The organism is Spirosoma terrae (genome assembly GCF_010435915.1).
Classification (GTDB): domain Bacteria; phylum Bacteroidota; class Bacteroidia; order Cytophagales; family Spirosomataceae; genus Spirosoma; species Spirosoma terrae.
The window spans coordinates 115,343-173,013 of record NZ_JAAFZH010000011.1 but is presented as its reverse complement, the minus strand read 5'-3'; the positions used below and the strand labels follow the sequence as shown (position 1 = coordinate 173,013).

Sequence of the window (57,671 nt, the reverse complement as noted above, 5' to 3'; positions counted from 1 at the left end):
TATAGAGCGTTGCGGACGCATTAAGCTGGTAACTACTCGAATTAATAGTCTGCTGTACGAATTCGTTTGATTGCGGGTTAATGCTACGTCCACCATTTATAGACTGGTTCGCCTGAAAAACGGCGGTCGGCAATAAATTCAGCCGCGACTGACGTAACTGCAAATCGCTGGTCGCAACCGTAAGTTGCCCCTGACGAACCGTTAGATTGTTCTGCTGGGCAATCTCAATACACTGCACTAAATTCAGTCGGGAAGGCGCTGCATTGTTCGATCCAACTACGGCATTGAGTGGTGAGGCCGGAGTAGATGTGTTCTGTGCATACGTTCCAGATAGAGTTGTTGTTAACATCAGGGCAAAAGCCACCCCGACTGGTTTCCACGCCACTTGCATGTTCGCTGGATTTTGATGGTTCAATGTTACAAACTTACCTTCGGGGCAACTATTATTTTGGGATAAACGGCGCAAACTAAGCATGTTTCTGGTTTATAATTCGGATATACTTACAGAAGACGAATGTCAATTACCGATCAACGACCGGGCATTTCAATATGGCGATGGTCTGTTCGAAACAATTCGTTACGAAAAGAATCATCTCTGGTTCTGGTCCGACCATATGGATCGGCTTTTATCGGGTATGTCGGCATTTCGCTTTCAGGTTCCTTCAACCTTTAATGGATCGTTATTGCAAGAGCACGTTCATCGGCTACTTTCGCTCAATAAACTAACGAATCAGCCTGCTCGAATCAAAATTCAGGTCTGGCGACAACCAGGTGGTCTTTATACGCCAGCAACTCAAGCGATCAATTACCTGATTACGGTACGAGCCGGGCATCCATTTCAAATCACTAACCAGACAAAATTAGGCGTTTATGATGCGTTTCGTCTGTGCTCATCACCTGTTTCGGCCTGTAAAACCCTGAATTCGTTACCGTATATTTTTGCGGGTTTGTTCAGGCAGGAACACGGCTTTGCGGATGTGGTTCTTCTGAGTACAGACGGCTATTTAGCTGAATGTGTAGCCTCTAATCTATTCTGGTTCCGGAACAATACGCTCTACACGCCCTCTCTCCAGACGGGTTGTATCAACGGCATTGCCCGTCGTCAACTACTACGTCATTTTCCGGTTGTGCAGGAGGGCTTATTTCTGCCTGCTGCCCTTAACGACGTCGACCTGGTTTTTGCGGCAAACGTAATGGGGATTCAGGTATTCAGTGGCGGCTGGTCAGGCACGCAGTTCGACCAAGTCAGGCAAATTTTCATGAACTTATCTGTTTAAGTTAAGCAAATAGGACTCCTCCATTCATAACCATCTTACGATGGTAGCTACCTGTAGATCAAGTGACGTGCCACCATTGCTACTGCCTGAAAAACAACATTTTATGTACCAAGAAATCCTTCCAGCGTCCGTTCTCGGACAGTTATTTTGTCAAAATCGGACAGCGTGCCTCGACTCGCCAGCCCACTAGAGTCGGTTAGTAAAACGATGCCAGTAGATCTACTTTCTGCTATATTTACTTCGTAAGCTTTTCCGTGTTGCAGGTTATTTATCATAAATGATCGGGATTTAATACGGCTTACTCTTCAGCTATACTTATTCTTTTTTCTTCGAACCAATAAGGCTTCTTCCGACTTACTGGTTTATGAACGTAATGAAACAATTCCAGGACTTACCAACCCGTCGTCAGGAACAACTGATGGCTTTCGACCGCCTACTGACTATCATGGATGAGCTTCGTGCCCAGTGCCCCTGGGATCGAAAGCAAACGATGGATAGTTTACGTCATCTGACCATTGAAGAAACCTACGAATTGTCTGATGCTATTCTTGAAAAAGATACAACCGAAATCCGCAAAGAACTGGGGGATATTCAATTACATCTGATTTTTTACGCCAAAATCGCATCCGAAACGGGCGATTTCGATATGGCCGATGTTCTGAATAGTATCTGCGATAAACTGATTAGCCGTCACCCGCACATCTACGGAGATGCTGTTGCCGAAACCGAAGAACAGGTGAAAGCCAACTGGGAACAACTGAAGCTTAAAGAAGGCAACAAGTCGGTGTTAGGCGGTGTTCCTGGCTCGTTACCAGCCCTCGTTAAAGCCATGCGCATTCAGGAAAAGGCGCGGGGAGCGGGGTTCGATTGGGAAGAAAAACAGCAGGTATGGGCAAAAGTAGAGGAAGAAATGCAGGAGTTCAAGGCCGAATTCAACGCCGAAACCAACAACGCTCTTGATCCAGACCGAGCTGAGGGAGAGTTTGGTGATTTGTTATTTTCGCTGGTCAACTATGCCCGATTTATCGATATTAATCCAGAAACAGCGCTCGAACGGACAAACAAAAAGTTTATCAAACGCTTTACGTATCTGGAACAGCAGGCGCGGGCGCATGGAAAATCGCTGAGCGAAATGACACTAGCCGAAATGGACATATACTGGAACGAAGCGAAAAAAACGCCGGGGTTGAGCTGATTTTAGGATTAAACTGATTTTTCTTCAGACACTATGCGAATAGCCTTTATCACGGATATACACATCGACGAGGCCGGTAAACAGCCTAAAGGTATCGACGTTCGACAGAATTTTCTTAAGGCGCTGGCCTTCCTTCCTGAACTGAATCCGAGCTGCCTGGTTATAGGTGGCGACGTTTGCAACACCGTTGGCGATCAGGCTATCTATGAGTGGGTTAAGCAGGAACTGGACAAATTGCCATTTCCGTACTACGTTATTCCAGGCAATCACGACGATTCGGTTCTGTTGGCTACAGTGTTTCGTCGGGCCCATAACCTGCACGACAATGAGCTTTATTTTGCCTTACCTCTGGAGGGCCGCCCAACCTTGTTTCTGGATACCTCGAAAGGCGAGTTATCGCCTAAACAATGGACGTGGCTGAAAAACTACATGTCTGCTCTTCGCGACAACAACGTGCTGGTGTTTATGCACCACCCACCGTTGCCCGCCGACGTAACGTTTATGGATAATAAATACCCATTTCGTCAGAGCGAAGAATTTCTTGACCTTGTCAGAGAATCACCCTGTCATGTTACGGTTGTATGTGGCCACTACCACGTAGAGAAAGTGGTGCAACGTAGCAACCTGCTGGTGCTTCTGACCCCATCGACCTTCTTTCAGATGAAACATGACCCGGCGCAGTTAGTTGTTGATAACCATTGCGTTGGCATTCGCGAAATCAACCTGACCACGCACGGTACGTCCAGCACGGTTCATTACCTTTGACGCATTGCTACGTAATGAATTGTTCCACCGTAATGCTACGTTTTTTCGGTACCAGTTTTATCACCCTGCTCATCAGCCTCCAGGCTCTGGGTCAGCTTAGTGACTATCGTGTTTTGTTTGGGTATACCACGGCTCAATCGCAATCCAAGATTGTGCTACGTCGGTGGCAGCAAAATGGCCAGACTCGTTACCTCGTTGTCAATCCCAAAAGTCTGGAAACAGCAGTTGTTACCTTGGCAGCCAACCAGGTTAAAGCAGTGCCCTGGAAAACACTGGCCCAACAATTTCAGCAATCGGCTTATATCCGGGCTATTCAGCGAGAGCAGCAGCGCGATCAAAATCTACAGGACGCGGGCCTTGAACGGGCCGATACTACCGAACGGGGTTTTAGCCTGACAATCGACCTGTGTCCGTCGAAGAAACCGCTTACCCGCTCCGTATTTGAGCAAATGATTGCCGCGTTTGAGCCGGAAGAAAAGCCAATTCCAGTCACGATAACGATAACCGGACTATGGATGGAAGCTCATCCTCAGGATCTGGCTTATCTGAAAGATCTGGTTAAACAGGGCGAACTGGACATAACCTGGGTCAATCACTCCTTTCATCACCGTTACGACCCTCGCCTGCCACTACCCGTTAACTTTATGCTGGAGCCCAATACGAATCTTAACGACGAGGTATTACTCAATGAACAGGCCATGTTGACAAACGGCCTGATTCCTTCTATTTTCTTCCGTTTTCCGGGACTAGTTTCCGATAAGGCTGTCTTTGATCGGATTCTTGCCTTTGGACTACTACCGATCGGCAGCGACGCATGGCTGGCCAAAAATCAGCAACCCAAGCAGGGCAGCCTGGTTTTAATTCATGCCAACGGAAATGAACCGCTCGGTATTAACGATTTTATCAACCTGATACGTCAAAAAGCCACTTCAATCAAAAACAAGCAATGGCTGCTGTATGAGCTTCCAACGAGCGTTGCCGATAGTATTGAAAAATAGTCGGTAAGGTCTATTGTTGCAGCCGTTTCTCCAACGATTCAACCTTCTGCCTCAGCAGTTTAATTTCGTTTACGAGTTCTTTGATGTCGCCCTGCTCTTTTTCCTGTTCTTCTTCAACGAAGAAATTGGCGACGTAACCCGTGAACGTACCAAACAGCCCTACCCCGGCAATCATCAGAACAGCGGCAATGAAACGCCCCAGCGTTGTGACGGGAAAGCGATCGCCATAACCAACGGTTGTAATGGTAACAAACGCCCACCACAAGGCGTCTGATGGCGTTTGAATATTGGCGCCCGGAACTCGCTCTACGTAGAGGATGGCGACAGCGCCAAAAATCATCAGCAATATTGAACTCAACAAAACGACCAACAGCGTTCCGTTGGCCCGATCGCGAAAGATATAGGTCAGAAATTCACGCATAGACCGAAAGGCCCGCACCATGCGCAGAATGCGTACTACGCGCACTACCTGTCCTAACCGAAACCAATTTAGAGCCGGTATACTGGCTAACAAATCAATCCAGCCCCACTGCAAAAACTTTAGTTTGTTGGGAGCCAGGTAGAACCGGAGAAAGAAATCGAACAGAAAATAAATACAAATTCCCGTATCAATCTGATCCAGTAGCTGCCGGGAATCCACATGCATCGGTACCAACTCCCTGACAAAAAGAGCCAAGACAACATAAACTGACAAGACCAGCATAATAATCTGATGTAATGTCAACTTTGATGAATTTGATCGACCCATAATATGCGTTCGGCTAGTTGGTTGCGCGCTGTAAACCTATCCAATAGATAGCAAAGTCCCCTAAAAATAGAAAACAAAATCCCGTTAAGGCTTAACGGGATTTCTAACTGGCCATCAAAACAATCAGGTGCATTACCAGGCACTGGCAGTGTTCAGTTTCTCGATGGCTGCTTGATCTACTGTTAGTTCGGCGGCTCTGGCGATGTCGTGTAGTTGCTCAACACTGGTAGCGCTGGCAATAGGAGCCGTGATACCCGGCCGGGCAATAAGCCAGGCCAGCGAAACCTGAGCAGGGGTTGCCTTATACTGCTCAGCGACTTCATCGAGCGCTTTCAGAATTCGGAATCCACGATCGTTCAGGTATTTTTTCATGCCCTGTCCCCGCTGACTCTTCGCAAAATCGGCTTCGGAGCGATATTTTCCGGTCAGAAATCCGCTCGCCAATGAAAAATAACCGATCACGCCCAGGCCATACTTCGTAACGATTGACTCGTATTCTGTCTCGTATTTCTGGCGGTCATACAGATTATATTCAGGCTGTAGACTCTGATAGACCGGGTAATTGGACGTAGCACTGACTTCCAGTGACTCAATCAGCCGTTCTGGCGAAAAATTAGAAGCGCCAATAAACCGTATTTTACCCGCTTTTACGAGTTCATCAAACCCTTCAAGCGTTTCCTGAACGGGCGTATCCAGATCATCGTAATGCGACTGATACAAATCGATATAGTCAGTCTGAAGACGCTGAAGCGACGCATCGACCGCACGTTGCATATAGGCTTTCGACAGTCCCTTTTTATCGGGAGCCATTTCGCTGCCCAGCTTCGTTGCAATGATCACCTGATCGCGTTTCCCGCTTTTCTTCAGCCATTTACCAATAATTGTTTCTGACTCACCACCCTGATTGCCCGGCACCCACTTTGAATAGACATCGGCGGTATCGATCAGGTTAAAACCAGCATCGACGAACGCATCCAGCAATTGAAAGGAAGTAGACTCGTCGACGGTCCAGCCAAACACATTACCGCCAAATGCCAGGGGAGCAACCGATAGATCGGAACGACCAATGGTACGTTTTTCCATTACGTTGTTAAGTTTTGTTGTATTCAACTCATGTATCTATCCGACAACACCCTGACTGAAACAACAGTTTTCGGAACGGCCAAACTTTTGCTTTGTGACGAACATAAAAAAGCCTGCCATTCGATACGTATCGAATGGCAGGCTTTAGACAATCAGAAAATTAGTCTAGCGCGACGAATAGTTTGGTGCTTCTTTCTGAATCTGGATGTCGTGCGGATGGCTCTCGCGCGATCCCGCCGTCGTGATTTTCACGAACTTGGCTTGCTGCAAGGCCGGAATATCGCCCGCACCACAGTAGCCCATGCCCGCTTTCAGACCACCAACCAACTGATACGTAATCTCAGAAACCTTTCCTTTGAATGGTACCCGGCCAACAATCCCTTCTGGCACCAGTTTCTTGATGTCGTCTTCGGCATCCTGGAAGTAACGATCCTTCGAACCTTCTTCCATAGCCTCAACGGATCCCATACCACGATATGTCTTAAACCGACGGCCTTCATACAACACGATTTCACCCGGCGCTTCTTCGGTACCCGCCAGTAACGAGCCAATCATAACCGTACTAGCTCCTCCCGCAATCGCTTTCGTGATATCGCCCGAAAAGCGGATACCACCGTCAGCAATCACCGGTACGCCGGTTCCGACCAGGGCTTTAGCTGATTCATAAACGGCGGTCAGCTGTGGCATACCAATACCGGCAATGATCCGTGTTGTACAGATACTTCCGGGACCTACGCCAACTTTCACGGCATCGGCTCCCGCATCGGCCAAAGCTTTAGCGCCATCGCCCGTTGCTACGTTACCAGCAATTACCTGAAGATTCGGATATTTGGTTTTGATACCACGTACCGCATCCAGTACGCCTTTTGAGTGGCCGTGAGCGGTGTCGACACTGATTACGTCTACCCCTGCTTTCACGAGCGCTTCGATACGCCGGTGCAAGTCGGGCGTAACGCCGACAGCAGCCCCTACCCGTAAGCGACCCAATTCGTCTTTGCAGGCGTTTGGATGGCTTTTCTTCTTCAGAATGTCCTTGTACGTAATTAATCCAACCAGATAGTACTGATCGTCAACGATGGGCAGTTTTTCGATACGATACTCCTGAAGAATACTCTCCGCTTCTTCCAGTGTCAGTCCCTGTTTGGCCGTGATTAATTTCTCACGGGTCATCACATCCGTAACTGGCTTAGACAGGTCGTTCTGGAAGCGAAGATCACGATTGGTTAGAATACCAACCAATTTCCCGGAGTCATCAACAACCGGAATCCCGCCGATTTTCGACTCGCGCATAATTTTGTGCGCATCGCCCAACGTAGCGGTTTCAGCCAGCGTAATGGGATCAATAATCATCCCACTTTCGGAGCGTTTGACTTTGCGGACCTCTTCGGCCTGAGCCTCAACGCTCATATTTTTATGGATAATTCCGATGCCTCCCTCCTGCGCCATTGCAATGGCCAACGCCGATTCCGTAACGGTATCCATAGCCGCAGAAATAAGCGGAATGTTCAGTCGGATTGTGCGTGTAAGTTGAGAAGTAGTACTGGTATCGCGTGGAAGAACCTCCGAATAGGCAGGCAGCAGCAATACGTCGTCGTAGGTGAGAGCCTCGTAAAGAAACTTACTCGTATCTAAGCTCATGGCAAATAAACAGGTGGTGTTATTTGCCGGACAAAATTACGAAGAAATTGTGAATATAAAAATGAAGCGTCTTACTTTCTACATCAATTGAAAGATGCACTAATAGATTTCAACAGCCGGTATGACTGGCTAAAATAAATCATACCGGCTGCGGCAGCAAGCGTAGCATTTAAGGACAGACCTGATAGGTGGCTGAATTATCTTTAACCCAGTCTTTAGTAACAACCGAAAGATCGCTGACGCAAATGGTTTGAATTCTATTATTGTTACATGATACCGCTTTTAGCTGATTATTGTTTCTCAGATCTAATGAAGTCAGTCGATTATACATGCAATTGAGGGATGTTAGTGCCCTATTCCTGCTAACATCCAATGAGGATAGATTATTATTGCTACAATCCAAGTTGGTTAAGGCCGTATTTCTACTGACGTCCAATGTAGTTAGCCCATGGCCATAACACGCGAGAGAAATTAGAGCTAAGTTTTTACTAACGTCTAAAGACTTTAGGTAATACTCTTGTGGCATCACGGCATCTGTATTATAAATGAGATGCGTTAGGGCCGTATTTTTACTAACATCCAATGACGTTAGTCTATTGAATGAACATTGCAGTATTAATAGGGACACATTCTGGCTAAGATCTAACGACGTGATCGGATTGCTCCCACAATACAGAGAGGTTAATGCCTTATTTTTACTAACATCCAGTGAGGTCAGGCCATTCGCTATACAAATCAGTTCTGTCAGGTTGGAAAAGGCTTCAATACCTTGTAAGCTGCTGATTGACATGAATTCCAAGTCAAGCTTTACTACCTTCTGGGCACTGGCTGTTAGCACTTTCCCATCCTGTATGTCATCAATTCCAAGCTTAATAAGTGCCTTCTCAAAGTTTACATCGGGTACCGGCGTATAGGGATACTCGCCTGTGGTAAAACTGAAAACCGACGTTGTGGTTGCTTTCTTACTGTCTGTTGCCACAATGGTACCGCTTAGAGTAGCCGTATAGCCTACATTTTTTAGCGTATAGGTGGTATCAGTCAGGTTTTTGGCCAGTGTGTCTTTCCAGACAACGGCATACGTAACTGGGTCGCCGTCGGGGTCTTTAGCTTTGGTCCAGCTCAGAACCACATCGTCAGCACCCGTAGCCTGTTTGACCGATACGGAAAAGGCGGCAGGAGGTTGGTTAAGCTGTGGATCATCATTTTTAGAACAGGCACTTACAAACAGGACAAGCAAAAAGGCAATGGTAAACAGTTTACTCATTTGGTAATAACATTAAGATGTAAGCAAAAATTATTGGCAAAATACCTACTGGGATAGGATTTACCAACGAGATCTCTCCCTAAAAGAATAGTCAGCTTGGGGCGAGTTGACTTTCAGGCAAAACAAGAGAAAAAATAGCTACAGGGAGTTGCAGGCTATGTACTCTGAAGACATAGACTTGTTTATTCCACTAAATGGAAAACTGCTTTACAAAAAGGCAGAAGAATCAATTCGTATCTGAATCAACCGGCAGCAATTCGTTATTTGGTTTTCTTTTCGCTTACTTACAACACGTTGCTGTCTTCTTTTTTACCATAACATGAAACCTTCTTTCCCAATCCTGCTGGTCGATGACGACACGGCTACTTTAGACGTGATCCAGCGGGCTTTTTCCCAGTGTTTTCCCGAAGCCAACCTCATGGCCGTCTCCAGTTATAAACAGGCAATTGCATACATCAACGGTCTGGATGGGTACGGTCCTAAACTGATTTTACTAGATCTGGAATTAAAAACGGGACCAACCGGCTTTGATCTGCTCACTCTGATTCGGTTACATCCGCTTGGAAAACTGATCCCAGTCGTTATTCTTACCAGCAATGACAGCGACGACGATATTAGCCATGCCTATAGTCTGGGAGCTAATGCCTATAACCTCAAACCATTCGGCTATGCGGGCTGGAAAGAGTATGTGTTGAATACTCGGGCGTACTGGTTTAATTCGGCCAGGGTACCAAAACTGTACTTCGACGAGGCCGACCAGATAAGCCGATAAGGCCGCTACGTATCGCAACGAACGTATCGCTCCACTATTTGATGGCTATGCTGATTGTTTTTTCCTTACCACTTACTGAGAACTGGCAGTCTTTAAAACTTGGGGCCGACATCTTGGGGCGAAAATTATTGCTGAATCCGTAGGGTTCTTTAGGAATACCGAAAATGCCTTTGTCGAGCTTACCGTTGTCATTGGCATCGTGAAATACGGCGATGGCGTAGTCGCCGGGCTCTACCGAAAACGTTGCCTCTAGCCTTTCTCCTTTCACCGCTACCTGTTTTCCGTCGAAAGCCTTGCCGTCGGGGAAGCTACCATCTGGCTTAAAAATAGCGATAAACACAGCCCCCTTCTGCGTACGGACATTCTGTATCTCAACCGACAAGGTCGTTTTTTGCGGAGATGTACTAGGCTCTTTTCCAACCAGAAGCAGACTCAATGCTGACAGCAAAACAAACATAGACGAAGATTTTTTATAAAAACGGATTTATCTTGCAAGTATGATAGCACAACCGCCACCTCCTAGTAAACGATGGATCACGAGGCCCTTTCCTGATTCTGTTAGCCAACGGTCTGCTATTACGTCTTTACAACAATCGCTCAATATTAGCCCATTTCTGGCGGCTTTACTAGTTCAGCGGGGTGTATCTACTTATGAGGAAGCCAAGGCCTTTTTCCGGCCCGAAATAAGTCACCTGCACGATCCGTTCGCCATGAAGGATATGGATCGGGCCATTATGCGTCTGCAAATGGCTATGCTACCCGAACGGCAGGAAAAAATTCTGATTTATGGCGATTATGACGTAGACGGTACTACGTCCGTAGCGCTGGTCTACAGCTTTCTGAAGAATTACCACGCCGAGATTGATTATTATATTCCAGATCGGTACAAGGAAGGCTACGGTATTTCAACAGAAGGAATTGCCTGGGCAGCCGCCAATGGTTTTTCGTTGATTATTGCTCTCGACTGTGGCATTAAATCGATTGATCGTGTTGCCGAAGCCAATGAACTAGGCATTGACTTTATCATTTGCGATCACCACCGCCCCGGCGATACGTTACCGGATGCGGCAGCCGTTCTTGACCCCAAACGTGACGATTGCACCTACCCCTACAAAGAGTTAAGCGGTTGCGGGGTTGGTTTTAAATTGCTCCAGGCTTTTTGTCTGTATAAAGAAATTGACCTGGAATTGCTGTATCCCCATCTGGATCTGGTAGCGGTTAGTATTGCGTCTGACATTGTCCCACTTACCGGCGAAAACCGGATACTGGCCTACTATGGCTTAAAATATCTTAATACGGCACCACGCACTGGCCTAAAGGCGTTGATTAAAATAGCAGGCTTTTCGCGGGAGTTAGACATTACGAACGTAGTGTTTGGACTGGGACCACGTATCAATGCGGCCGGACGTATTCAGCACGCCAAAGATGCGGTTAGATTGCTTCTGGCCAACTCAGAAGAAGAAGCCGATGAATTTGCGATGGCGATCAACAAACACAACAATAGCCGACGCGAATTTGATACGAGTATAACCGAGCAGGCGCTGGCCATGATCCGTCAGAACGAAACAATGATCAATGCGAAAACAACCGTGCTGTATGATGCCAGCTGGCACAAAGGCGTCATTGGCATCGTAGCGTCGCGTTGCATTGAGCATTTTCATCGGCCAACCATTATTCTGACCCAGTCGCACGACAAAGCCGCCGGATCGGCCCGTTCCGTGCCCGGTTTCGACGTGTACGAAGCCATCGAAGAATGTGCCGATTTGCTGGAACAGTTTGGCGGCCATACGTTTGCAGCGGGAATGACCATGCCAGTACACAACATCGACGCCTTTCGGCAGAAGTTCGAAGAAGTGGTTTCCCGCAAAATAAAGGATGAACAGCTAACTCCGCTGGTCGATATTGATCTGCCCATGAATTTCAGCGACATAACCGATAAGCTCGCCCGGATTTTAAAGCAGATGGGACCGTTCGGCCCGCACAACATGCAGCCGGTTTTTATGACCGACGATGTGTACTTAGCCAGTGAGCCGATCATCATGAAAGAAAAGCACCTGAAAATTGCCGTGAAGCAAGGGAAGTCGGGGCACGTATTGACAGCTGTTGGTTTCGGAATGGCCCATTACGTCGATCAGCTTCGGAGCAACAAACCCTTCTCGATTTGTTACCAGATTGAACAAAATTTCTTCAATGGGAACGTATCATTACAGTTGATGTTGAAGGATATAAAATGTAGCGCGTAGCGGTTTAAAAACCAGTATCAGAAGCCGCCAACAACTAACAGGAATGATTCTTAGAACGGAAAATCTAATTAAGAAATACGGGTCTCGCCTAGTCAACAATAACGTATCGTACCAGGTTGCTCAGGGCGAGATTGTTGGGCTTTTGGGGCCGAATGGCGCCGGAAAAACAACCTCTTTCTACATGGCTGTGGGGCTCGTAAAACCCAACAGTGGCAAGGTTTACATTGACGATATTGACGTAACCGATTTGCCAATGTATAAACGGGCTCGGCTGGGCCTGGGTTATCTGGCCCAGGAAGCGTCTGTTTTTCGGGATTTATCCGTTGAAGAAAACGTACTGGCGGTATTGGAAATGAGCAATCTGCCCAAAAAAGAGCAAAAGGAAAAGGTCGAAGAATTGCTCGAAGAATTTAGTCTTACCCACGTTCGGAAGAGCAAAGGCAAAGTCTTATCGGGTGGCGAACGTCGACGTACTGAAATTGCCCGCGCGCTGGCCGTTGACCCTAAATTTATTCTACTGGATGAACCTTTTGCGGGAGTAGACCCGATTGCGGTTGAAGATATTCAAAGCATTGTGGCCAAACTAAAACACCGCAATATTGGCATTCTCATTACCGATCACAACGTAAATGAAACCCTGTCGATCACCGACCGGGCCTACCTGTTGTTCGAGGGTAAAATTCTGAAACAGGGTACTGCCGAAGACCTGGCGAATGATGAGCAGGTACGCCGGTTATATTTAGGCCAGCACTTCGAATTGAAACGGAAAATATAACGTATCATCAATTATCCCAACACCTCCCTCAGCACGGGCAACGATTTCACTTCGCCAATCGAATCGATGTGAATCTGATAATAGGCCACCAGGGCATCCAGCAATTCATTACGGGCCGACCGGGTTAGTTTAACTAGCGTTCCGAATGGTTGACGTAGCATTTTGTTCAGCGCTGTTTCCATATCGGTGTCCGGTAGAAACGGGTATGAATTTTCCCGTAGCTGATTCTCAAACTCACGGGCGCTTTCGGGGCCAAAACCCAGAAAAAAAGCCAGCTTCAACAGGAACGTAAGGTGAAAGTTCTCGTAGTTGTCGTGTGCTTCCTCCAGAAAGAGAATGGCGTCGGCCAGGAAACGAAACAAAACGGGGTTGCCTGCTTCTTCTTTCAGCACTTTATTCAGCATTTCCGTTACGAATATGGCAATCGTTGACTTGCTTACGTCGAACGGCAGACTCTGGAAAGGGTAAAGCGTTTTTATCTCCGAAATTCGATGTAAATCGCGGTCGTTTTTGTTATAAACGACCATATCCAGCAGCGTCATCGGCTGAAATAACGCAATCCGGTTGTTCTTGCTTTTAGCCGAGCGCACTCCATTGACAATATAACTTTGCAGGCCAAATTCTTCGGTATAGACGCGGGCAATAATGGATGTTTCGCGGTAACGAATATAACTGAGGGCAACTCCCCGTGTTTTTTGCAGCATTATGACTTCACAGTAGACTAACTAAATTACTATCTTTTCATGAAAAAAGTGGCTTCGAAGCGCTATAATTACCGATAAATTTCTTTGCATGAAACTCTACAAAACCCGCTCCGGCATTGTTCTCGAATCAGACAACCTATTTTATCCTGTTCCTGCCGATAACTGGGACGAATTAATTAACCAGGATGACCTATATGCTGTTTTACAACGTATTACGACTGAGGTAGTCGCTGTAGATGATCATCAGCAATGGGTTCAGGCTGGACTACTCGCTCCTATTGGCCGGCAGGAAGTGTGGGCATCAGGCGTTACGTATCTACGCAGCCGCGACGCCCGCATGGAAGAATCCAAGAAATCGGGAGGAGATAATTTTTATGATCGGGTTTATGATGCCGAACGGCCAGAGCTTTTCTTCAAATCGACACCCGAACGGGTCGTTGGACCAGGAGCTAACGTCCGTATTCGGGCCGACTCTTCCTGGAACGTACCAGAGCCTGAGTTAACGTTGTTTATTACGTCGTCGGGCAAAATTGTTGGTTACACCTGCGGTAACGACATGAGTTCACGTAGCATTGAAGGCGAAAATCCATTGTATTTGCCACAGGCCAAGAGCTACGACGGTGCTGCAGCCCTTGGCCCCTGCCTATACGTACCCGAAAATCCAATTGCCCCCGATACGCAGATCCGCCTGGAAATTATTCGCGAGCACCAGGCCGCTTTTACCAATTCAATTGCGATTAGCCAGATGAAACGGCAGCATACCGAGCTGGTCTCTTTCCTGTATCGCGAATGCTCGTTTTCCTATGGCTGTTTCCTGATGACGGGTACTGGCATTGTGCCGCCGGACGACTTTACGCTACGTTCGGGCGACGAAATCAGAATCAGTATTGATGGCATTGGAACGCTGGAGAATGTGGTTGAGTAGGCGGGTGGTTTTCCGTATTTTTGACGAGAACCTGTACTGTCAGCTATGATTACAGACCTATCGCAACTCGACCCAAACGGAACTTATACCTACGCAGACTATCTGAAGTGGAGCTTCGAGCAAAGTGTAGAGCTTATCAAGGGTAAGCTCTACAATATGTCTCCTGCTCCTCGTGCCGCGCATCAGCGCGTGGCTATGCGTATTCTGCATACCTTATTCAATCAATTTGCCCAACAATCGTGTGAGGTATTTGCAGCTCCCTTCGATGTTCGCTTGCCAAATCCCGATTATGAGCCAGGTTTTAATACAAAAATCCATACGGTTGTTCAGCCCGATATTTGTGTAATCTGCGACGCAGCTAAAATTGACGAATTTGGATGCGTTGGGCCGCCTGACTGGATTATTGAGATCACGTCGCCATCAACGCATAAGAAAGATTTTAACGAAAAATTTGACTTATACGAATCGGCTGGCGTCCGGGAATACTGGATCGTCGTTCCCAAAAGCGTCGAGATCTACGTTTATGCTTTAGTGGACGGTCGTCTGGAGCAAGTTGAGGTGTACGAGCAAAATAGCAAGGCCACATCAACACTTTTCCACAACTGACGATCGATACCAATAAAATTTTTGGTGTTTAACCAGCACATTTCTAGCTGGAAATCACTCGGATGCTTGACTTCACTCCTTCTACTTTCTCCCGAAGCGCTTCCAACGATTGATCCATAACCGTTACGTGTCCCATTTTACGGAAAGGCTTCGTGATAGCCTTTCCGTAAAAGAACGGAAAGACGCCAGAAACGGCCAGCAGGTTTTCCAGGCCTTCGTACACAGCGGGGCCAGTATAGCCATCCTCTCCCAGCAGATTGACCATAGCAGCTGGCTGATAGACTTCAGTATCGCCAAGCGGATAATTCAGAATGGCGCGCCAATGTTGCTCAAACTGCGACGTTACGTTAGCCCGGATTGTGTGGTGACCGCTATTATGCGGACGTGGCGCTACTTCGTTGATCAGTACGTTTCCTTTTTTATCCAGGAATAACTCCACTGCCAATAAACCAACAATACCGAATGCATCGGCCGTTCGGCGGGCAATATCCTGTGCTTTCTGATTGATGTCAGCAGAAATGTCGGCGGGAGCAAATAAATAGTCGACCAGGTTTAGTTCAGGATGAAAAACCATCTCAACGGTCGGAAAGGTCTGTACGTCGCCCCGCTCGTTACGAGCAACGATGACGGCCAGCTCTTTGTCAAAATCGACGGCCTTCTCGAGAACACCCGGCGCATCGAAGGCTTTGCCCACATCGGCTACGGAAGCAATCCGCTGCACTCCGCGCCCATCGTATCCGTCGCGACCGAGCTTATGAAAGGCTGGCAGAAAATCGGGTTGCTGAATCTCGATCATTGCTACGTCGGCCCGGTTTTCGGTCAGTATAAAATCGGCCGTTGGTAAGTTATGATCGCGGTAGAACTGTTTCTGCAATCGTTTATCCTGGATGGTACGAATAACCGAGGGTTGCGGAAACACTTTTTTACCCTCACGCTCCAATGCCTCTAACGCATCGACATTGACACGCTCAATTTCTATCGTCAGCACATCAACCGACTGGCCAAACTGATAAACCGTATCGTAATCGGTTAGTGATCCCTGCATGAACGTGGTGCAAAGAGTCCGGCAAGGCGCTTCGGCATCGGGATCGAGAATGTGGACACGTAAATTCCAATCGATAGCGGCCTGGAGGAGCATAAGCCCAAGCTGCCCTCCGCCGAGTATACCAATAGTAGGAGTCAAAAGAGTGAACGAGTTAGTGGCCAACGAATCGGCCCAGTGAACGGCAAAATTAATCAATCGCTTTTTTTCTCGTTCACTCTTTCTGTTTTCTAATTCCGTGGACTAATGTCGGAGCCCCCTGATTTGTTCTTCGATAGTACCTTAGCAGAGCCGTAATAGTAAATATCGGAACCGCCCGACGCTTTCATGGTCAGTTCTCTGCTGGCATTGACGTACACATCTGATCCACCCGACGAGTTGGCGTTGCACACCTCAACCACCAGCTTGCGCGCATCCAGATCGGCCCCACCCGAACCATTCGCGTTAAGAGTCCGAGCCGACCCTTGTAAAACAGCATCTGCTCCACCCGATGCTGATACATTTAGTTTATCGGCCTTCAGGTCTAGTTTCACATCGGCTCCACCGGATGCTTCCAGGTTCAGATCATCGAAGGTCAGGCGGCCCTGTCCAACTACATCCGCTCCGCCCGAGGCCTGAAGATCGTTTAGTTGTTTGAAGGTTAAATAGGCTTTTACGTATCTGTTACGTCCAAAATTCCAGTTCATTACTCCTTTCCGATCGATATAGAGCTTCAGAACACCGTTTTTAACGTCTGATCTGACTTCGTCTTCGTCAACTCCCTTCGCTTCGATGGTGAGTTTTTCCGAGCTGCCCTGCGTCAGATATACATCAATACCGCTGCTTACACTAAGACCTTTAAAGCCAGAAACAGCGCGGTCTTTTTTCCAGTCGTCGCTAGCTGAATTTATTCCTGAAGTTACAACCAGAAGCGCCAAGACAAATGCTTTCATACCTTTACAAAAGAGTTAGTTTAATTGAAGATGCAATAAAAGAACTGTATGTTGCACGACTTGCCAAAATTTCTGTCCGTTTTCAGGGATACGCTTGTCCGTTACCGGACGATGAAAGCTGGCAGACTAAACCTAACTTACTACTAGACAATAGGTTGCAAAACTGGCACGACACTTGACTCACTTACTACGTAACGTAACAAGATTTCAATCAGAACTCTATATCCAATTCCTGCTAAGGTCTTAACCAAAACATATCAACGATACCGACTATGATTCAGCTTAACAACGTCTCTAAATACTATCCTGCTGGCTTTGGTCGAATCTATGTATTGCGCAACGTATCGCTTGAGATTGCTCAGGGCGAGTTTGTGTCGATCATGGGGCCATCGGGTTCAGGGAAGTCCACTTTATTACACATTTTAGGGCTCCTGGAAGAACCATCCGAAGGCGAATACTTTTTTGATGATCAACCTGTTCAGAAATTATCGGAGAAGAAACGTACTGAGCTGCATCGGACCCAGATCGGCTTTGTTTTCCAGGCTTATCATCTGATTGATGAACTGACCGTTTATGAAAACATCGAAACGCCACTTCTGTATAAGGGGCTGAGTGGCTCCGAACGGAAAAGTCGCGTTGCCGAACTCCTCGACCGATTCAATATGGTAGCCAAGAAAGATCTCTTTCCTGCGCAATTGTCGGGGGGGCAGCAACAGTTGGTTGGGATTGCCCGCGCACTGGCGGCTGAGCCATCCGTTATTTTTGCTGATGAGCCAACGGGAAACCTGCATTCTGATCAGGCTCGTGACATTATGGAAATTTTCAGCGAATTGAATCGTAAAGATGGTGTGACCATTGTTCAGGTAACTCACTCTGAAGCCAATGCCGCCTACGGCAATCGTATTTTACGACTGAAAGACGGTTGGCTGGTCCCCCAGGAAGCTCAGGCGTCTCTTTAATACCACTAGTTTTTGTTCTCGAAAAGCTCGATTACGTGTGTAGTCGAGCTTTTTCTTTTGGCAAACTATCATTGCCAATCTTTTTAACTATTTCTTAACAAAAAACTTAACTCGTTATAATCTCAGCCCGGCAAGTTTGCTTCGTCAACAGCACAACATAACGCAAACGAATGAAACATCATTACCCGAACATGGTCGGCCCTGTACGCTAATTCAGAAACGGCCTCTATCTGTTCATTTATTTTTTGTTTCACATATTCATTCACTTGTTATGAAAACCATAGTGTTGGCAGCCATTGCTACGTTGCCTTTTTCGGTTCTTGCACAAAGTAACGGTTCATTTGCTCCATTTCCCGATAATGGAATTTATCTATCAGCCACTGATTTTGCTACGCATAAATTAACCGATGGTTTCGATAAAGGGCAACCGGGTTATAGTATTCGGGAGGAAACCTTCCAGCGTGCGCTGAAAGTCGACCAACCTAACGCCCCTGAAGAAAAGTTGCCATTAACGAATTTATGGGGAGAGCGGAAAGAAGGCGTTGACTACCGCAGTTTTGATGGTGATTTGTACCGCGTTGAGCACGCTGACAAAATTTTCATTTATAGCAAGCCCACCAGTGTTTGGTCAACTGGCAGTGGCGGCTATTATCCGGCTACTCAGTATTATTTTAGTCGTAAAGCCGACTCGCCGATCCATTTGATTACGAGCGACAATCTGAAAGATATCTATTACGACCAACCCGATAAAAATGCCGCATTTGAGAGTCTCGATGGCCTAAGCAATAAACCGGGTACTCAGGCGCAACACCTGCTTAAATTATTTTATCCTGCTTCTCACGCTACGTCCCAATCGGCCTCGTAAGCAGACCTATGAGCTTTCCGCAAGGTTTTACTTGCCGGAAAGCTTTTTGTAGTAATCTGTTTATTTAGTTCCAGGGCCCTGGTGTTGTGGTACCGGTTTTAAGAAACTGGCACTACAATACCAGGGCCCTAATCATGCCTGGTCAAACCTGACAGGCTGACTTTGGGCACCCTTCCCCTTTTTTATTTAGTAAATATCTTTTCGAAATGCTTGACATTGGTCATTTTCTTTATTTTACTTTGCAATACAAAGAACTTTTTTATGACATCTTTATTATACTCTGCATCTCAGCTGACAAGATCACCTCAGCGACCTATTTCGAGTAAAGGATTGAAAGCGCTAGCTGTTATGACCGTAGCCGGTCTTTGTCTGGTACTTACACGTGGCTTACTTACCGACAACTGGTGGTTCTTCATCATGCTAGTCTGGAACTTGTGTCTGGCTTTTTTCCCGTTGGGTGTCGTACTGATAGTACGCGACTTACGAAATGCAGGATTCCGAAATCAGTGGTTACTCCTGGGTGGCATTGGCGCGTGGCTTGCCTTCCTTCCCAATTCACCATATATCATTACAGACCTTTTCCATATAAAAAATATTGAGTACAGGCTCCTCTGGTTCGACACGATGTCGCTTTTCGTGTTTGCGCAAACAGGGTTGCTGGCGGGCCTATACTCAACGCTGATTGTTCATCGAATGCTACGTCCAGTAATAGGAACAGAAGCTACCTGGGCCACCATCGTTGGGAGCCAGTTGTTATCGGGATTCGGTATTTATCTGGGCCGCTTTGGCCGTTGGAATAGCTGGGATGTACTAACCAAACCGATGGACCTGTTTCAGGCTATTGCCCGGTCTTACGAGGATCACTTAAGTGTGAAATTAACCTTGGCTTATGGCTTTGTGCTGATCGTGCTTTATGTAGCCTTCTGGTGGTACGTTGATTATGATGGTAGCCAATCAGATGGATCGAACCCTACCCCTCAGTGAAGTAAACAGCTGATTCAGAAAGTTTTAAAAAGCCACTAAGACCTTGAAGGTTAAACTAATACTGCCCGCACTAGCAGAAGCTGAGAGCCCTTTCTGGAGGCCTATCAAATATTCGCTCTTCCCACCCTTAGGTCTTGCTACGTTAGCCGCCTATTTGGCGCCGGATGATGATGTTGATCTACAGGATCAGCATGTTGAGCCTATTAACCTAAATGACTATCCAGATCTTGTCATTATCCAGGTTTATATCACTAATGCGTATCGATCTTACAAGTTAGCCGGCTACTATAGACAACGAGGGGCTTATGTCATTCTGGGGGGATTGCACGTAACCTCATTACCAGAGGAAGCAATGCTGCATGCCGACAGCGTGTTTTTAGGTCCCGGTGAAGAAACGTTCCCTGAGTTCTTGGTTGACTTCAAAAAACGCCAGCCTAAAAAAGTTTACCATTCACCTAATCGATCACTTAGCCAAATTCCACCCATCCGGAGGGACTTGATCAAGCGTGATCGGTATCTGGTTCCTAATTCGATTGTTGTTTCGCGCGGCTGTCCACATCATTGCGACTTCTGCTATAAAGATGCTTTCTTCGACGGGGGCAAAACATTCTATACCCAACGAGTTGATGATGCTTTGGCAGAAATAGACCGACTGCCAGGAAAGCATTTGTATTTCCTGGATGATCACTTACTAGGAAACATACGGTTTGCCAGACAGTTGTTCGACGAAATGAAGGGCATGAACCGAGTTTTTCAGGCGGCCGCCACTGTTGACTCCATTCTCCGTGGGAATTTGATCGAAAAAGCGGCCGAAGCTGGTTTAAGGAGCTTGTTTGTTGGTTTCGAAACTTTCTCGCCAGACAATCTAAAGCAGAGCAATAAAAAACAAAACCTGGCTAAAGACTATTCCGAAGCAACACGCCGACTTCATTCGCTGGGTATCATGATTAATGGTAGCTTTGTTTTTGGTCTTGACGACGATAAGCAGGATGTTTTTAAACGTACAGTCGATTGGGGCGTCCAAAATTCAATAACTACAGCAACTTATCATATATTGACACCTTATCCGGGCACTGCGCTTTATAAAAAACTGGAACGGGAAAAGCGGCTTCTAACCAATAACTGGGATCTGTATGATACCAGGCATGTGGTCTACCAGACTAAAAATATGAGTGCCGACGACTTAAAAACAGGGTATGATTGGGCTTACAATGAATTTTATACATGGGCGAATATCGTCCGCGCCAGTGCTCAGCATGACTCCTACAAGCATAAATTAAAACACTTGTTTTATGCAGGAGGCTGGAAAAAATTCGAGCCCCTCTGGAATTTCCTGATCAAGACCAAAAATCTAAACAATATGCTTCCGCTGTTGGAATCAATCTTATCAAAAGTAAACGCAAAAGAAACGCAGTCAATTAGTAACACGACCGACGATTTATTACTGCTTAATGATCTTACAGCGCGAATTACTTCACCAGATAGCTAGTTCACTGTCATGATTAATGTTCGTAAGGTTTGGCGAAGCTTTGGGTTTGCGGGTCAGGGAATCATTGCCCTGTTCCGTTATGAGAATAACGCTAAAGTTCATCTGCTAATCGCTATCGTTGTGATTCTGGCTGGCATCTGGCTGGAACTAAGCCCTACCGAATGGGCTGTTATTCTGACCCAGATTGGTCTGGTCTGGGCGGCCGAAGCCTTTAATACGGCTATCGAAAAACTCTGCGACTTTGTATCGCCCGGCATTCATCCGCAAATTAAAGCTATTAAAGACCTCTCATCGGGCGCTGTATTTATCCTCGCTATTGCCGCCGTCTTAGTGGGATTTTTTATTTTGGGGGGAAAATTACTGACTCTGCTCCAAATCACTGGCATTACCCATATACCGTTAACCAACGCATAAACCATAGCCTTTTCTCATGTACGAATCGCGCGAACATCTACAAACGCTGACGGAAATCCGAAGCCTGATGGAACGCTCTTCCAAGTTCCTGTCGCTAAGCGGCTTATCAGGCGTATCTGCTGGAATCGTCGCTCTTATTGGGGCAACTGTTGTGTATATGCGTCTACGTACTGACGTTTTTGACTTGCTTAGCTACCAGCAGCTCGACCTCTACGACAATGCCGATCACCAGGAAATACGTTCCTTTTTAGTAACCGTAGCGATTGTCGTCTTGGTTATGGCCTTATTATCGGGAAGTTATTTTACCATTCGAAAAGCCAAACGTCAGGGATTAAGTGTCTGGAATGCCTCATCGAAGCGAATGATATGGGCACTTGCCGTACCTTTGATTACGGGTGGCATAGTTTGCCTGGCGCTTTTGCACTATAACTTACTCTGGTTGTCGTTTCCAACGACGTTAATTTTTTACGGTTTGGCACTCTTGAATGGTAGTAAATACACGGTCCGCGATGTTGAATCTCTGGCCTACTGCGAGATTATTCTGGGCCTCCTTTCGCTGTTCTGGCCTGGTTATAATTTGTTGACCTGGGCAGTTGGTTTTGGGGTACTTCATATCGCGTATGGCCTAACCATGTACTACAAATACGAACGGAACACTGCATGAAAGATCTGCTAGCTCAATTTAATAAAGCTTTTGAGAGCAAAGCGCGATTGAATATCATGTCGGTTTTAATGGTTAACGACTCTATGAGTTTCAATGCGTTTAAGGAACTCCTTGGTCTCACGGATGGCAACCTTGCCACGCACCTGCGAGCACTGGAAGAATCGGGCTACGTAGCCGTGCAAAAGCAATTTATTGGCCGAAAACCGAATACAACCTACTCAGCAACGGATGCGGGGCGACAAGCTTTCTCTGACCATTTGACTGCCCTAGAGGAGTTTATCAGAAATATGTAGACGTCATTGGTCACAACGTATTTAATACGTAGCGTTTTGATAGTTCAGCGTCTACTTCTCTGATTACACAAAAAAGTAGGGCAGAATTCCATAATTAACACGCTATTGTTAAGCCAATTTTGGAGATTTGTGCCTGATTTAATAAGCATTCGCCTTTCCAAAACATTTTAGCAGTTGACGTCTTTCGATTCTCAAACAAAGTGGATTTTATCTGTTGGCCTGCTGGTCCAATTTATTTTTGCCATTACTCAGGTTGGCTTTTTTCACCCAGATCAACATTTTCAATTAATCGAGTTCTCATCCTGGCAATTGGGCGAGCCTTCAGGAGCTGCCAGTGTTTGGGAATTAAAAAGCCAGATAAGACCCACTTTACAAGTCTATCTACTTTCAGGCTTCGTCAAGACATGCCAATTTTTTTCAATTTATGATGCCTATACGCAATTAACTTTATTACGTATTGTCTTCAGCGTACTGGCTCTGGTCGTCTTTAATTTACTAGGGATCTATTACTTTTCCTCCAATAAAAAACTCCTGTATTTAGTTTTATTGTTACTAAATTTTTCCTGGTCTTTACCTTATATACGAACTTTATACAGTTCAGAAATTGCTTGTTCCATTGCCTTTTTTGGTGCTATTCTACTTTACGAGCAGAAAAAAAAGCAACGGTTCTATGTGTTTCTTACTGGTATTTTGTTCAGCGTCTCCTTTTACTGCCGATTTCAGATTGGCTTTTCACTAATCGGTTTTGGGCTGTGGTACTTATTCATTGATCGAAACTATAAAAGTATCTTACCAATGCTTGCGGGCTTTGGGCTAGGCATAGGTTTCAATCTCTTTTTAGATTATCAATTTTATCATCAATTCGTATTTACGCCGTACGAATATTTTAGGGTAAACATTGTAGAAGGCAAAGCCGCTGAATTTGGTACGTCCAGCTTTATCTGGTACATACTAATCCTGGCGTTGGTAATTGGTACGCCCCCACTTAGTTTTTTCCTTTTTTACTCGTTTCTAAAAGGTGTTGTTAAGCAGTATCAACAGCCTATAGTCATATCCGTCGTTTTTTTTATTGTTGGCCATTGTTTGGTCGCTCATAAAGAGGAGCGCTTTATGTTCCCGATACTAAACGTACTGCCTCTTATTGCAGGTTGGGGACTTGCTGGTACGTCAAATTCTTTCCCGTTTTTCAGCAAAACGAATCAGTACGCTTCCCGATTTGTAATCGTTAGCAGTGTATCCTTGACGGTTTTACTCTTGGCACTATTTATTATTTTAAACCCTTATTATCAGGCCATCGAATTTACCCGAAAAGTGGTAGCTAAGTTTGAGGATACTCCAACAACTATTTATTGTTTACGGCGTACACCATTTGAAACGGAGAATCATCTTCCACTAACTTTTTATCGAAAAAGTGCCTCAACTATTCGACTGGTTACTGTAACTAACGTAGACTCGTTGAAATATATAAAAAACGCCTGGCTAGCCACGACCTACAATGATGCCAAAACAGACTTCCCTCGCCTGGATAGCTTAGGCGTAGAGCCTAGCCTGTTTTCGTCAGAAACCCTCTGGAATACCAATCGTTTTCTTCAAAAGAAAGATATCAATACGATTAATGAAATCTGGGTTCTATATCGAATAAAATAAACGTATTTCTATAAAGAATGGCGTAAGCTAACGTTCTTTTCCTGTGATCTTACTACTCCCAAAGGCGTTCTTATGTCCACTACGTCCTCTTCTAAACGGCCAATTCCAGTTCACCCCGGCCTGCCATTGGTTGGTAACACACTAGAGTATTTACGCGATCCGCTTGCCTTCATGCGTCGATTACTTCGCACCTATGGTCACGAACGTATGGTACGTATTGCCATTGGCGGCCGTAAAACAACGCTAATGCTCAAGCCGGAAGAAGCGAAACAGGTTATCCAGGAGAATAACCGAAATTACGGACGAGGCAAGTCATTTGCCATATTACGTGAGTTTTTAGGGAATGGACTTCTGACCAGCGAAGGCGATTTCTGGCGCCGACAAAGACGTCTTGCTCAGCCAGCTTTCCATCGGCAAAAGCTGGCCATTCTAGCCGATATTATGATTGAAGAGGCCCTGGCCTGGAGCAATCGGCTCAGTCAACTCGACCAGGCTAAGCCAGTAAACATGTCAGCCGCTGCTGTTGATGTTACGCTCCGAATTGTTACCAGAACCTTATTTGGCAGTCATCTGGGGAGTGAGCTCGACAATCTTTCTCATGCGCTGGCCCACCTGAATCATGTAGCCAATAATGCAGTCATAAATCCAATACGTTTTCCGAAGTGGGTTCCTACACCCGACAACCGGGCTTTTACCAGAGCCATGGCCAAAGTCGACGATCTTATTTACGGTATTATCCGGCTAAGGCGTCAGACGGGCGAAAGTCGCGATGATTTATTGGATATGCTTTTGCGAGCTACCGACGAAGAAACGGGTGAGAGTATGTCTGACAACCAGCTTCGCGATGAAATGGTAACTCTGTTTACGGCTGGTCACGAAACTACGGCAACCTCTATGGCCTGGACGCTGCATTTATTAGTCCAGCACCCTGATGTTATGGGCCGGGCAAAAGAGGAAATAAAATCGGTGCTGGGACATCGGGAATTCCCTTCGGCTACTGACTTACGAGCGATGCCTTACATCTCACAAATCATTAATGAATCGCTACGTCTTTATCCACCGGCCTGGGTTATGAGCCGGCTTTCTCTTGGTCCGGACCGTTTTGACGACCACGAAATTGAAGCTAATAGTGGTGTACTCATAAGTCCATACGTACTGCATCATGATCCTGAAAACTGGCCAGACCCGGAGCAATTTGATCCGGAGCGTTTCAATCCAGCAACCACTTCCGAACGGCACCCCTATTCTTTTTTACCCTTTGGTGGCGGCCCTCGCTTATGTATTGGCAACCAGTTCGCTTTACTAGAGATGCATGCGATGCTGATTGTCCTACTTCACCGTTTTACGCTGGTCCAGGTCCCCAATCTACGTATCACCACACAGCCATTGATTACGCTACGTCCCAAGAACGCGATACGAATTTACCTTCAAAAAGATAATTGAATTAGACTTTAAGAAGAAGTTTTCAAAACGACCGTTCCACGGAATAGATTAAATAGCTCTCTTTAAGCCAACTTTGACGCTTCTGCTCAATAAGCCGTGAAACGTAATAGGATCTTTTGTAGCAACGCTTGACATTCTGATCATTATACCCAAACTTAGATAGTCCATTGCTGTTCTTAATTCAGTTCACTTTTAAAAGCGACACAATGAGACTACAAATTCATGCCGTGCGGTTCACGGCCGATCAGAGCCTGTTAGATTTTATCCAGGCCAAACTGAACAAACTGGACACTTTCCATGATCGAATCATTGGTGGAGAAGTGTTCCTCAAGCTAGATGGGGCCGACTCCAACAAGATCAAAGAGAAAGTGGTCGAGGTTCGAGTCACCATTCCTGGCAAAGAGTTATTCGTGAAAGAACACGATAAAAGCTTCGAAAGCGCGACTGATAAAGTGCTTGAGGTATTAAAAGACAAACTCGTTCGCTGTAAGCAAAAAAGGAACGACATTTTTAGCCCAGCGATCACCGAAGCCAAATCCCGAATGCAGGAAGACGAAGAGGTTTTCGAACCCGATGAGTTATAAAACCAGTTTTTACAAAGCGAAAGGCCATCTCCTGGGAGATGGCCTTTCGCTTTGTAAAGAATAAATTTATTATAAGCCAAACGCTTCTTTTACTTTATCAACGAAGTCAAGCTTTTCCCAGGTAAATAGTTCAACCTCCACTTCTTTCGTATGGCCATTCGAACCAAACGTTTTCTTCACGATTTCGTTTTTCCGGCCCATATGGCCATAGGCAGCCGTTTCGGAATACATTGGATTGCGCAGTTTAAGCCGTTGTTCAATAGCGTAAGGGCGCATATCGAAAATCTCTTCCACTTTACGGGCAATATCGCCATCATGCATGTCAACTTTAGCAGTACCGTACGTATTAACGTACAAGCCGCAAGGCTTAGCAACGCCAATCGCATAAGAAACCTGAACCAGCACCTGATCGCAAAGACCAGCTGCTACTAAGTTCTTGGCAATATGACGGGTTGCATAAGCAGCTGAGCGGTCAACTTTAGAAGGATCTTTTCCCGAAAAAGCACCACCACCGTGAGCTCCTTTTCCACCATACGTATCAACAATAATCTTACGGCCTGTCAGACCTGTATCGCCATGTGGACCACCGATAACAAATTTGCCCGTCGGGTTAATGTAATACGTAATATCGTCGGTGAAAAGGCTGTGTAATTCCGCCTTCTGAGCTGCTTTCACCCGAGGAATTACGATGTTGATAATGTCCTCTTTGATTTTAGCAAGCATCGTTTCATCTTCAGCAAAATCATCGTGCTGCGTCGATACAACGATGGTATCGATACGTATCGGCTGGTGATCGTCTGAATACTCAATCGTTACCTGCGATTTGGCATCGGGGCGCAGATAAGGCATCAGATCACTTTCGTTATTACGTATATTCGACATTTCGCGCAGGATAGCATGAGCCAGATCCAGCGGAAGGGGCATATAATTGTCAGTTTCGTTTGTAGCATAGCCAAACATCATGCCCTGATCACCTGCACCTTGTGCGTTGGCCCGGCTTTCGAAATCCTCGCTATCTACCTTCCGATCAACACCCTGGTTGATATCTGCCGACTGGTCATGTAACGCCGAGAAAATACCGCATGAATTCGCTTCAAACATGTATTCGCTTTTGGTATAACCAATTTTACGAATCACATCACGGGTAATTTTCTGAACGTCCAGATATGTATCCGTTTTTATTTCGCCAGCCAGTACTACTTGACCAGTCGTAACCAACGTTTCGCAAGCAACCTTACTCGACGGATCAAATGCCAAGAAATTATCAATCAAAGCGTCGGAGATTTGATCTGCGACTTTATCGGGATGTCCTTCAGATACGGACTCGGAAGTGAAAAGATATGGCATTAATGCTCTTTATAACTTGGTTATTACTTTGCAAATCTACAAGTTATTCAGCAAGGAGCAATAATCACTCAAAAAGCTATTTCAATATAAAGTACAATTTCCTAAGTTGTTTTCGCTTGGCAAAACCTACCTTTTAGCCACAACATCGATTTGCGAAAATTAATCAATCAAAACCCAATTAGACGTAAAGCATCACAAAATCCCCCAGTGCACAATGAATACATCCGTCAAACCATTGGCAAGATTTACAATATTCCATCTGAAACGCCTTACTTTAGAGCACATAATGCTATTCCAATAGTAGGTTAGCGGGACGAAACTAGTCGTTTAGAAACTGTAACCGTATTTTTATGAGTCGGCAATGGGAACTGATCCGACTTGGAAATGCTCCTGGATTGTTGACGATCACGGAGTAAAAAACCGCATAGGAAACCGGCTCCGGCTGCCAGGATTAGAGTTATCAACCAAACAATCAGATAGAATGTGTAAGGTTGTACGTATTGGTTCACAGGATTATAGTATGGGTTAGAGTTTGCCAAAAACTAGACTTTCCAACGAGTTTCCGCAAGCCCTCTTAGGACGATATACCCATCCTATAGTAACGCTGTTTAAAGTACGTTAGCCAAACATTTTTCGCCGTATTACATTAAAAAAAGCAGTTGTAAACGGCAATAAGGGCATTGTCATAAACAAACGTATCTCATCAACCAATCGGGTATCTTCATCAAGGAACTGGAACGCTTTGGCAGGTCGATTTTCAGCATAAAAGCGAGTAAACATATCATCGGCCGGATGGCGCTTATTCTCCAGAACATTGAGAAAAATACTATCATACAGCTTAAATCGCTTGGTAAACCACGATTGTTTCCGGGTAGGCTTTCCTGTTTCAACCAAATTGGTAACGAGCGCTTTAAGGTAACGTTGGGTCCGTTGAAAGGTATAGCCAGTAGAGGGTTTTGTGTAGCCCCCTGCTGTTCCAATCCGTATAATATGTTCAGATGGGTTTTCCTGAGTAGGTTCGTCACTCATTGGTATAACACCTGTTTCAATTTCACAGATATCATAAGAAACTGCTCCTAAGTGTTGGCTAATATATTGACGAAGTGCTATTTCGTAGTCGGCTTCGGTGAGCAGCTGCTCATTAAAGAGCGTAAATTCTACCAAGCCCGTCGTTTCATCAAAAGGCATTACGTATACAAACCGACAGTCGCCCCCCTGGTCTACCCTGAAATCCATAATTTCGGGCAAATTTGGACTGAAACATGGCGTAGTTGTCTTAATAACCCAACCTCTAAAATGCTGGAGAAGATTATGATTTTCTGGCTGGTTTAACTTTAACGAAAACGTACTGTCGAAGACGAAATCAGCAATGTAGGGTTCATCGTCAGCGATAACGAAACCACCCTGTGGAGTTTCTTTAATACGGTTTATAGAAGCCTGCCTGAATTCAATATTTGGCCACTTTTGGAGTTCTGTCTGGACAAATTCATAAAAATCAATACCACGTAGCATTTTGTACCGGTAATCGCCCAGATTCAGAGCTCCGGCATGGGTAGTCCCGTGGAAATTCACCTGATTCCATTGGCGAAATATGATCGACTCAAAAGCACCGGCCTCTTTTTCCCAAAAGCACCAGGTTCGGTCGTTACGATCTTTAACATCTCGGTCCAGAATTAAAATAGAGCGGTCGCGTAATGGTGATTGAGTTAAGTAGTAAGCCAAACTCAACCCTGCCATGCCGCCACCCGCAATAATGAAATCATATTTTCTCATGCAGTAAACAAAAAGTCCGGACGAGCCGCCCGGACTTTTATAATAAATATCGAGTATGGCTAAATTGTTTGCAATAGCCTAATAAACTTTACACATTAACGTGCTTTTCGGCATGGTAACTGGAACGTACCAAAGGACCTGACTCTACGTATTTCAAGCCACGTTTAAGTCCTTCTTCCTTATACATGGCGAAGGTTTCAGGATGGATCCATTCAATAACTTCATGGTGCATTTTGGTCGGCTGAAGGTATTGTCCCAGCGTTAATACATCCAGTCCATTAATGGCTAAATCGTCCATGGCCTTAAATACTTCTTCGTTCGTCTCTCCCAGACCAAGCATAATACCGGACTTAGTCCGTTGACCGTATTCTTTTGTGCGACGAATTTGCTCCAGGCTACGTTCGTAGCGAGCCTGAGGACGTACGCGCCGATACAATCGTTCTACGGTCTCCATGTTATGCGAAACAACCTCCTGACCAGCTGAAATCATACGCTCCAGCGCTTCCCAGTTTCCTTTCGTATCAGGAATCAACGTTTCGATGGTTGTAGCTGGCGATGCCTCTTTTATTAACCGTACAGTCTGATACCAGATTTCGGCCCCGCGATCTTTTAATTCATCCCGGTTAACAGAGGTCAGTACGGCATGCTTCACTTTCATCAGCACAATGGCTTCGGCCACACGCCGAGGCTCATCGGTATCATATTCATTGGGCCGCCCCGTCGCTACTGCACAGAACGTACAGCTTCGGGTGCATATATTCCCGAGAATCATAAACGTAGCCGTACCTGCACCCCAGCATTCACCCATATTGGGGCAATTGCCGCTTTCGCAGATTGTATGGAGTTTATGCTCGTCCACCAACTTACGAACCTTAGCGTATTCAGGGCCAATCGGCAATTTAACGCGTAGCCAGTCGGGACGTTTCGATCCGGCAGCTCGGTTCCGTTGTTGTTCAGAGGGTATTACGGGTAGTTCAATCATGGCTCCTCATTCCTTTCCAACAGAATTCGTTTTTCGGCTGTAAAGTTCACTCTTTTTTGGCAACGAAACAGTACAGGAACCAGCCTATTCGCCAAAATAGCCGGTTCATCTTCCCTACTGTTATTTCTTACTGCCAAAAAATAGGGTTACATAACCAGAAGTAAAGAAACTCCGGTTGCCATCTTCACGAGAGCCAGTTGGCCCAGGATTGGGGATAATGATAATTTTATTAGGGAAGATTTCGGTTAAGAATCCAACTTCTATACCTGTCGTATTATTACGAAACGTACTCAATTCAAAACTAAGTGCTGCCTTAACGTTGAGACCAACTGTCAGTTTTGACTCACCCAGTCCCTGAAAGAACCCACCCGATCCGATAGGTGCTCCCTGCAAACCACCAGCTCCCTGATTTAGCGAACTAAAGGGCACCGAGCGGGTCTGATTACCGCTACCTTCCGAAATCTTTACGTAGTAGGGTTTAATGATGCCCAGGGTAGGTCCAGCCGCAAAAATCCCGCTCACAGCAATGCCTTCATCAGCACTACGATCAAACAATCGGATTTCTCGGCCATACTGACCACGTAATGCAAACAGATAATTTTCTTTGCCGTAGATAAAACGGGAACTGGCAAAATTGCTCGCCGTCTGAATCTCTTTAGGATGCTTTACATTCACAATTTCGAAACTCAGGTACCGATATTGTGGCAATCCAAAAAAATCGCCGGACAAAAGCTTAGCTTGTCGAAATGAAAGGCCACCCAACACTCCTGAGTTGGTATTTGATGTAATACCATACGTTGTAATGACCCGGTACGTCTCATCTTCCGAATCATTGTTTTGCGCCCAGGCAGTTGCTGTACATAACAACCATCCAATGAGGGTGATTGCCATCCATTTGTATATAGTGTGCATTTTGTATAACTCTTTGATTAAAACTACACAATTTTTATGTATTCCCGTCAAAAGCTACGCTAACATTAGCGTAACCAGCTGATATTTTTTATGTTTAGGCAAATTAGTAAGTAGGTCCTAAACCTGATCGAGCTGGTCTAATCAACGAATACGACTTGCCGATCAATTTACTCTCCTACCAATATACGTATTACTGTATGGCAACGATTCATATCGATTATTTAGGCGATTTACGGAACGACTGTATTCATTTACAATCGGGGACACACATTCACACAGATGCTCCTACCGACAATCAGGGCCGTGGTGAAGCCTTTTCCCCAACCGATCTTGTGGCTAATGCCTTAGGAACCTGCATCATTACCACCATGGCCATTTTTGCCCGGCGCGATAACATTGAACTGAAAGGCAGCGAACTGGATGTCACTAAAATTATGTCGTCTCAGCCGCCCCGACGAATTGCCCGGATTGAGGTTGATCTGACGCTACGTACCAACGTATTACCCGACCCGGAGGTGCGCGCCAAGCTGGAAAAGATAGCGCACACATGCCCGGTTGCCATTAGTCTCCATCCCGATATAGAACAAGCGGTTAGTATTCGTTGGGAAGAAAATGTGCATGCGTAACGTAACACCGGGTATCTACGTCAATAGATACCCGGTGTCATTGATTTCGTTTTTGTTTCCGTCGTTGTCGCCAGTGCTTAATATCAGCCGTTAGGTTTTCCAGGAAAAACGATGGCCCAACCGATATATAAAACCCTGTGTAATTAATCTGGCTTTCCGGGATATCTTTTTTTAGAATAAATCGATACCCTACCAGCATATTTACGCCAAACCAGTGCAATGGCCTTAACCAACGTACCGTTGGAAACTGATACGCCCCTAAAACGCCAACCCCCAGTGGTAAAAATACCCCCCGAGCCACTTCATAATCCTTAGCTTGATCGTCGTTACGTTCGTAGCGCGAATGCCCATAACCAATTTCCAGCGGTGTGCTGATTTCGAAAGCTTTCCGACGGTACCAGTACCGCTCATAATAGACGGTTGCGATCCGTAGATGACGCGTAACCGATTCTGACGTATTGGGTAATAAACCTGGTCTGTCTAAATGCTGGTTGATAAAATAAAACCCAGCCCCGGCTTTAAAGCTAGCGACCCGGCCACTTTTTAAGTTTGGGCGATTGCGGGTTGGCGGAAACAGGAAACCTGCTCGTATGCCATAAACACTGACGGGCACCCGACGATTATCGTCGTTACGTGTATCACTAAAAAAGAAAAATCGTTGGTCGGTTGAAGCAGTAAATGTCAGTGGTTGTGGTTTCGAGACGCTAGCAGAAGCCGAATCTGCAACCCGCACCGATTGGGCAATGCCTACCTGAGTAAACTGGCTTATAACGATTACTAAACCGATGAGCTTAAGGCTATAATACCAAATTACTTGCTTGGTTCGATTCCTGGTGTTCATAATGTTGATGGAGCCAGGCCAGAAGACTAGTTAATGTGGTTGTTAGCTGACCTGCCTCGTCTCCCATAGAGCGCTGGAAATCATAACTGATAAACCATCAAACAGTTTATTTTAAAGTAGCCTAATCACCCAAAAAATTGCCTACCCACAACTTAGTAATCAGTATACAATAATAAATTTATTTAAAATATATCCTATTATCCTCAAGCTAGCCAACCATCTTTCTGATCCTCAGAACAATTTTATGAATGAATAGCCTATTTGAAAGCTAGGTTAGCCTGCAATCGATTGAAAGCATAAGTAGAAACCCTCAGTCCTCCTTCTTTTCGGAACATTTATCAGCTAACTAAACTGTGTCGCACAAGCCGTATTCTGTCTATACCGCTGAGGAACTCGCCCTCGACGACCTCTTTGTCCGCTGGGTGCAACACCCCAGTGATGAAGAAGTTGTAGCGTATTGGCAAATCTGGCTTCTGCACAATCCGCAATGTGCTGACACAATTGACGTTGCCCGGCAATTAGTACTAACGGCGTCAACGCCCAGCAGCTTATCATTAACTCCGGATGAAGCCGCTTCAGTCTGGTGGCGGATTCGCGAATCGCTTCAGACAATGGAAGACATACGAACCTTGCAGCCTGATGTTCGGGCGGTAGTTGGTTGGTGGTATTTCTTTCGGACCGTAGCTGCTACGCTGGGCGTTATTCTTCTGATAAGCTGGGCGCTATGGATACAATACGGCCCCGATCAGTCTATTAAAACAATTCGGACAACGGCAGGCCCGCCCAAAACAATCAGTTTGCCCGATGGCTCAACGGTTCGTCTACATGCTAATAGCCAACTGCGGTATGATCGACGCGGTTTTGCCAAGCAATGGTCCGACGAAACCCCCAGAGCAGTGTGGCTGGAAGGGGAAGCTGATTTCGCCGTTGTTCACCGCAATGATACGTCGTCGGCCCGGTTATTTCGTGTACATACACCCGAGCTAACGGTCGAAGCGTTGGGTACTACGTTTCGCGTGCAGCAAAGTCCCGAATGCACAAAAATTGCCTTGACCTCTGGCCAAGTTAATTTATTACTCAATAAACAGAAGCCAATACGCCTTCTCCCAGGCGATTCAATTGAAGTAGCGGCTGGCGCCGTGCAATCCTTACCTGAATAGTGCTTACCCAATCATATACCAGTAGCCTATTAGCTGAATAATTTTCCTAAATCCAAAACCTCGATGTACAAAACAATTACATCCCCTCCAAGGATGCCGTCTCCACGACGGGCCTGGATTCCTCTGCTGGGCCTTACAGCCCTTACTTTAATTAGCCAGCCAGCCACGAGCGCCCCATCCTTGGTTGGACCTGTGGCCCAAAATCAGGTGCAGGAACGTACCGTTACGGGTAAAGTGTTATCAACCGACGACAATTCGCCACTACCCGGCGTCAACGTAACCGTAAAAGGCACATCACGCGGAACTACCACCGACGCCAATGGTACGTATCGAATTAGTATTCCAAACGAAAATGCGATACTCGTCTTTTCTTCCGTAGGTTTTATCTCCCAGGAAGTTGCGGTTGGCAATCGCTCAACGCTCGACGTAACGATACAAGCTGATAGCCGTGCTCTCAACGAAGTTGTTGTTGTAGGGTATGGTACCCAGAAAAAGAGTCAGACCACCGGGGCTATTTCGTCCGTTGGTGCCAAAGAAATTGGTGAACTTCCCGTAACCAACGCTCGTCAGGCACTTCAGGGCCGGGCCGCTGGGGTCGACGTAGTACAGAATAGCAGTAAGCCTGGTGCTGGCCCAGTTGTTCGTATTCGGGGCCGTCGTTCGATCAATGCCGGTAATGACCCCTTATACGTAGTAGATGGGATTCCGCTCGCTGGTAGTATCGATGATATTAACCCCAACGATATACAGTCGATGGAGGTATTGAAAGATGCGTCGGCAACGGCCATTTACGGTTCCCGGGGTTCTAATGGCGTTGTGCTTATCACGACTAAGCGGGGTAAGCCCGGTAAAACGGTCGTTAGTTACGACGGCTACTATGGTCTTTCGGATCGGCTTGGTCAAATCGACGTATTCAACGGGGCAGAATTTGCAGAATACAAACGGGAATCGCGCCGGGCTGTCAACGAATACACTACTGATGCTCAACTATTTGAACCCGTTGAGCTAGATGGTATAGCCAATAACAGAACTACTGATTACCAATCGTACTTACTACGTCAGGGAAACATCCAGAGTCATAATATTGGCATACAGGGAGGTAACGAGAAAACTCAGTTCGCAATTTCCGGCAACTATTTCAAAGACGTGGGTATTGTTAAGAATCAGGACTTTACCCGGTATACGTTCCGGATTAACCTTGATCATCAGATTACCAAGAGCGTTAAAGTTGGAATTTCGACGCTGGGTGTATATAGCCTTCGGAACGGCGAAAACTTCAATCCACTGGGAGGCTCCTATGCCGAAAATCCATTAGGCAAACCTTTTGACGATAATGGCAATCTCATTTTCCTGCCAACAGCCGATGGGCTACGTACCAACCCCATTGCCGAAATCACGCCAGGTGCTCAGGTTGATCTAACCAAGCGAATGCGTATTTTCAATAGTATTTATGGTGAATGGAGCATCATTGATGGGTTAAAATACCGCGTCAATTTCGGCCCAGACCTCAACAACCGGCGCATTGGCCGTTTTGTAGGTAGTCTGACCAACAGCCGCCGAATGGCCGATCCAACGGCTTTCTCATTCAATGAATATCAATTCAACTGGACGCTGGAAAACATCCTGACCTATACAAAAACCTTCAACAAGATTCATAACGTAAATTTTACAGCCCTGCACTCGGTTCAGAAGGATGATTACGAAACAAACCAGATTAGCGTAACAGGTGTGCCAGCTGAATCTCAGCTGTTCTATAATTTAGGACAAGCTTCACTGATCAACTCGGTGGGTAGTGATGTAAGACGGTGGGTGTTGAATTCGTACATGGGCCGTGTCAATTACGATTACAACGATAAATACCTGCTTACCTTAACGGCTCGTTATGATGGTTCATCCCGGTTCGGCGAAAACACCAAATATGGTTTCTTCCCATCGGTGGCCGTAGGCTGGAACATCTACAATGAGACATTTTTGAAATCTGTATCCTGGATTGACAACCTAAAGCTTCGGGCTAGCTATGGTACTATTGGTAGCACGGCTATCGATCCATACCAAACACAAGCGCAGTTAGGGCGGACAACGTATGCATTCGGCACTACTGGCGCCTTTGGCTATCGTCCATTCACCATTGGTAATCCAGATCTGAAATGGGAAACAACAACCTCAGCCAACGTTGGATTAGATTTTAGCTTCTTCAAAGGACGTTTATCGGGTACGCTGGAGTACTATCAGGCAGACACCCGCGATCTGCTTTTGTTTGATCAGCTCCCCGGAACCAGCGGATTTGATCGCGTACTTCGGAATGTCGGCAAAACACGTAACCAGGGTGTTGAAGTTACGCTGTCTACTGTTAACGTTGATGCTACGAGTGGATTCCGCTGGACAACTGACCTCCAATTTACCCGTAATCGGGAATCGATTCTGGAGCTATTTAACGGTAAAGTCGATGACGTGGGCAACTCCCGTTTTATTGGCCAGCCATTAACCGCTTATTATGATTATAAGAAAATAGGCATCTGGCAAACCAGTGAAATAGATGAAGCGAAAAGATATCAGAGTACACCGGGGCAGATTAAGATTCAGGATACCAATGGCGATGGTAAAATTGATGGCGTAGACCGGGTCATTCTTGGCTCGCAGGTGCCAAAGTTCAGTTTTGGTATTACTAACCGCTTTGAATACAAAGGCTTCGACCTCTCGTTCTTTGTGTTTGCTCGTATAGGTTATATGTTCCGCAGCCTTTTCCATCAGGACTTCCTGACACTGGCAGGTCGGTATAATAGTCTTGATGTTGATTACTGGACGCCTAATAACCCAACCAACGACTTCCCTCGGCCGAACAAAAATCAGGAGTTTCCTCCATTTCGTTCGACACTGCTTTACTTCGACGGTTCGTTCGTGAAAATCAGAAATATCAATTTCGGTTATAACGTACCATCGAAAATAACCGAAAAGCTACGTATTGGCTCATTACGTGTATTTGCCAGCATTCAGCAGCCTTTCATTTTCTCCGAATACCGGACCAAATACAAAGGGATCGACAGCGAAACCGATGGCGACGTAAACGCCGACCAGTCGCCTGCAGTACGTCAGACTACGTTTGGTATCAATCTTAAATTCTAATCAGGGAACTGATTTTTAAACATATTAAACGAATGAAAAAAAATAAACTGATCATTGCTCAAAAGGCAGGCTATATGCTGAGCCGGGCAACGCTCTTAACAGCGGCTATGCTTTTCAGTACAACCAGTTGTAAAGATTTACTGGAAGAAGTACCCATTTCGCAGGTAGGCAGTCAATACGCCAGCACAACCAATGGGTTTGAATCGGTTGTAAAAGCGGCTTACTCCTCCTTACGAGAGTATTATGGCCGTGAAGGTGCTATGACGCTCACTGTTTTCGGAACAGATACCTACACAATGGGAGCCGACGGGAGCTACAAGTACATGAACCAATACACATCGCAGGTAAACGCTCAGGTCGATATCATTCGTGATCTTTGGAATGCGCTTTACAAAGCCATTAATACGATAAATGTAGCACTGGATGCCTCCGGCAGTATTCCGGGCCTGGATGAGACAACAAAAAAGCGCCGTGTCGCCGAATTGAAGTTTCTGCGCGCCCACCACTACTTTATTCTGGTTCAGAACTTTGGCTCGGTATCGCTGCTAACAAAAGGGAATCTCCTTCCAGCGAAAGAATACAAGCGCGATCCAGTAAAGGATATTTACGCGCAAATTGTCAGCGACTTGGAATCGACCCTTGCCGACCTGCCCAATAGCTACCCGGCTGATAACTATGGCCGGGTAACCAAAGGAGCTGCCGAGCATTTGCTGGCCAAAGTATATCTGACGAAAGCCACCGATAAAGACGCAGCTGCTGCCGATGATTTTGCCAAAGCTGCTACTTACGCGCAGAATGTGATCAAGAACTATTCATACAGCCTATTGCCCGATTTTGCCAGCGTCTTTGCACAGGGCGCAGGCGAAATAAACAGCGAGGTGATCATGGCCACTCAATACACGTCGGAGCCGATTACGGACATTGGAAATGGCTTCAATTCGACTACGACCAACACCGTCACGATCAACGGTAACCAGACGCACCTTTACTTCGTAGTGGAGTACGAAGCGTATGCTGGTATGCAGCGTGACATTGCGAACGGTCGGCCTTTCAGACGGTTTATGCCAACCCCCTACATGCTGAATGTCGTTTTTGCGGAGAAAGACCGGGTTAATGACTCCCGCTATAAGAAGTCGTTTAAAGACACCTGGCTGTCGAACAACCCGAGCAAGACAACTCCTATCTTCGATAACTCGAAGACATCGCTGAAGTTCACGGCGGGCGACACAGCCATTTTCATACCAGGTTACGAAATGTCGCTGGCCGAACGGGCTAAACGACGCTACCAGGTACTGGTACCGAGCCAATATCGGCCCAATCTGTTTCCACAGCTGCAAAAATTTGTGGACCCTTTACGTCCTAATGCCGGTTACGAACCCGGTAGCCGCGATTTCATCATGTTCCGACTGGCTGAAACGTACCTGATTGCCGCTGAAGCATTAATTAAGCAAGGGAAAGCCGCTGATGCCGTCCCATTTATTAACGCTGTGCGTAGGCGAGCGGCCTGGCCAGGCAAACAGGCCGACATGGAAATTACGGCAGATCAGGCTACGATGGCTTTCATTATGGAAGAGCGTGAACGTGAACTGGCTGGAGAAATGAACCGTTGGTATGACTTAAAACGCTGGGGAAATCTGGTAGAACGTGTCAAAGCCTATAATCCAGATGGCGCGCCTAACATTAAGGATTATCATACACTCCGGCCAATTCCACAGGATCAATTGGATAGAACGGCTGGTGGTATGACTGCCTACCCCCAAAATCCAGGCTATTAATTTCGCTAGTTTATAAATGAGTAAAAGCGTGAAAATACAAGGTCATTTTCACGCTTTTACTCATTTACAGCAAGTAGAAGTCTTTTGATTTCCGCTTCTTTTACTAGAAAAACTATTCATTTCACCGTCAGTACCTTCGTTTTGTAACTACTGATTCTCCCTTTTTCACTCATGCAGGAGACTGTAAATAGACGCCAGTTTCTCACATCAGCCGGTTTATCGGCCCTGGCGCTCACCCTTGGCTCAAATCGATTGTTTGCACAAGCCGAACTGGCTAAACCAACTGGTCTTAAGATCGCTTATTCGGCTATTACGTGGGGAGGCAATGATGCGCAGGCAATAACCGATCTATCGGCTCTGGGATTCAAAGGTATTCAGCTACGGGCCAATACGTTTGGGCCTTACAAGGCTAAACCCTCCGAACTGAAAGCGATGCTCGATCAACATAAGCTTGCACTGGCTATGTTTTCGAGCGGCAATGTTGAGATTGATCCGGCCAAAGAGCAAAGCACGATCGATATGCACGTAGCACACGCCAGCTTTGTCAAAGCACTGGGTGGTTCTGCTTTCCAGATGACCAACAGCCTGCGTCCGAAAAATCGGCTTCCAACCACAGAAGAGCTGAAGCGACTGGCGGCTGTCATGAACGAAATTGGCAAACAAACCGCCGACCTTGGTGTACAGGCCACGTATCATAATCACATGCATCAACTTGGTGAAACTCCCGAAGAAGTCGATGTGATCGTACAGGCCATGAACCCAAAATACTGCAAACTCCTGCTCGACATTGCTCATTACAAACAAGGAGGAGGAGAGCCCGAAAAGGCCGTTAAGCAATACAAAGACATTATTCATGCGTTGCATCTGAAAGACACCATGTCGCCCCGTCCCGATAAACCGGAAGATCCAAAGGCCTATAAATTTGTTGAGCTGGGTCGTGGGAATGTGAACGTTCCTGCCGTTTTTAAAGCCCTGGAAGACATCAAATTCAAAGGATGGGGGATTATTGAATTAGACGGTGTGCCCGACAAAGACAAAACCCCCGCTCAATGTGCCAGTATCAATAAAGAGTACATCACGAAGACGCTAAACTTCCCTATTTAAATACCTGAATTTCAGCTATCATCCAATAAACCAGGTATTGTTCATTGATCATGAAACAATTTATTCTGACAGGTCTGCTTCTTGCTACGTTGGTAGCCGCTGAAAAGCCACAAACACCCAACACGCTCACCGACAAGGAGAAAAAAACAGGTTGGACGCTGCTTTTCGATGGTAAAACTACCAATGGCTGGCGGGGTGCTTATAAAGATAAATTCCCCGAAAAAGGCTGGACTGTTGCTGACGGCCTTCTGACCATCCAGCAGTCTGACGGTTCTGAATCGCAGAGTTTTGGCGACATTGTTACCACGGGCGAATACGGCGATTTCGACCTGATGTTCGATTTTAAACTGACCGAGGGCGCTAACAGTGGCGTAAAGTACTTTGTTGTGGAGCAGTCACCGAAACCCAAAGGATCGGCATTCGGGCTCGAATTTCAGGTCCTTGATGATGATAAACACCCCGATGCCAAAATGGGACGTGATGGTAACCGCACGGTGGGTTCGTTATACGATCTGATTCCGGCTAGCAGTAAAAAAGCCAACCCAATTGGTGAATGGAACACAGGCCGGATTGTCTCGAAAGGCCATCACGTTGAACACTGGCTCAATGGTAAGAAAGTCGTTGATTACGAACGAGGTAGCGAAAAATTCCGTGAACTGGTGGCAATGAGCAAATACAAAGCACCAGACTACAATGCGCATGGCCGATTCGGCGAAGCCCCAAAAGGACACATTTTATTGCAGGATCATGGCAACAAAGTGTCTTACCGAAACATTAAAATCAAAACTCTTTAAAAAGCCCTAACTCGATAAGCATTAGACTTTAGATTGTATTGCCTTTACCCAAAGTCTAACATCTGTCCCTTAACTTCCTGAATTACATGGAAAACCGTCGTGATTTTATAAAAAAATCTGCCTTAGCTGGACTTGGCATGAGTTTCTCAGCAAGCAGCTACGCTCGTATCCTGGGTTCGAACGAGCGCGTTCGGGTTGGTATTATCGGTTTCTCGGACCGTTTCCGGCAATCACTGGCTCCCGCCTTTTCCGAACATGCTAAGGCCCAAAATTTTGCCTTTGTGGGCGTATCCGACATCTGGAACCGCCGTCGTGATGAAGCCGAGCAGTATTTAAAAGGCAAAAACCTGATCGACAATACATTCTTTAAGGCACGTAATAACGACGAATTGCTGGACCGAAAAGATGTTGATGCCGTGATTATCAGCACAGCCGATTTCCAGCACGCCCTACACTGCGTGGCCGCTGTGGAATCGGGTCGGGACGCTTACGTAGAAAAACCATTTGCCGAATCGCTGGAGGATGCTCGCAAAGCCCTCAAAGCCGTTGAAAGTACCAAGAAAATTGTCCAGGTCGGCTCCCAGCGACGTAGTGCTCCTAACTATCACTCAGCCCACGAGTTCATCAAATCCGGTAAATTCGGTGATATTACCATGGTTGAAATGACCTGGAATGTAAACCAGCCAGGTCGCTGGCGCCGGGCAAAACTGGTGTCTGAAATAAAGAAAGAAGACACCGACTGGAACCGTTATCTGCTGAACCGTCCTAAAGTAGAATGGGACCCGCGCAAATACCTGGAATTCCGCTTATTCTATCCGTTCTCATCGGGGATTCCTGGGCAATGGATGTCACACCAGATCGATACAGTTCACTGGTTTACAGGACTGGATCATCCTCGTTCGGTAGTCTCCAACGGTGGTATTTATTCCTGGAAAGATGGCCGTACTAATGCCGATACGTTTACTGCCGTATTTGACTACGGTCCTGATAACGACAAAGCGAAAGGATTTCAAGTATTGTATTCATCGCGGATGAATAACGAAGCGGGTGGCGTAAAGGAATACTATTATTCCAATGGTGGTATGATCAACCTCGATACGAATACCATTTCGCCCGAAGGTGGTCTGGAAGCAAAATACGCCAAAGACATGGGTATGCAGGCCAATTTACTACCCAAAATGTCGTTAGGCGACCCAGCTAAAGTAGAAACATCAGCCAATACGGGTGGCGATCCAATGACCTCATTGCACATGCTGAACTGGATGCAGTGCGTACGGAGCCGGAAAGAGCCCAACGCTCCGGCCCGCGCTGGCTTCAACCATTCGGTAGCCAACATTATGGCAACTATGGCACTACACACTGGCAAACGCGTTACCTGGGATTCAACCAAACAGGACGTAGTGGTTAGCTAATACACTACGTATAAAGTAGGATGTAGGATATATGGCGTATTTCGTTTTACTATCTGCCTCATATATCCTGCATTCAACCTTATACTTTCTTCATTAATCCTGCGCCGATCTGGCAGCTCAGGCATTTCTTCTGCGAGCAGAATTCATTATATAATTCTATAGCGGCCTGCGAATCAAAGGCCGTTCGCATGCTTAAACCCAGTTCTTCCCAACCGTCGGTCAGACGGTTTTTTTCTGCCGGTAACTGTTCCAGCAACGTAATAGCCCGATCCAGAAAAGCAGGCTGACCGCGATGATGCGCATAGGCGGCCAACAATGGAACAACGGTGTTAATAACAATGGTTGCCGCCGAGTTATCCCCTAGCCTGGGAACCGTTTTATTCGTTGATTTACTAAATCGATAATGCGAACACCAGTAGTCTGACGGTACTTGCTGAAGTGCTCTGAGTAGGACCTGTACGTTCGTATTACCCACAAACAGCGAAAACAAACTGGCATGATACGTTACCAGCCGTGCCAATTGGGCCAGACGTAACGTCGGGAAATTGGCGGGACGTAGTTTACCCCATTTCCAGATAGGTGCAGCCAGTTGTTTTTCGGCCAGATTATATTTGGCAGATAAAAACCGATACTCCCGTCGCAGCACCGTTACGTAGTCGTCAACCTCTTCTACGTCATCGAGCATACCAGCCGTTCCGAATAGCATGGCTTCGGCCTGAAACAACGTATCGCGGTGCTTTAACAGTGCTTTTAATGGCACTGCCCGACTCAGCTGCTCCATTGGGTCAGCGTTGATCTTAAAACCCATATTGATGGCTAATAGCCGATAAGCCGTTTCTTCCCAGTCGTTATTCGTTTGTTCTGCGATTTGCCGAACCACTAACGCTTTACGTTCCAGACGTTGCATCATTGCCTTATCGAGCATCGACGTTAAACGTAGCGGCTGAACGGTCCGAAATAAACCGGCACACGGAATAACTTCCATTGATTCCGCCAGCGTATTGTAACGTCCAACTACTGCCGGGTCAGTTATAGGTGCCAGTTCGAGGGTTGGCATCGACGTACCATTGGCGCGGCAGACCCGCATCGTTGTTGAAGGCTGATCGTCCTGCCAGACAACATGCAGAATAACATTGTCGTAAGCCCGATCATATTGATGTCGATGAACCAGCCAATCCGACGTACGGATATGCATTTCTACGGTTCCAACCCATTCAACATCATTTATGAGTAAGCGAGCGTTGAAGAAGTCAGGTCCGGCATCCAGATTTCGAAAGCCAGGATGGATCACCTGAATCCGCTCCCCCTCCGTGGTTAACAGATCCTTGACTGCTGTATATTGATATTGCCAGACAAAATAAAGGAATGCTTCAGGCACAACAAAAACGTATGAAGATTGACGTTATGGATCGATTGGATTGAGCGCACGAGGACTCCCAATATATAAACATTTTCCATTAACTAATATACATACCAATAAACCGGCCTGAGCTATTTTTACTAAATTTCCATCACGTATTTTATGTCTGCATTTTCTCAGCAAGTCGTCTGGATTACTGGAGCCTCATCGGGCATTGGCGAAGCTCTGGCCATCCAACTGGGTAAAGAGGGAGCTAAACTGATTTTATCGGCTCGCCGTCGTGACGAACTGGAACGGGTAGCTTCTCAAACCACCCTTCCTGCTTCCAGTGTATTAGTCTTACCACTGGATATAACCGATACCGATAGTCTGCCGGCACACGTAGCAACTGTGCAGCAACACTTTGGCCGAATCGACTACATTTTTCAGAATGCGGGCATTACGCAACGTAGCACTGTCCTCGATACCGATTTTTCGGTCTACAAACGGTTGATGGATATTAATTTCTTTGGTGTAGTAGCGCTAACAAAAGCCGTTCTGCCCATTATGCTGCGGCAACGTAGCGGCCATTTTGTTGTGACGAGCAGCGTAGCGGGCAAATTAGGAACCAAGCAACGATCGGGCTACTGCGCCAGTAAACATGCGCTGCATGGCTTTTTTGACTCTCTCCGGGCCGAAATTTACGAGGAAGGTCTGGGAGTGACTATTGTTTGTCCTGGTTATATCAAAACGCCAATTTCGCTACACGCCCTAAGTGGTGATGGTCAGCAACATGGCAAAATGGATGACAACCAGGAGCAAGGTATGGCCGTCGACGGCTTTGCCGCAACGCTCTTAAAGGCCGTTGCCAGAAAAAAAGAGGAAGTATATATAGGCGGAACTGAAATCTACGGTATCTACCTGAAACGCTTCTTTCCTAAACTTCTATCCCGGATCGTTCGCAAACGCGAAGGCACTTAATCAGCAAAGCCACCGCGTAGATGTAAAATCTGCGATGGCTTTGCTGAATCGTTTAACTGAGTTTATTTGCCGGTGATGGCAATCGTTTTATGACCTTTTCCTTTGCCAGTCGTTGCCTGTTCCATATAATCGACCGTTAGATGACAAAGCGACTTCATACCCAACACGAAGCAGCTTTCATCGATCTGAAAATCGGGGGTATGGTGTGGAGCAACCTCGCTTACCTTTTTACCCTTTGTCATTCCACCCAGGAAATAGAAAAATCCCGGTACTTTTTGCTGGTAGAATGAGAAATCTTCGGCGCCGGTTTGAGCGGGTGTGAGCTTAATATTATCCTTACCAGCCAATGCCTCCAGCGTAGGCACCATCTGGTCAGTCAGGTCAGGATCATTGTAGGTTGCCGGATATAACACATCAATATTAACTTCTGCCTTAGCGCCAGCACTCTCTGCAATGTTGGTGGCAATTTCGGTAATACGCCGATGGATCGTTTTCTGCATATCGGTATCCAGCGAACGTATTGTCCCAATCATACTCACTTCTTCCGGGATAATATTCTGTCGAATACCGCCGTGAATAGCCCCTACCGTTACAACGGCTGCATTTTCGGTAAGCGGTAGGTTCCGGCTAACAATGGTTTGCAGCCCCATAACCACCTGCGCCGACGTAACAATTGGGTCAACACCCGACCAGGGCGAGGCTCCGTGGGTTTGCTTACCCTTAATTTTTATAGCATACGAATCAACCGCTGCCATGGTTGCCCCCGGGCGGTATTTGATTGTACCTACTTCTGTTTGAGAATTAATATGCAGCCCGAAAATGGCATCTACTTTAGGGCTTTCCAGAACTCCTTCTTTGATCATCAGATAAGCCCCTCCTTCCTCTCCAGTTGGTGCTCCTTCTTCAGCAGGCTGAAATATGAATTTGACAGTACCCTTGAGATCATTTTTTACCGATGCCAGCACTTCAGCGGCACCCATCAACATGGCTACGTGCGTATCGTGGCCACAGGCATGCATAATACCCGTTTGTTGACCGTTATATTCGGTACGAGCTTCTGATTTAAATGGTAAATCGACCCGTTCTGTTACGGGTAAACCATCCATATCGGCCCGAAGCGCAACAACAGGACCAGGTTTACCTCCTTTCAATACGCCCACTACACCCGTTTTGCCAACACCCGTTTTCACCTCCATGCCCAGTGCCTGCAAATGAGCTGCAATCTTGGCAGCCGTTTGAAACTCACGATTCCCTAATTCCGGATGCTGATGAAAATCGCGTCGCCAGGTAATCACTTTCTTTTCAAGGCTTTCGGCTGTTTTGTCCATTCGAGTGTTTAGCGCTAACGCCTGCCCGAAAGTTAATTGGGTTGCAAAACTCGTCGCAACGAGTGAAGCAAGGACTAATTGATAGTTTTTCATTAAATAATATAATTTCCAGAGAAAACCATTATCTATTCAGCAATATACCGATAAAACCATACAAAATACCGAAAAACGCCATTTAAAACTTATTTTATAGATATAAATCCTTAACATACAAAATACAAATACACATAAAAACTCACAAAGGCAGATCATAAAGGCATCTATTTCCTGCTTTTGTCCTGATCAGATTTCTGCTTCAACTCCTATATATCAAAAATGCCCGCCTGCACACTTGCAGACGAGCATTAGTCACTCAGGAGAAGTAATTACCCGATTACTTGATAAACCGAATAGATATTGGATAACGATAATATTCGCCGTTGTTAGCTTTAATGGCGGCTATAATTGTAAATACCAGCCACACAGCACCAACAATCCAGAGCAGAAAGATGCCAATTAAAAGAATCATCAGAACAAACGAAATTCCGGCCGCAATGGCGATTGTAATGTTAAAATTGACAGCTTCTTTGCCATGAAAATCAATGAAAGCCGACTTCTCTTTTTGAATCTGCCACACGAGAATTGGGCCCACAAGGCTCCCAATTAGTGTAAACATACCGGTTAATGCACTCAAGTGGGTAATCATGGCCCACATACGCGCATCTGAATCGCTGAAGGGTACGGGTGATGATGGTGGTATTGGTGGTTGATTTTCCATATTGTCAAAGAGTTTTTGTACAAAACACGCTTAGTAAGTTAGTATAAAAATTTGATTGACACTACGTTATACTAACTAACAAGCTGTCGTCCCCCCAACCAACCGAGTCTATGGATTCATTATTGACATTGATTGATAGGATTCATCCCGTGTCGGACTCACTAAAAAACAGTCTGATGCAAATGCTTCGACGCGATACGTTTCCGCGTAAACACTGGCTGCTTCAGCCGGGTCAAACGTCGGACCGACTGTATTTCATCGAACAGGGCGTAGTAAGGGGCTACTACCTGAAAGCAGGTTCACCACAAGGCGATGGCCGGGAAGTTACGTCCTGGTTTATGCGCGAGGGCGATTTTATTATGTCCATCATCAGCTTTTATACCCGCCAACCCGCTCATGAATACGTTGAACTACTGGAAGAATCAACCGTCTACTCCATCACTTACGACCAACTACAGCACCTCTATCAACACTTTCCAGAATTTAATATAATCGGGCGAGTTCTCACGGAGCGGTACTACGTATTGAGTGAGCTTCGCACTCAAAATTTACGTATGCAAACGGCCAACGAACGCTATCAGCAACTTCTCCACGATTTTCCGGCCATTTTTCAGCGGGTACCTCTAAAATACATAGCCTCTCATCTGGGCATTTCGCCCGAAACATTGAGTCGGCTTCGTGGCCAATACCGAAATTGATATTTGTCAATGGTTGATACGTAGCAACAGTATTGCTTTGGGTCATTATTTATCTAGCCCTACAAACCTATGCTACCTATTATTTTTGCCGTCTTTGCCTGTTGTTTTATCCTCGAACGGATTATTCCAGGCTGGAAATTACCGACTGTTCCTACCTGGACGATCCGCGTACTGGCGATCAATTTTATTCAGCTGATTGTTGTGGTCATGGCCGGATTTACCTGGGAGAAGTGGCTGTCAGCCTATTCCGTCTTTCGCTTGTCTGATCATGTAGGCAACCTAGGTGGTGGCATCATTGCCTACGTCATAGCCACCTTTATTTTCTACTGGTGGCATCGCTGGCGGCACACTGTCGACTTTCTGTGGACCCATTTTCACCAGATTCACCATAGCCCACAACGCCTGGAAGTCATTACGTCTTTTTATAAGCACCCCCTCGAAATGACTGTCAATTCCGTTATCGGCAGTCTGCTGGTTTATACAGTATTGGGATTGAACCCGGAAGCAGGGGCCATCTATACACTCTGCACAGCCTTGGGTGAGTTCTTTTATCACACCAACGTAAAAACACCGCAGTGGATCGGCTATATTTTCCAACGCCCCGAAATGCACCGAATCCATCACGAATATGAGAAACATAGCCATAACTACGGCGATATTGTCTGGTGGGATATGCTGTTCGGTACGTATCGAAACCCGAAAGAGTTTCGTTCGACCTGTGGCTTCGATCAGGAGAAAGAACTGCGGCTGGGCGATATGCTACGTTTTCGGGATGTTCACCGGGAATAAAAAATCGGGCCGATTCACTGCGTAGTGAATCGGCCCGATACGTATCTGCACGCAATTATACTAGCTCCACAACACAGTCGTCCTGCTCTACTACGGTGCCTTCTTTCAGAACAATTTTGGCAATTTTACCCGCTTTTGACGCAGCAACGATGCTTTCCATTTTCATCGCTTCGATCACAAAGAGTGGCTGGTTCTTTTTCACTTCATCGCCTTCTTTCACCAGGATTCGCGTCAGACGGCCCTGTAGCGGAGCGCCTACATCGCTATCCTTGCTGATTTTAGCGTTGATTGCTTTTTCGACCTTCGATGACTTATCGCGCACCTGAACCTGACGGCTCTGGCCGTTCAGTTCGAACGTAATGGTTCGCATACCGAATTCATCGGGTTCTGATTTGAACAACAATCGAACCAGGATATTTTTCCCTTCTTCAATGTTGATCAGAATCTCCTCGTTCTCTTTGAGGCCGTAGAAGAAAGCAGGGGTTGGAATAATGCTCACATCGCCATATTGCTCATTGGCTTTGTAGTATTCTTCGTACACCTTCGGATACATCTGATACGACAGATAATCCTCAAAACCATCATTAAGCGGATATTTCTTCCGGAATGCCTCAAAATCAGCGTTGAAATCAATAGGCTTCAGATGCTCATTCGGACGTCCCGTAATGGGCTCCTCTCCTTTAAGAACAACCTTTTGCACTTCTTCGGGAAATCCACCGACCGGCTGCCCAAGAATTCCTTTCATCAGCTCTTTTACCGACTCAGGGAACGATAGCGATTCGCCCCGTTTCAGTACGTCATCGGCGGTCAGGTTATTGGCTGTCATGAAAATAGCCATGTCCCCTACTACTTTCGACGAAGGTGTCACTTTCACGATATCGCCAAACAGTTGGTTCGCCACCGAATAGTTCTTCTTCAACGTCTCGAACTTATCGCCCAAACCAGTGGCAATAGCCTGCGGTTTCAGGTTTGAATACTGCCCGCCTGGAATTTCGTTGTCGTACACCTCAGCGCTACCGGCTTTCATGCCCGACTCGAACGGATAGTAATACTCCCGAACGTCTTCCCAATAGTTCGAATACGCATTCAGGGAAGACAGGTTCATGGGGCACTCACGCTCATGACCCTGCATCATCGCCACCACCGAGTTGAAGTTCGGCTGCGATGTCAGCCCCGACAAAGCGCCCAACGCGCAGTCGACAATATCGACACCTGCATCAATGGCCTTCAGATACGTAGCAGCCTGAATACCAGCCGTATCGTGCGTATGTAAGTGAACCGGGATGTTAACTGCCTGCTTCAGCTCTTTTACCAGCACTTCAGCAGCCAGTGGCTTCAGTAATCCGGCCATATCTTTAATAGCCAGCATATGGGCGCCCTCATCTTCCAGCTGACGAGCCAGGTCCAGATAATACTGGAGGTTATATTTTTTGTGCTTCGCTGGATCGAGCATATCGCCCGTGTAGCAAATAGCCGCTTCACAAATAGCATCGGTCCGTTCGCGAACCGCTTTGATGCTCACTTTCATGGCTTCGACCCAGTTCAGCGAGTCGAAAATCCGGAATATATCGATCCCGTTTTCCCAGGACTTTTCGACAAACTTCTCGATCAAATTATCGGGATAAGCCGAATAGCCCACGGCGTTCGAGCCACGGAACAGCATTTGTAACAGCATATTCGGCATTGCTTCCCGTAAAGCGGCCAGTCGTTTCCAGGGACTTTCGTAGAGGAAACGCATCGCTACGTCGAACGTAGCACCACCCCACACTTCCATCGAGAAAAGCTCCGGATGATTTTTCGCAAAACCCTCAGCCACTTTCTGCAAATCCTGCGTCCGAACGCGCGTAGCCAACAACGACTGGTGACCATCGCGGAACGTAGTGTCGGTATAGAGAACGCATTTTTGGTCCATTACCCACTTCGAGAAATTCTCGCGACCCATCTCTTTCATGCGGTCGCGATTCCCTTTCGGATAGGGCGCATACGTATCGAACGCCGGTACGATTGGCGTTCTGAAAATCTTCGAATCGTCTTTTTTCTTAACCTCTGGATTACCGTTTACGATTACATCGGCCAGGTAATGCAACACCCGCGTTGAGCGGTCCTGTGGTTTTTTGAGGTTAAACAGCTCAGGGTGACTTTCAATGAACGATACGCGTGCTTCTCCCCGCTGAAAAATAGGGTGACTGATTACGTTGAGCAGGAAGCCAATGTTCGTTTTTACCCCCCGAATACGGAATTCCAGCAGCGCCCGCGTTAGCCGTTGACTGGCTCCTTTCAGCGTCCGTCCCCGCGCCGACACCTTCACGATCATCGAGTCGAAGTAGGGCGATATTTTCATACCAGCGTAGCTACTTCCTTCGTCGAGTCGAATACCAAAACCGGCTGCATTGCGATACGCAATGATGGTTCCGAAGTCGGGTTTAAAGCCATTGGTTGGGTCTTCGGTCGTGATCCGGCACTGGATGGCATAGCCGTTCAGCGGTACCTCATCCTGATGATGGATATAGATTCCATTGTCTGAGAGTTTATAACCCATTGCAATCAGAATCTGCGTCCGAACAATGTCGATACCCGTCACCTCCTCAGTGATGGTATGCTCTACCTGAATCCGGGGATTTACTTCGATGAAGTAAATATTCTCATTTTTATCGACCAGGAATTCCACTGTTCCGGCGTTCGAATATTCGACCGCCCGCCCCAGTTGCAACGCATACTCATACAGCTTCTGTTTGGTTTCCTGACGTAATCCAAACGAGGGAGCCACTTCAACCACTTTCTGGAAACGCCGTTGCACGGAGCAGTCGCGCTCGTAAAGGTGGACGATATTACCGTGCTGATCGCCAAGCAACTGAACTTCAATGTGCTTCGGTTCCTCAATGAATTTTTCCAGGAAAATCGTATCGTCGCCAAACGCGTTACGGGCTTCATTTTTCGCTTCCGTAAACGCTTTCTCAAATTCTTCAGCCTGACGAACTACCCGCATGCCCCGGCCACCGCCACCGGCGGCTGCTTTCACCATAACCGGGAATCCGATACGTTCGGCTTCCGAGAGAGCGAATTCGGGCGACATATTTTCCTCCCGCGAGTCAGGAATAAGCGGAACGCCTGCCTTCGTTGCCAGATTCTTGGCCCGAACCTTATCGCCCAATGCGTCCATCGCTTCGGGCGATGGCCCAACAAAGATGATACCCTCCTCACGGCATCGTCTGGCGAGATTCACATTCTCGGATAGGAATCCGTACCCTGGATGGATGGCATCTACCTGATGCCTTTTGGCCAGCAAAATGATGCCTTCTACATCCAGGTAGGGTTTTAATGGATCTTCATCACGGCCTATCTGGTAGGCCTCATCGGCCTTGTAGCGATGGAGTGAGTAGCGATCTTCATAGGTGTAAACGGCTATAGTCGTAATGCCAAGCTCCGTAGCAGCCCGCATAATACGGATCGCAATTTCGCCACGGTTGGCAACTAATAGACGTTTGATAGGACGAATGTATTCCTTCATAATTCTCAACAAAAGCAGCTTGGGACTATGAGATTGTCGAATGACAAAGCAAGATTGTTGAAAATTTCGAAAAACCAGCCGATAACAGCATGATCATTGTATAAGACAGATTTTTCCCGGAATATTACAGAGATAACTAACAAAAAAGAAAGATCTGCTGAATCTGTGACCAAACCCTATCGTACCGCCTTCCAGCATAGCCCGATAGTCGAAAACAACTTCATGCCTCTTTTCTGGCAATCCAGTATAGAACCAGCGTGGCACCGATTATACCAACCAGATCGGCAATAGAAACCACAATCTGAATCCAGTTAAAATCAATTGGTAGCAGTGTCAACCAATACCCCACCTGGTATATACCCAGAACGGTTACTATACTCGATGCCATCAGTCGATAAGCCCATTGTGCTTCGCTGGTGGCACTACCTACGATGTGCGTCCAGCCTCTACGTAGTGATGTTCCGACAACAACATAGCCAATTAAAGATAGCACTCCCCAGATGAGTTTCGGCCCCGTCTGAATTTCATGATCAAAGCCAAGTTGCTGTACTCCGATATAGCTGGCCAGAATCATAAAAACACTGGCCAGTAACATAATCGTCAGTGGTTTTCTGGTTTCTTTGACTGCCCTATTTGTTACAAAGGTCGTCTGCAATAGCAACAAAGGAACCGTTACGGCCCAGCCCATATAGCGAAACGACGACAGTAGATTATACGACTCCCGAATCAACACCTGCCGATTACCTGCGTCGGTCAACGTAGTTAGCTCAGCCAACACATCTTGATAGGCACTCTGTATAAGGAAATAGGAAAAACCCATCACGGCCGACATCATAGCGGAAATAACATAGGAAATCCTATATTCAGAACGAACCGTCGATCGAGTCATCGACGTAAACAGAAAAGTAGCCAGGAAAGCATACATCGCCACGACCAGCATAAAGTACGTGACCATTGGCAACAACCCTACAACACCTGCTGAGGGAAGAAACGTATCGGATAGCTTCATAAAAAAAGTACTGTCGACTGCATAATTAAGCAATCGACAGTACTGTACCAATTATAATGACTTTATGTGATTACCTAGTTCTGCTTGGGCAAGGCCGCTTTCGCCTGTGTCATTTCGGTTTGCGCTTTTGTAACCAGCTTCTGGGCAAAATCTTTCAGAGTAGCGTTCTTGCCGTATTGCAGGTACGTATTAGCCAGATCGATAGCATCCTGGCGATGTTCCAGCAAAATAGTAACAAAGTTTTTGTCGAAGTCGCTCGTGAGCTTTCCTTCGGTTCCGCCCTGCTGTAATTTCAGCACCATGGCCTGAATATTTTTATTCTGCTGCTGGACAAAAGCCTGGTTCGGCCGCGACGGTTTAATCTGCTTCAGGGTTTCATCGATCAAATTAGCATCAGCCTGCGTAGTAGTCAGCAGGTTTTGGGCCATTTGCTTCAAGGCCGAGTCTTTACCGTTTTGTATTTCCTGTTTCAATAAATCCATTTCGCCCTGCGTATGGATCTTCGCCTGAAACGCATAGTCAAAATCAGGATCTCCCGTAGCCTGAAGCTTTTTCATTTTGTCCACCATCGCCCGCATAGGCACCATCAGCTGTGTTTTAATTGGGTCGGCGGAGGTAGATGCTGTAGCTGCGCCTGTGGTCGATTGAGCACAGGCAATTATTGACGTACTGGATAAAGCAGCGGCAAACAGCCAGGTAACGATATTTGTGTGTAGGCCTTTCATGGTATTTTACATTAATTAATCAATACAATAGGATGATCAAATAAACGCCGGCAAGTTAAGCAGGTACGTAGTAAAGACAAATCAACCCGCGAATGGTTTAAAACAAGTCACAGGAATACTTCTCTTACCATTATGCGCCAACAACATACGCATTTTGTTCATGAGTTGGTATAAACGTCTGTATCTGTGGAAACTGTTCGTTGATGACCATAGCAAGTCTGTGCAATCCCCACTCTTCACTACGTCGATGGCCAACTGCAATAACAGCCATACCACTTTCGTCGACCGCTTTCTGCGCTATTTTTCTATACTGCCCGGTTATGTAAAGATCGACCCCACGTTCATGAGCTTCCCGTACTAACGTATCGGTCATAGCGCCGACAACAGCCACCCGCCGAATACCGTAATAACCTGTCGGACAACGGCCTGCTTCAGCCCGCTCGTAACCAATAAACATACGGCTAATCTGGTTGAGTACACCATCAAATTCCTGTTCTGATATATCAAACAGCATGCCTACTGGTCGTTTAGGCAACATAATACCCGTTTCTCCCGATGCCTGCTTATACCCAATCGATTCGAGCGGACTAACAGCATCCATCAAGCCGGCCAACGACGGATTGTAGCCGATTGTCATGGTGTCATCGAATGGATGATGATGGTAAATAACGCCAACATCAGGCGGCAACGTAGTGAGATCAATACCCCAGGGCCGATGAATCCATAGCGCGTCAAGCTCCGTTTCAGTTAGCCATTGCGACAGTCCCGACCAGGAGTCCAGCACTAAGCCGAGCCGGGCAACCAGTCGATTGGACGGCTTATAAATTCCTCCCTGCTCCCCTGAAGGATAATGGTCGAGCGGAAATTTAGCGGCCAGAGAATTAGTTAGTTCACTAAGACTTTTCAGTTGACTACTCATATAAAAACAACGATACGTAGTGTACAGTACGTTACGACAACAGAAAACAAAACTCAGATTATCAATCAACTAACCTAAAAACTCAGCCGCATGTTTATTATTTTAACCGACCGTTTGTTCAGGATTAGTTGATTTTTCCAGGAAGAAAACTGTACATTTGCAGTCTAAAAGGTAGCCGCGCTGGCGGTTCTGTAAAGCCCATGAAGTTCCTCGGATAAAAATCCCACGTGGATTTTTCTTTCTTCTCCTCGTTTTGCGTCCCTCTTCCGGGCGTGATTCTTTTCATTATTCTTCATACATCGTCTTAGCCAGCTGGCTGTGACTTAGTTATTTTCATTCAATGACCAGATTTATCCGGTTGTTCCTGGCTGCGCTACGTGGTACAGAAACAAATTTTACGTCCGGTAGTATTAATCGGGCTATTTTTCTACTATCGGTTCCCATGATCCTGGAAATGGTTATGGAATCGTTGTTTGCCGTTGTCGACGTTTTTTTTGTTGCCAAAATTGGCACAGAGGCCGTAGCCGCCGTAGGTCTGACGGAATCCGTTCTGACAATTGTTTATTCAATTGCCATAGGGCTTAGCACAGCTGCTACGGCACTCGTATCCAGACGGATAGGCGAAGAAAACAGACAGGATGCCAGCCAAACCGTAGGGCAGGTTATTCTTGTATCGCTTGTTTTATCCGTTATTTTAGGGGTTCCCGGCTTCCTGTTCGCAGAAGATATTTTACACTTAATGGGCGGAGACGAGCACTTAATCAAAAACGGCATTGGTTTTACCCGACTGATCTTTGCCAGCTCTCCCGCTATTATATTGCTATACACCCTGAGTGGTTGTTTACGTGGAGCAGGTAACGCTTCGGTCGCTATGCGGTCGCTGTGGATCGCCAACGGGGCCAACATTGTATTATGCCCGGTATTCATTTTTGGGCTGGGGCCTTTTCCAGAGCTTGGCGTAATGGGGTCGGCATTAGCCACAAGTATAGGTAGAAGCTTAGGCGTTACGTATCAACTCTATGCGCTGACGCAAACAAAAGGTACGCTTCAAATTCAGCAACAACATATCAAGCCGAATGTCAGCATTATTAAACACTTATTGGGTCTTGCCGTTGGGGGCACCAGCCAGTTTCTGGTGGGGTCGGCCAGTTGGATATTTCTAACCCGAATTTTATCTGAGTTTGGCAGCGACGTAGTGGCTGGCTATACAATTGCTATTCGGATTATTGTGTTTACCATTTTACCATCCTGGGGAATGGCAAATGCAGCGGCAACCCTGGTGGGGCAAAATTTAGGTGCCGGTCAACCCGAACGAGCCGCTACGTCGGCCTGGCGAGCGGCCTTCTGCAATATGTTATTCCTGGTAGCCGTCGGGATAGGCTTTTTTACAGGCGCGGCCCAAATAGTCAGTTTATTCAATAACAACGCACGGGTGGTCGAAATTGCCGTTGAATGCTTACGAGTGTTCTGTATAGGCTACGTATTTATGGCCTATGGGATGGTGTTAAGCCAGGCCCTAAATGGCGCAGGCGATACCCGAACGCCAACCTTTATTAATATTGTATGTTTCTGGATTATCGAGATTCCATTAGCCTATACGCTGGCAACCATACTCCATTGGGGGCCTCAGGGGGTGTTCTGGTCAGTGGCCATTAGTGAGTCACTGTTAGCGCTAATTGCTATCTGGGTCTTTCGGCGCGGCAACTGGAAAACGGTGCGGGTGTAATGGTAATCAATAACTTGCGCTCGTAACAATCCAGAACTTTTACCAAAATCAGTCCGTTATTTTAACAGGGCGGCAGGTAATTATATCTTACAAATAGAGCTACGATCTGCCTCCCAATAAATTCAGTATATGATCGACACACATAAACAACCCGAAACCGCAGTACTAGTTGCGCTGACCACCCAGAAACAAACGGCCGAACAGACCAAAGAATATCTGGACGAGCTGGCATTTCTGGCAGAAACATCGGGGGTTAAAACTGTTAAAGCCTTTACCCAAAAGCTCGACCGACCCGACACGCGCACCTTTGTCGGAAAAGGTAAACTGGAAGAGATTCAAACCTTTATCCTGGACAACCCGGTCGACTCCATCATTTTTGATGATGACCTAACCCCCGCCCAGGTACGTAACCTGGAGGCCGAATTCAAAGAAATCAAAGTTCTCGACCGTAGTCTGCTGATTCTGAATATTTTTTCGATGAGAGCCCAAACGGCTCAGGCACGCGTGCAGGTTGAGCTGGCTCAATACCAATACCTGTATCCCCGTTTAACGCGTATGTGGACGCACCTTAGCCGCCAGAAAGGTGGCACGGGTATGCGGGGACCGGGGGAGAAAGAGCTGGAAACTGACCGCCGGATCGTTAAAGACAGAATTGCCTTTCTGAAGGAAAAACTGTCCAAAATTGACAAACAGAGTATCACCCGTCGTAAAGAACGCGACCGACTGGTTCGGGTGGCTTTGGTTGGTTATACAAACGTTGGCAAATCGACACTCATGCGTACGATGGCCAAGGCTGATGTATTTGCCGAGAACAAACTGTTTGCTACGGTCGATTCGACGGTACGTAAGGTAACATTAGGCAATATCCCATTCCTACTGACCGACACGGTCGGATTCATCAGGAAGCTGCCAACTACGCTTATCGAATCATTCAAATCGACACTCGATGAAGTGCGTGAAGCCGATATTCTGGTACATGTAGTGGACGTATCACACCCCAATTTTGAGGAGCAGATCGAAGTGGTCAATACGACGTTAGCCGACATCAAAGCGGCTGACAAGCCTATGGTTTTGGTCTTCAACAAAATGGATCAGTTCGTACCGAAAGACCAGTGGATTGATCAACTCTCTTCGCAGAACGACGATGATCCGTTTGGCGAAGAAATTGAGATCCCAGTTTCGGTACGTCGAAAAACGGCGTTAGAATATCTGAAGAAGACATATTTAACCCAAAAAGCAGACTACGTAGCGTTCATTTCGGCCCAGACGGGCGAAAACATTGGTGAACTACGCGAGTTGCTCTTCGACCTGGTCAAAGAAAAGCATTATCAGATTTATCCGAACTGGTTGTATGTCCCTCTGTCGGAGACAGCTGAGTATGGTGACGGTTTGGCAGGTTAACGATTTTTCGTCATTTTTGCAGTAAAGCAAACCTATAAGGTTTTCCACCTTATAGGTTTTTCTTTTGGTCCCGTAGTTCAACGGATAGAATAGACGTTTCCTAAACGTTTGATATGGGTTCGATTCCCGTCGGGACCACTTTCCACCAAATCAAGGTTAACCAGACCTAAGCTTAAATAGTCAAAATCAGCTAGTTAATTGACTCAACTCAATATTATTAGTTGCAAGCCAGGTTTCTATACTGGTCAATCTACTTTAATCTACCTTATGTGCCATTAATCCAATCGGGCAGGCAATTAGCTTCATTTTACGGTCAGAAAGTTGATAAGTTCA

Annotated in this window: 52 protein-coding genes and 1 tRNA gene (1 of these 53 cut by a window edge); 32 read left to right on the top strand and 21 right to left on the bottom strand. The window is 46.4% G+C overall.

The annotated features are described in order from the left end of the window. Positions 1-391: the 5' portion of a TolC family protein gene (locus tag GK108_RS21575; RefSeq protein WP_163952987.1), read on the bottom strand. Its footprint begins 1,115 nt before the window's first position; 391 of the gene's 1,506 nt are visible here — the first part of the coding sequence; its start codon is at positions 389-391; the stop codon falls past the left edge of the window. Between the two features lie 82 nt (positions 392-473). Between GK108_RS21575 and GK108_RS21570 the strand changes: the two genes are divergently transcribed. The 4 genes from GK108_RS21570 to GK108_RS21555 all read left to right on the top strand — a co-directional run bounded on the left by GK108_RS21570 (position 474) and on the right by GK108_RS21555 (position 4,235). Further along, complete coding sequence (locus GK108_RS21570; protein ID WP_163952985.1) at positions 474-1,277, top strand: aminotransferase class IV; 804 nt, start codon at positions 474-476, stop codon at positions 1,275-1,277. A gap of 373 nt (positions 1,278-1,650) precedes the next feature. Next, positions 1,651-2,472 (top strand): nucleoside triphosphate pyrophosphohydrolase, encoded by an 822-nt coding sequence (gene mazG, locus GK108_RS21565; protein ID WP_163952983.1) that lies wholly within the window; start codon positions 1,651-1,653, stop codon positions 2,470-2,472. Positions 2,473-2,505: 33 nt separating this feature from the next. Next, positions 2,506-3,237, top strand: coding sequence for a metallophosphoesterase family protein (locus GK108_RS21560; RefSeq protein WP_163952981.1), 732 nt, complete (start codon positions 2,506-2,508; stop codon positions 3,235-3,237). 14 nt (positions 3,238-3,251) lie between these two features. Further along, a complete protein-coding gene (locus GK108_RS21555) occupies positions 3,252-4,235 on the top strand; it encodes a polysaccharide deacetylase family protein (protein ID WP_246225058.1) in 984 nt (327 codons plus the stop codon). A gap of 10 nt (positions 4,236-4,245) precedes the next feature. Here the strand turns inward: GK108_RS21555 and GK108_RS21550 are convergent, their stop codons facing one another. The 4 genes from GK108_RS21550 to GK108_RS21535 form a co-directional block, all read right to left on the bottom strand. Further along, the gene (locus GK108_RS21550) at positions 4,246-4,983 is read right to left on the bottom strand and encodes a potassium channel family protein (RefSeq protein ID WP_163952979.1); all 738 of its coding nucleotides are present in this window, start codon (positions 4,981-4,983) and stop codon (positions 4,246-4,248) included. A gap of 132 nt (positions 4,984-5,115) precedes the next feature. After that, positions 5,116-6,066 (bottom strand): aldo/keto reductase, encoded by a 951-nt coding sequence (locus tag GK108_RS21545; protein WP_163952977.1) that lies wholly within the window; start codon positions 6,064-6,066, stop codon positions 5,116-5,118. Positions 6,067-6,231: 165 nt separating this feature from the next. Then, positions 6,232-7,704, bottom strand: coding sequence for an IMP dehydrogenase (guaB, locus tag GK108_RS21540; protein ID WP_163952974.1), 1,473 nt, complete (start codon positions 7,702-7,704; stop codon positions 6,232-6,234). Between the two features lie 169 nt (positions 7,705-7,873). Continuing rightward, complete coding sequence (locus GK108_RS21535) at positions 7,874-8,968, bottom strand: hypothetical protein (RefSeq protein ID WP_163952972.1); 1,095 nt, start codon at positions 8,966-8,968, stop codon at positions 7,874-7,876. A 319-nt stretch (positions 8,969-9,287) separates the two neighbouring features. On the opposite strand from GK108_RS21535, the gene GK108_RS21530 reads away from it, so the two are divergent. Continuing rightward, positions 9,288-9,740: a response regulator gene (locus GK108_RS21530; protein WP_163952970.1), complete on the top strand. Its 453-nt coding sequence runs from the start codon at positions 9,288-9,290 to the stop codon at positions 9,738-9,740. Positions 9,741-9,774: 34 nt separating this feature from the next. Here GK108_RS21530 and GK108_RS21525 read toward each other — a convergent pair whose 3' ends face one another. Continuing rightward, positions 9,775-10,197, bottom strand: coding sequence for a DUF2141 domain-containing protein (locus GK108_RS21525; protein ID WP_163952968.1), 423 nt, complete (start codon positions 10,195-10,197; stop codon positions 9,775-9,777). Between the two features lie 40 nt (positions 10,198-10,237). Here GK108_RS21525 and recJ point away from each other — a divergent pair, with 40 nt between their 5' ends. Further along, on the top strand, positions 10,238-11,983 hold the full coding sequence (gene recJ, locus GK108_RS21520) for a single-stranded-DNA-specific exonuclease RecJ (protein ID WP_163952966.1): 1,746 nt from the start codon (positions 10,238-10,240) through the stop codon (positions 11,981-11,983). Between the two features lie 43 nt (positions 11,984-12,026). Next, entirely contained in the window at positions 12,027-12,758 is a 732-nt protein-coding gene (gene lptB, locus GK108_RS21515; protein WP_163952964.1) for an LPS export ABC transporter ATP-binding protein, read from the top strand. 11 nt (positions 12,759-12,769) lie between these two features. Here the strand turns inward: lptB and recO are convergent, their stop codons facing one another. Further along, positions 12,770-13,462, bottom strand: coding sequence for a DNA repair protein RecO (recO, locus tag GK108_RS21510; protein ID WP_163952962.1), 693 nt, complete (start codon positions 13,460-13,462; stop codon positions 12,770-12,772). 88 nt (positions 13,463-13,550) lie between these two features. On the opposite strand from recO, the gene GK108_RS21505 reads away from it, so the two are divergent. Continuing rightward, entirely contained in the window at positions 13,551-14,387 is an 837-nt protein-coding gene (locus GK108_RS21505; RefSeq protein WP_163952960.1) for a fumarylacetoacetate hydrolase family protein, read from the top strand. Positions 14,388-14,432: 45 nt separating this feature from the next. Then, complete coding sequence (locus tag GK108_RS21500) at positions 14,433-14,993, top strand: Uma2 family endonuclease (RefSeq protein ID WP_163952958.1); 561 nt, start codon at positions 14,433-14,435, stop codon at positions 14,991-14,993. Between the two features lie 43 nt (positions 14,994-15,036). Here the strand turns inward: GK108_RS21500 and GK108_RS21495 are convergent, their stop codons facing one another. Both GK108_RS21495 and GK108_RS21490 read right to left on the bottom strand, forming a co-directional pair. Then, entirely contained in the window at positions 15,037-16,176 is a 1,140-nt protein-coding gene (locus tag GK108_RS21495) for a 5-(carboxyamino)imidazole ribonucleotide synthase (RefSeq protein WP_163952956.1), read from the bottom strand. 89 nt (positions 16,177-16,265) lie between these two features. Beyond that, on the bottom strand, positions 16,266-16,967 hold the full coding sequence (locus tag GK108_RS21490) for a head GIN domain-containing protein (protein ID WP_163952954.1): 702 nt from the start codon (positions 16,965-16,967) through the stop codon (positions 16,266-16,268). 272 nt (positions 16,968-17,239) lie between these two features. Between GK108_RS21490 and GK108_RS21485 the strand changes: the two genes are divergently transcribed. The 10 genes from GK108_RS21485 (at position 17,240) to GK108_RS21440 (ending at position 26,309) form a co-directional block, all read left to right on the top strand. Next, the gene (locus tag GK108_RS21485) at positions 17,240-17,926 is read left to right on the top strand and encodes an ABC transporter ATP-binding protein (protein WP_163952952.1); all 687 of its coding nucleotides are present in this window, start codon (positions 17,240-17,242) and stop codon (positions 17,924-17,926) included. 271 nt (positions 17,927-18,197) lie between these two features. Further along, positions 18,198-18,791 (top strand): hypothetical protein, encoded by a 594-nt coding sequence (locus tag GK108_RS21480; protein WP_163952950.1) that lies wholly within the window; start codon positions 18,198-18,200, stop codon positions 18,789-18,791. Positions 18,792-19,121: 330 nt separating this feature from the next. Next, complete coding sequence (locus GK108_RS21475; RefSeq protein ID WP_317166557.1) at positions 19,122-19,775, top strand: DUF1361 domain-containing protein; 654 nt, start codon at positions 19,122-19,124, stop codon at positions 19,773-19,775. Positions 19,776-19,818: 43 nt separating this feature from the next. Continuing rightward, on the top strand, positions 19,819-21,264 hold the full coding sequence (locus tag GK108_RS21470) for a B12-binding domain-containing radical SAM protein (RefSeq protein WP_163952947.1): 1,446 nt from the start codon (positions 19,819-19,821) through the stop codon (positions 21,262-21,264). A gap of 9 nt (positions 21,265-21,273) precedes the next feature. After that, positions 21,274-21,678, top strand: a complete 405-nt coding sequence (locus tag GK108_RS21465; protein ID WP_163952945.1) for a diacylglycerol kinase family protein — start codon at positions 21,274-21,276, stop codon at positions 21,676-21,678. 16 nt (positions 21,679-21,694) lie between these two features. Beyond that, positions 21,695-22,342 carry a hypothetical protein gene (locus tag GK108_RS21460; RefSeq protein WP_163952943.1) on the top strand — a complete coding sequence of 216 codons (648 nt, stop codon included), beginning with the start codon at positions 21,695-21,697 and terminating at the stop codon, positions 22,340-22,342. Continuing rightward, complete coding sequence (locus GK108_RS21455; RefSeq protein WP_163952941.1) at positions 22,339-22,635, top strand: winged helix-turn-helix domain-containing protein; 297 nt, start codon at positions 22,339-22,341, stop codon at positions 22,633-22,635. Before GK108_RS21460 ends, GK108_RS21455 begins: the two co-directional genes overlap by 4 nt. Positions 22,636-22,809: 174 nt before the next feature. Then, positions 22,810-24,282 (top strand): glycosyltransferase family protein, encoded by a 1,473-nt coding sequence (locus tag GK108_RS21450; protein ID WP_163952939.1) that lies wholly within the window; start codon positions 22,810-22,812, stop codon positions 24,280-24,282. A 72-nt stretch (positions 24,283-24,354) separates the two neighbouring features. Then, positions 24,355-25,725, top strand: a complete 1,371-nt coding sequence (locus GK108_RS21445; RefSeq protein ID WP_163952937.1) for a cytochrome P450 — start codon at positions 24,355-24,357, stop codon at positions 25,723-25,725. Positions 25,726-25,931: 206 nt separating this feature from the next. Further along, the gene (locus GK108_RS21440; protein ID WP_163952935.1) at positions 25,932-26,309 is read left to right on the top strand and encodes an HPF/RaiA family ribosome-associated protein; all 378 of its coding nucleotides are present in this window, start codon (positions 25,932-25,934) and stop codon (positions 26,307-26,309) included. Positions 26,310-26,378: 69 nt separating this feature from the next. Here the strand turns inward: GK108_RS21440 and metK are convergent, their stop codons facing one another. The 4 genes from metK to GK108_RS21420 form a co-directional block, all read right to left on the bottom strand. Further along, entirely contained in the window at positions 26,379-27,656 is a 1,278-nt protein-coding gene (metK, locus tag GK108_RS21435; protein ID WP_163952933.1) for a methionine adenosyltransferase, read from the bottom strand. Between the two features lie 618 nt (positions 27,657-28,274). Continuing rightward, on the bottom strand, positions 28,275-29,429 hold the full coding sequence (locus tag GK108_RS21430; RefSeq protein ID WP_163952932.1) for a lycopene cyclase family protein: 1,155 nt from the start codon (positions 29,427-29,429) through the stop codon (positions 28,275-28,277). 88 nt (positions 29,430-29,517) lie between these two features. After that, positions 29,518-30,411, bottom strand: a complete 894-nt coding sequence (lipA, locus tag GK108_RS21425) for a lipoyl synthase (RefSeq protein ID WP_163952930.1) — start codon at positions 30,409-30,411, stop codon at positions 29,518-29,520. Between the two features lie 120 nt (positions 30,412-30,531). Then, the gene (locus GK108_RS21420; RefSeq protein WP_163952928.1) at positions 30,532-31,323 is read right to left on the bottom strand and encodes a hypothetical protein; all 792 of its coding nucleotides are present in this window, start codon (positions 31,321-31,323) and stop codon (positions 30,532-30,534) included. Between the two features lie 197 nt (positions 31,324-31,520). Here GK108_RS21420 and GK108_RS21415 point away from each other — a divergent pair, with 197 nt between their 5' ends. Beyond that, positions 31,521-31,949, top strand: a complete 429-nt coding sequence (locus GK108_RS21415; RefSeq protein WP_163952926.1) for an OsmC family protein — start codon at positions 31,521-31,523, stop codon at positions 31,947-31,949. Between the two features lie 37 nt (positions 31,950-31,986). On the opposite strand, the gene GK108_RS21410 is transcribed toward GK108_RS21415, so the two are convergent. Then, positions 31,987-32,790 (bottom strand): hypothetical protein, encoded by an 804-nt coding sequence (locus tag GK108_RS21410; RefSeq protein WP_246225056.1) that lies wholly within the window; start codon positions 32,788-32,790, stop codon positions 31,987-31,989. A gap of 353 nt (positions 32,791-33,143) precedes the next feature. Here GK108_RS21410 and GK108_RS21405 point away from each other — a divergent pair, with 353 nt between their 5' ends. The 6 genes from GK108_RS21405 to GK108_RS21380 all read left to right on the top strand — a co-directional run bounded on the left by GK108_RS21405 (position 33,144) and on the right by GK108_RS21380 (position 42,158). Continuing rightward, the gene (locus GK108_RS21405) at positions 33,144-33,950 is read left to right on the top strand and encodes a FecR family protein (RefSeq protein WP_163952924.1); all 807 of its coding nucleotides are present in this window, start codon (positions 33,144-33,146) and stop codon (positions 33,948-33,950) included. Positions 33,951-34,043: 93 nt separating this feature from the next. Continuing rightward, positions 34,044-37,073, top strand: a complete 3,030-nt coding sequence (locus GK108_RS21400; RefSeq protein WP_163952922.1) for a SusC/RagA family TonB-linked outer membrane protein — start codon at positions 34,044-34,046, stop codon at positions 37,071-37,073. 32 nt (positions 37,074-37,105) lie between these two features. Further along, positions 37,106-38,848, top strand: coding sequence for a RagB/SusD family nutrient uptake outer membrane protein (locus tag GK108_RS21395; protein ID WP_246225054.1), 1,743 nt, complete (start codon positions 37,106-37,108; stop codon positions 38,846-38,848). Positions 38,849-39,019: 171 nt separating this feature from the next. Continuing rightward, entirely contained in the window at positions 39,020-39,952 is a 933-nt protein-coding gene (locus GK108_RS21390; protein WP_163952920.1) for a sugar phosphate isomerase/epimerase family protein, read from the top strand. 50 nt (positions 39,953-40,002) lie between these two features. Continuing rightward, on the top strand, positions 40,003-40,746 hold the full coding sequence (locus GK108_RS21385) for a 3-keto-disaccharide hydrolase (RefSeq protein WP_163952918.1): 744 nt from the start codon (positions 40,003-40,005) through the stop codon (positions 40,744-40,746). Positions 40,747-40,832: 86 nt separating this feature from the next. Beyond that, positions 40,833-42,158, top strand: coding sequence for a Gfo/Idh/MocA family protein (locus GK108_RS21380; RefSeq protein ID WP_163952916.1), 1,326 nt, complete (start codon positions 40,833-40,835; stop codon positions 42,156-42,158). 79 nt (positions 42,159-42,237) lie between these two features. On the opposite strand, the gene GK108_RS21375 is transcribed toward GK108_RS21380, so the two are convergent. Next, positions 42,238-43,536: a DUF2851 family protein gene (locus GK108_RS21375; protein ID WP_163952914.1), complete on the bottom strand. Its 1,299-nt coding sequence runs from the start codon at positions 43,534-43,536 to the stop codon at positions 42,238-42,240. A gap of 144 nt (positions 43,537-43,680) precedes the next feature. On the opposite strand from GK108_RS21375, the gene GK108_RS21370 reads away from it, so the two are divergent. Next, a complete protein-coding gene (locus GK108_RS21370; RefSeq protein ID WP_163952912.1) occupies positions 43,681-44,478 on the top strand; it encodes an SDR family oxidoreductase in 798 nt (265 codons plus the stop codon). 62 nt (positions 44,479-44,540) lie between these two features. Here the strand turns inward: GK108_RS21370 and GK108_RS21365 are convergent, their stop codons facing one another. Continuing rightward, a complete protein-coding gene (locus tag GK108_RS21365) occupies positions 44,541-45,899 on the bottom strand; it encodes an amidohydrolase (protein ID WP_163952910.1) in 1,359 nt (452 codons plus the stop codon). A 280-nt stretch (positions 45,900-46,179) separates the two neighbouring features. Next, positions 46,180-46,563 (bottom strand): DUF4870 domain-containing protein, encoded by a 384-nt coding sequence (locus GK108_RS21360; RefSeq protein WP_163952908.1) that lies wholly within the window; start codon positions 46,561-46,563, stop codon positions 46,180-46,182. Positions 46,564-46,673: 110 nt separating this feature from the next. Between GK108_RS21360 and GK108_RS21355 the strand changes: the two genes are divergently transcribed. Beyond that, complete coding sequence (locus GK108_RS21355) at positions 46,674-47,261, top strand: Crp/Fnr family transcriptional regulator (protein WP_163952906.1); 588 nt, start codon at positions 46,674-46,676, stop codon at positions 47,259-47,261. A 69-nt stretch (positions 47,262-47,330) separates the two neighbouring features. Further along, a complete protein-coding gene (locus GK108_RS21350) occupies positions 47,331-48,050 on the top strand; it encodes a sterol desaturase family protein (protein ID WP_163952904.1) in 720 nt (239 codons plus the stop codon). A gap of 55 nt (positions 48,051-48,105) precedes the next feature. On the opposite strand, the gene GK108_RS21345 is transcribed toward GK108_RS21350, so the two are convergent. The 4 genes from GK108_RS21345 to GK108_RS21330 all read right to left on the bottom strand — a co-directional run bounded on the left by GK108_RS21345 (position 48,106) and on the right by GK108_RS21330 (position 54,211). Next, a complete protein-coding gene (locus GK108_RS21345; RefSeq protein ID WP_163952902.1) occupies positions 48,106-51,558 on the bottom strand; it encodes a pyruvate carboxylase in 3,453 nt (1,150 codons plus the stop codon). Positions 51,559-51,778: 220 nt separating this feature from the next. Then, positions 51,779-52,567 carry a bacteriorhodopsin gene (locus GK108_RS21340; protein WP_163952900.1) on the bottom strand — a complete coding sequence of 263 codons (789 nt, stop codon included), beginning with the start codon at positions 52,565-52,567 and terminating at the stop codon, positions 51,779-51,781. Positions 52,568-52,641: 74 nt separating this feature from the next. Beyond that, positions 52,642-53,292 carry a DUF305 domain-containing protein gene (locus GK108_RS21335; protein ID WP_163952898.1) on the bottom strand — a complete coding sequence of 217 codons (651 nt, stop codon included), beginning with the start codon at positions 53,290-53,292 and terminating at the stop codon, positions 52,642-52,644. A 130-nt stretch (positions 53,293-53,422) separates the two neighbouring features. Continuing rightward, positions 53,423-54,211 (bottom strand): Nif3-like dinuclear metal center hexameric protein, encoded by a 789-nt coding sequence (locus tag GK108_RS21330; RefSeq protein WP_163952896.1) that lies wholly within the window; start codon positions 54,209-54,211, stop codon positions 53,423-53,425. 340 nt (positions 54,212-54,551) lie between these two features. On the opposite strand from GK108_RS21330, the gene GK108_RS21325 reads away from it, so the two are divergent. The 3 genes from GK108_RS21325 (at position 54,552) to GK108_RS21315 (ending at position 57,476) form a co-directional block, all read left to right on the top strand. Beyond that, entirely contained in the window at positions 54,552-55,937 is a 1,386-nt protein-coding gene (locus GK108_RS21325) for an MATE family efflux transporter (protein WP_163952894.1), read from the top strand. 129 nt (positions 55,938-56,066) lie between these two features. Next, the gene (gene hflX / locus GK108_RS21320; RefSeq protein ID WP_163952892.1) at positions 56,067-57,338 is read left to right on the top strand and encodes a GTPase HflX; all 1,272 of its coding nucleotides are present in this window, start codon (positions 56,067-56,069) and stop codon (positions 57,336-57,338) included. Between the two features lie 66 nt (positions 57,339-57,404). After that, a tRNA-Arg gene (locus GK108_RS21315) sits at positions 57,405-57,476 on the top strand. Positions 57,477-57,671: the final 195 nt, after the last annotated feature.

Bases quoted from the DNA above. Each gene is read 5' to 3' on its own strand.
- GK108_RS21530 (WP_163952970.1), top strand. From the start codon at position 9,288: ATGAAACCTTCTTTCCCAATCCTGCTGGTCGATGACGACACGGCTACT.
- GK108_RS21410 (WP_246225056.1), bottom strand. From the start codon at position 32,790: ATGAACACCAGGAATCGAACCAAGCAAGTAATTTGGTATTATAGCCTT.
- GK108_RS21390 (WP_163952920.1), top strand. From the start codon at position 39,020: ATGCAGGAGACTGTAAATAGACGCCAGTTTCTCACATCAGCCGGTTTA.
- GK108_RS21395 (WP_246225054.1), top strand. From the start codon at position 37,106: ATGAAAAAAAATAAACTGATCATTGCTCAAAAGGCAGGCTATATGCTG.
- recJ (WP_163952966.1), top strand. From the start codon at position 10,238: ATGATAGCACAACCGCCACCTCCTAGTAAACGATGGATCACGAGGCCC.
- GK108_RS21545 (WP_163952977.1), bottom strand. From the start codon at position 6,066: ATGGAAAAACGTACCATTGGTCGTTCCGATCTATCGGTTGCTCCCCTG.
- GK108_RS21455 (WP_163952941.1), top strand. From the start codon at position 22,339: ATGAAAGATCTGCTAGCTCAATTTAATAAAGCTTTTGAGAGCAAAGCG.
- GK108_RS21485 (WP_163952952.1), top strand. From the start codon at position 17,240: ATGATTCAGCTTAACAACGTCTCTAAATACTATCCTGCTGGCTTTGGT.
- GK108_RS21480 (WP_163952950.1), top strand. From the start codon at position 18,198: ATGAAAACCATAGTGTTGGCAGCCATTGCTACGTTGCCTTTTTCGGTT.
- GK108_RS21370 (WP_163952912.1), top strand. From the start codon at position 43,681: ATGTCTGCATTTTCTCAGCAAGTCGTCTGGATTACTGGAGCCTCATCG.
- GK108_RS21535 (WP_163952972.1), bottom strand. From the start codon at position 8,968: ATGAGTAAACTGTTTACCATTGCCTTTTTGCTTGTCCTGTTTGTAAGT.
- GK108_RS21505 (WP_163952960.1), top strand. From the start codon at position 13,551: ATGAAACTCTACAAAACCCGCTCCGGCATTGTTCTCGAATCAGACAAC.
- lipA (WP_163952930.1), bottom strand. From the start codon at position 30,411: ATGATTGAACTACCCGTAATACCCTCTGAACAACAACGGAACCGAGCT.
- GK108_RS21490 (WP_163952954.1), bottom strand. From the start codon at position 16,967: ATGAAAGCATTTGTCTTGGCGCTTCTGGTTGTAACTTCAGGAATAAAT.
- hflX (WP_163952892.1), top strand. From the start codon at position 56,067: ATGATCGACACACATAAACAACCCGAAACCGCAGTACTAGTTGCGCTG.
- GK108_RS21445 (WP_163952937.1), top strand. From the start codon at position 24,355: ATGTCCACTACGTCCTCTTCTAAACGGCCAATTCCAGTTCACCCCGGC.
- GK108_RS21360 (WP_163952908.1), bottom strand. From the start codon at position 46,563: ATGGAAAATCAACCACCAATACCACCATCATCACCCGTACCCTTCAGC.
- lptB (WP_163952964.1), top strand. From the start codon at position 12,027: ATGATTCTTAGAACGGAAAATCTAATTAAGAAATACGGGTCTCGCCTA.
- GK108_RS21335 (WP_163952898.1), bottom strand. From the start codon at position 53,292: ATGAAAGGCCTACACACAAATATCGTTACCTGGCTGTTTGCCGCTGCT.
- GK108_RS21400 (WP_163952922.1), top strand. From the start codon at position 34,044: ATGCCGTCTCCACGACGGGCCTGGATTCCTCTGCTGGGCCTTACAGCC.
- GK108_RS21550 (WP_163952979.1), bottom strand. From the start codon at position 4,983: ATGGGTCGATCAAATTCATCAAAGTTGACATTACATCAGATTATTATG.
- metK (WP_163952933.1), bottom strand. From the start codon at position 27,656: ATGCCATATCTTTTCACTTCCGAGTCCGTATCTGAAGGACATCCCGAT.
- GK108_RS21345 (WP_163952902.1), bottom strand. From the start codon at position 51,558: ATGAAGGAATACATTCGTCCTATCAAACGTCTATTAGTTGCCAACCGT.
- GK108_RS21350 (WP_163952904.1), top strand. From the start codon at position 47,331: ATGCTACCTATTATTTTTGCCGTCTTTGCCTGTTGTTTTATCCTCGAA.
- GK108_RS21325 (WP_163952894.1), top strand. From the start codon at position 54,552: ATGACCAGATTTATCCGGTTGTTCCTGGCTGCGCTACGTGGTACAGAA.
- recO (WP_163952962.1), bottom strand. From the start codon at position 13,462: ATGCTGCAAAAAACACGGGGAGTTGCCCTCAGTTATATTCGTTACCGC.
- GK108_RS21430 (WP_163952932.1), bottom strand. From the start codon at position 29,429: ATGAGAAAATATGATTTCATTATTGCGGGTGGCGGCATGGCAGGGTTG.
- GK108_RS21460 (WP_163952943.1), top strand. From the start codon at position 21,695: ATGTACGAATCGCGCGAACATCTACAAACGCTGACGGAAATCCGAAGC.
- mazG (WP_163952983.1), top strand. From the start codon at position 1,651: ATGAAACAATTCCAGGACTTACCAACCCGTCGTCAGGAACAACTGATG.
- GK108_RS21440 (WP_163952935.1), top strand. From the start codon at position 25,932: ATGAGACTACAAATTCATGCCGTGCGGTTCACGGCCGATCAGAGCCTG.
- GK108_RS21355 (WP_163952906.1), top strand. From the start codon at position 46,674: ATGGATTCATTATTGACATTGATTGATAGGATTCATCCCGTGTCGGAC.
- GK108_RS21570 (WP_163952985.1), top strand. From the start codon at position 474: ATGTTTCTGGTTTATAATTCGGATATACTTACAGAAGACGAATGTCAA.
- GK108_RS21420 (WP_163952928.1), bottom strand. From the start codon at position 31,323: ATGCACACTATATACAAATGGATGGCAATCACCCTCATTGGATGGTTG.
- GK108_RS21560 (WP_163952981.1), top strand. From the start codon at position 2,506: ATGCGAATAGCCTTTATCACGGATATACACATCGACGAGGCCGGTAAA.
- GK108_RS21415 (WP_163952926.1), top strand. From the start codon at position 31,521: ATGGCAACGATTCATATCGATTATTTAGGCGATTTACGGAACGACTGT.
- guaB (WP_163952974.1), bottom strand. From the start codon at position 7,704: ATGAGCTTAGATACGAGTAAGTTTCTTTACGAGGCTCTCACCTACGAC.
- GK108_RS21380 (WP_163952916.1), top strand. From the start codon at position 40,833: ATGGAAAACCGTCGTGATTTTATAAAAAAATCTGCCTTAGCTGGACTT.
- GK108_RS21525 (WP_163952968.1), bottom strand. From the start codon at position 10,197: ATGTTTGTTTTGCTGTCAGCATTGAGTCTGCTTCTGGTTGGAAAAGAG.
- GK108_RS21500 (WP_163952958.1), top strand. From the start codon at position 14,433: ATGATTACAGACCTATCGCAACTCGACCCAAACGGAACTTATACCTAC.
- GK108_RS21340 (WP_163952900.1), bottom strand. From the start codon at position 52,567: ATGAAGCTATCCGATACGTTTCTTCCCTCAGCAGGTGTTGTAGGGTTG.
- GK108_RS21365 (WP_163952910.1), bottom strand. From the start codon at position 45,899: ATGAAAAACTATCAATTAGTCCTTGCTTCACTCGTTGCGACGAGTTTT.
- GK108_RS21465 (WP_163952945.1), top strand. From the start codon at position 21,274: ATGATTAATGTTCGTAAGGTTTGGCGAAGCTTTGGGTTTGCGGGTCAG.
- GK108_RS21385 (WP_163952918.1), top strand. From the start codon at position 40,003: ATGAAACAATTTATTCTGACAGGTCTGCTTCTTGCTACGTTGGTAGCC.
- GK108_RS21555 (WP_246225058.1), top strand. From the start codon at position 3,252: ATGAATTGTTCCACCGTAATGCTACGTTTTTTCGGTACCAGTTTTATC.
- GK108_RS21330 (WP_163952896.1), bottom strand. From the start codon at position 54,211: ATGAGTAGTCAACTGAAAAGTCTTAGTGAACTAACTAATTCTCTGGCC.